The sequence below is a fragment of the Pseudomonas sp. ADAK2 TE3594 genome (genome assembly GCF_053628675.1).
The window spans coordinates 4,786,373-4,844,043 of record NZ_JBRJGV010000001.1; the positions used below are offsets into that span (position 1 = coordinate 4,786,373).

At 59.9% G+C, this 57,671-nt stretch carries 51 protein-coding genes and 1 pseudogene (1 of these 52 cut by a window edge); 24 read left to right on the top strand and 28 right to left on the bottom strand.

The window, feature by feature from the left end:
• On the top strand, window positions 1–435 hold the final stretch of the coding sequence (locus AB7M22_RS21335; protein ID WP_454187708.1) for an MFS transporter. It extends 882 nt beyond the left edge of the window; the window shows 435 of its 1,317 coding nt (coding positions 883–1,317); the start codon falls outside the window, past its left edge; its stop codon occupies window positions 433–435.
• A gap of 112 nt (window positions 436–547) precedes the next feature.
• Here AB7M22_RS21335 and purT read toward each other — a convergent pair whose 3' ends face one another.
• The 5 genes from purT to AB7M22_RS21360 all read right to left on the bottom strand — a co-directional run bounded on the left by purT (window position 548) and on the right by AB7M22_RS21360 (window position 3,915).
• Entirely contained in the window at window positions 548–1,729 is a 1,182-nt protein-coding gene (gene purT / locus AB7M22_RS21340; RefSeq protein ID WP_008014740.1) for a formate-dependent phosphoribosylglycinamide formyltransferase, read from the bottom strand.
• A 99-nt stretch (window positions 1,730–1,828) separates the two neighbouring features.
• The gene (locus AB7M22_RS21345; protein WP_008014742.1) at window positions 1,829–2,296 is read right to left on the bottom strand and encodes a VUT family protein; all 468 of its coding nucleotides are present in this window, start codon (window positions 2,294–2,296) and stop codon (window positions 1,829–1,831) included.
• Window positions 2,297–2,522: 226 nt separating this feature from the next.
• A complete protein-coding gene (locus AB7M22_RS21350) occupies window positions 2,523–2,738 on the bottom strand; it encodes a DUF1289 domain-containing protein (protein ID WP_454187709.1) in 216 nt (71 codons plus the stop codon).
• Window positions 2,735–3,259, bottom strand: coding sequence for a gamma carbonic anhydrase family protein (locus AB7M22_RS21355; RefSeq protein ID WP_003221962.1), 525 nt, complete (start codon window positions 3,257–3,259; stop codon window positions 2,735–2,737). The genes AB7M22_RS21350 and AB7M22_RS21355 overlap by 4 nt, the downstream gene beginning before the upstream one ends.
• Before the next feature lie 56 nt (window positions 3,260–3,315).
• The gene (locus AB7M22_RS21360; RefSeq protein ID WP_007897550.1) at window positions 3,316–3,915 is read right to left on the bottom strand and encodes a CoA pyrophosphatase; all 600 of its coding nucleotides are present in this window, start codon (window positions 3,913–3,915) and stop codon (window positions 3,316–3,318) included.
• Window positions 3,916–4,061: 146 nt separating this feature from the next.
• Here AB7M22_RS21360 and AB7M22_RS21365 point away from each other — a divergent pair, with 146 nt between their 5' ends.
• The 7 genes from AB7M22_RS21365 to nagE all read left to right on the top strand — a co-directional run bounded on the left by AB7M22_RS21365 (window position 4,062) and on the right by nagE (window position 12,889).
• Window positions 4,062–4,613, top strand: a complete 552-nt coding sequence (locus tag AB7M22_RS21365; protein ID WP_454187710.1) for an NUDIX hydrolase — start codon at window positions 4,062–4,064, stop codon at window positions 4,611–4,613.
• Window positions 4,614–4,678: 65 nt separating this feature from the next.
• Complete coding sequence (locus tag AB7M22_RS21370) at window positions 4,679–5,182, top strand: L,D-transpeptidase family protein (RefSeq protein WP_454187711.1); 504 nt, start codon at window positions 4,679–4,681, stop codon at window positions 5,180–5,182.
• Window positions 5,183–5,613: 431 nt separating this feature from the next.
• Entirely contained in the window at window positions 5,614–6,345 is a 732-nt protein-coding gene (locus tag AB7M22_RS21375; protein ID WP_454187712.1) for a GntR family transcriptional regulator, read from the top strand.
• 37 nt (window positions 6,346–6,382) lie between these two features.
• Window positions 6,383–7,489 (top strand): N-acetylglucosamine-6-phosphate deacetylase, encoded by a 1,107-nt coding sequence (nagA, locus tag AB7M22_RS21380; RefSeq protein WP_454187713.1) that lies wholly within the window; start codon window positions 6,383–6,385, stop codon window positions 7,487–7,489.
• Window positions 7,470–8,492: an SIS domain-containing protein gene (locus AB7M22_RS21385; protein ID WP_454187714.1), complete on the top strand. Its 1,023-nt coding sequence runs from the start codon at window positions 7,470–7,472 to the stop codon at window positions 8,490–8,492. The genes nagA and AB7M22_RS21385 overlap by 20 nt, the downstream gene beginning before the upstream one ends.
• A gap of 111 nt (window positions 8,493–8,603) precedes the next feature.
• Window positions 8,604–11,120, top strand: coding sequence for a phosphoenolpyruvate--protein phosphotransferase (ptsP, locus tag AB7M22_RS21390; protein ID WP_454187715.1), 2,517 nt, complete (start codon window positions 8,604–8,606; stop codon window positions 11,118–11,120).
• Between the two features lie 53 nt (window positions 11,121–11,173).
• Window positions 11,174–12,889 carry an N-acetylglucosamine-specific PTS transporter subunit IIBC gene (gene nagE, locus AB7M22_RS21395; RefSeq protein WP_454187716.1) on the top strand — a complete coding sequence of 572 codons (1,716 nt, stop codon included), beginning with the start codon at window positions 11,174–11,176 and terminating at the stop codon, window positions 12,887–12,889.
• A 165-nt stretch (window positions 12,890–13,054) separates the two neighbouring features.
• Here nagE and AB7M22_RS21400 read toward each other — a convergent pair whose 3' ends face one another.
• From AB7M22_RS21400 to purL, 3 genes are all read right to left on the bottom strand, one after another.
• On the bottom strand, window positions 13,055–13,468 hold the full coding sequence (locus tag AB7M22_RS21400; protein ID WP_454187717.1) for a DUF6124 family protein: 414 nt from the start codon (window positions 13,466–13,468) through the stop codon (window positions 13,055–13,057).
• 1,071 nt (window positions 13,469–14,539) lie between these two features.
• Complete coding sequence (locus tag AB7M22_RS21405) at window positions 14,540–14,851, bottom strand: Nif3-like dinuclear metal center hexameric protein (protein ID WP_008004968.1); 312 nt, start codon at window positions 14,849–14,851, stop codon at window positions 14,540–14,542.
• Window positions 14,852–14,870: 19 nt separating this feature from the next.
• Window positions 14,871–18,767, bottom strand: a complete 3,897-nt coding sequence (gene purL, locus AB7M22_RS21410) for a phosphoribosylformylglycinamidine synthase (RefSeq protein ID WP_454187718.1) — start codon at window positions 18,765–18,767, stop codon at window positions 14,871–14,873.
• Window positions 18,768–19,041: 274 nt separating this feature from the next.
• Between purL and mltF the strand changes: the two genes are divergently transcribed.
• A complete protein-coding gene (mltF, locus tag AB7M22_RS21415) occupies window positions 19,042–20,502 on the top strand; it encodes a membrane-bound lytic murein transglycosylase MltF (RefSeq protein ID WP_454187719.1) in 1,461 nt (486 codons plus the stop codon).
• Window positions 20,503–20,630: 128 nt separating this feature from the next.
• Here the strand turns inward: mltF and pdxJ are convergent, their stop codons facing one another.
• The 8 genes from pdxJ to lptF form a co-directional block, all read right to left on the bottom strand.
• Window positions 20,631–21,377 carry a pyridoxine 5'-phosphate synthase gene (pdxJ, locus tag AB7M22_RS21420; RefSeq protein ID WP_454187720.1) on the bottom strand — a complete coding sequence of 249 codons (747 nt, stop codon included), beginning with the start codon at window positions 21,375–21,377 and terminating at the stop codon, window positions 20,631–20,633.
• Window positions 21,378–21,427: 50 nt separating this feature from the next.
• Window positions 21,428–22,117, bottom strand: a complete 690-nt coding sequence (gene recO, locus AB7M22_RS21425) for a DNA repair protein RecO (RefSeq protein ID WP_454187721.1) — start codon at window positions 22,115–22,117, stop codon at window positions 21,428–21,430.
• Window positions 22,118–22,288: 171 nt separating this feature from the next.
• Complete coding sequence (gene era, locus AB7M22_RS21430) at window positions 22,289–23,191, bottom strand: GTPase Era (RefSeq protein WP_008004958.1); 903 nt, start codon at window positions 23,189–23,191, stop codon at window positions 22,289–22,291.
• Window positions 23,184–23,873 (bottom strand): ribonuclease III, encoded by a 690-nt coding sequence (gene rnc / locus AB7M22_RS21435; RefSeq protein ID WP_007905528.1) that lies wholly within the window; start codon window positions 23,871–23,873, stop codon window positions 23,184–23,186. Before rnc ends, era begins: the two co-directional genes overlap by 8 nt.
• A 184-nt stretch (window positions 23,874–24,057) precedes the next feature.
• A complete protein-coding gene (lepB, locus tag AB7M22_RS21440; RefSeq protein WP_109628119.1) occupies window positions 24,058–24,912 on the bottom strand; it encodes a signal peptidase I in 855 nt (284 codons plus the stop codon).
• 5 nt (window positions 24,913–24,917) lie between these two features.
• Window positions 24,918–26,717 carry a translation elongation factor 4 gene (lepA, locus tag AB7M22_RS21445; protein ID WP_007905525.1) on the bottom strand — a complete coding sequence of 600 codons (1,800 nt, stop codon included), beginning with the start codon at window positions 26,715–26,717 and terminating at the stop codon, window positions 24,918–24,920.
• A gap of 171 nt (window positions 26,718–26,888) precedes the next feature.
• Window positions 26,889–27,950, bottom strand: a complete 1,062-nt coding sequence (lptG, locus tag AB7M22_RS21450; RefSeq protein ID WP_008004953.1) for an LPS export ABC transporter permease LptG — start codon at window positions 27,948–27,950, stop codon at window positions 26,889–26,891.
• Window positions 27,943–29,061, bottom strand: coding sequence for an LPS export ABC transporter permease LptF (gene lptF, locus AB7M22_RS21455; protein ID WP_008004951.1), 1,119 nt, complete (start codon window positions 29,059–29,061; stop codon window positions 27,943–27,945). Before lptF ends, lptG begins: the two co-directional genes overlap by 8 nt.
• Before the next feature lie 296 nt (window positions 29,062–29,357).
• Between lptF and AB7M22_RS21460 the strand changes: the two genes are divergently transcribed.
• The 5 genes from AB7M22_RS21460 (at window position 29,358) to rlmF (ending at window position 36,084) form a co-directional block, all read left to right on the top strand.
• Entirely contained in the window at window positions 29,358–30,848 is a 1,491-nt protein-coding gene (locus tag AB7M22_RS21460) for a leucyl aminopeptidase (RefSeq protein WP_008004949.1), read from the top strand.
• Window positions 30,849–30,908: 60 nt separating this feature from the next.
• Window positions 30,909–31,337, top strand: coding sequence for a DNA polymerase III subunit chi (locus AB7M22_RS21465; protein ID WP_008004948.1), 429 nt, complete (start codon window positions 30,909–30,911; stop codon window positions 31,335–31,337).
• Between the two features lie 8 nt (window positions 31,338–31,345).
• Window positions 31,346–31,735 carry a DNA polymerase III subunit chi gene (locus AB7M22_RS21470; protein ID WP_454187722.1) on the top strand — a complete coding sequence of 130 codons (390 nt, stop codon included), beginning with the start codon at window positions 31,346–31,348 and terminating at the stop codon, window positions 31,733–31,735.
• 214 nt (window positions 31,736–31,949) lie between these two features.
• A complete protein-coding gene (locus AB7M22_RS21475; RefSeq protein WP_454187723.1) occupies window positions 31,950–34,796 on the top strand; it encodes a valine--tRNA ligase in 2,847 nt (948 codons plus the stop codon).
• Window positions 34,797–35,061: 265 nt separating this feature from the next.
• Window positions 35,062–36,084 carry a 23S rRNA (adenine(1618)-N(6))-methyltransferase RlmF gene (gene rlmF / locus AB7M22_RS21480; protein ID WP_007905515.1) on the top strand — a complete coding sequence of 341 codons (1,023 nt, stop codon included), beginning with the start codon at window positions 35,062–35,064 and terminating at the stop codon, window positions 36,082–36,084.
• 207 nt (window positions 36,085–36,291) lie between these two features.
• Here rlmF and AB7M22_RS21485 read toward each other — a convergent pair whose 3' ends face one another.
• Window positions 36,292–36,573 (bottom strand): HU family DNA-binding protein, encoded by a 282-nt coding sequence (locus AB7M22_RS21485; RefSeq protein ID WP_007905514.1) that lies wholly within the window; start codon window positions 36,571–36,573, stop codon window positions 36,292–36,294.
• Window positions 36,574–37,072: 499 nt separating this feature from the next.
• On the opposite strand from AB7M22_RS21485, the gene yejK reads away from it, so the two are divergent.
• Both yejK and AB7M22_RS21495 read left to right on the top strand, forming a co-directional pair.
• A complete protein-coding gene (gene yejK / locus AB7M22_RS21490) occupies window positions 37,073–38,077 on the top strand; it encodes a nucleoid-associated protein YejK (protein ID WP_007905511.1) in 1,005 nt (334 codons plus the stop codon).
• The gene (locus AB7M22_RS21495) at window positions 38,077–38,427 is read left to right on the top strand and encodes a glutaredoxin family protein (protein ID WP_454187724.1); all 351 of its coding nucleotides are present in this window, start codon (window positions 38,077–38,079) and stop codon (window positions 38,425–38,427) included. Before yejK ends, AB7M22_RS21495 begins: the two co-directional genes overlap by 1 nt.
• A gap of 147 nt (window positions 38,428–38,574) precedes the next feature.
• Here AB7M22_RS21495 and AB7M22_RS21500 read toward each other — a convergent pair whose 3' ends face one another.
• The 5 genes from AB7M22_RS21500 to AB7M22_RS21520 form a co-directional block, all read right to left on the bottom strand.
• Window positions 38,575–39,510 (bottom strand): glutathione S-transferase family protein, encoded by a 936-nt coding sequence (locus AB7M22_RS21500; RefSeq protein ID WP_454187725.1) that lies wholly within the window; start codon window positions 39,508–39,510, stop codon window positions 38,575–38,577.
• 88 nt (window positions 39,511–39,598) lie between these two features.
• Window positions 39,599–39,919: a GIY-YIG nuclease family protein gene (locus AB7M22_RS21505; RefSeq protein WP_007905504.1), complete on the bottom strand. Its 321-nt coding sequence runs from the start codon at window positions 39,917–39,919 to the stop codon at window positions 39,599–39,601.
• 39 nt (window positions 39,920–39,958) lie between these two features.
• Window positions 39,959–40,429 (bottom strand): nuclear transport factor 2 family protein, encoded by a 471-nt coding sequence (locus AB7M22_RS21510; protein WP_454187726.1) that lies wholly within the window; start codon window positions 40,427–40,429, stop codon window positions 39,959–39,961.
• A 100-nt stretch (window positions 40,430–40,529) separates the two neighbouring features.
• A complete protein-coding gene (locus AB7M22_RS21515; protein ID WP_454187727.1) occupies window positions 40,530–41,846 on the bottom strand; it encodes a CynX/NimT family MFS transporter in 1,317 nt (438 codons plus the stop codon).
• Window positions 41,836–42,495, bottom strand: coding sequence for a FadR/GntR family transcriptional regulator (locus AB7M22_RS21520; RefSeq protein WP_454187728.1), 660 nt, complete (start codon window positions 42,493–42,495; stop codon window positions 41,836–41,838). The genes AB7M22_RS21515 and AB7M22_RS21520 overlap by 11 nt, the downstream gene beginning before the upstream one ends.
• 167 nt (window positions 42,496–42,662) lie before the next feature.
• Between AB7M22_RS21520 and AB7M22_RS21525 the strand changes: the two genes are divergently transcribed.
• Window positions 42,663–42,974 (top strand): type II toxin-antitoxin system MqsR family toxin, encoded by a 312-nt coding sequence (locus tag AB7M22_RS21525; protein WP_454187729.1) that lies wholly within the window; start codon window positions 42,663–42,665, stop codon window positions 42,972–42,974.
• Window positions 42,971–43,459, top strand: a complete 489-nt coding sequence (locus AB7M22_RS21530; protein WP_007905494.1) for a type II toxin-antitoxin system MqsA family antitoxin — start codon at window positions 42,971–42,973, stop codon at window positions 43,457–43,459. Before AB7M22_RS21525 ends, AB7M22_RS21530 begins: the two co-directional genes overlap by 4 nt.
• 65 nt (window positions 43,460–43,524) lie before the next feature.
• Here the strand turns inward: AB7M22_RS21530 and AB7M22_RS21535 are convergent, their stop codons facing one another.
• The 4 genes from AB7M22_RS21535 to AB7M22_RS21550 all read right to left on the bottom strand — a co-directional run bounded on the left by AB7M22_RS21535 (window position 43,525) and on the right by AB7M22_RS21550 (window position 47,686).
• The gene (locus AB7M22_RS21535) at window positions 43,525–44,289 is read right to left on the bottom strand and encodes an amino acid ABC transporter ATP-binding protein (RefSeq protein ID WP_007905492.1); all 765 of its coding nucleotides are present in this window, start codon (window positions 44,287–44,289) and stop codon (window positions 43,525–43,527) included.
• A gap of 10 nt (window positions 44,290–44,299) precedes the next feature.
• Window positions 44,300–45,397, bottom strand: coding sequence for an amino acid ABC transporter permease (locus tag AB7M22_RS21540; RefSeq protein WP_454187730.1), 1,098 nt, complete (start codon window positions 45,395–45,397; stop codon window positions 44,300–44,302).
• A 10-nt stretch (window positions 45,398–45,407) separates the two neighbouring features.
• Window positions 45,408–46,589 (bottom strand): amino acid ABC transporter permease, encoded by a 1,182-nt coding sequence (locus tag AB7M22_RS21545; protein ID WP_008004931.1) that lies wholly within the window; start codon window positions 46,587–46,589, stop codon window positions 45,408–45,410.
• A gap of 65 nt (window positions 46,590–46,654) precedes the next feature.
• Window positions 46,655–47,686: an amino acid ABC transporter substrate-binding protein gene (locus AB7M22_RS21550; protein WP_007905487.1), complete on the bottom strand. Its 1,032-nt coding sequence runs from the start codon at window positions 47,684–47,686 to the stop codon at window positions 46,655–46,657.
• A gap of 469 nt (window positions 47,687–48,155) precedes the next feature.
• Here AB7M22_RS21550 and AB7M22_RS21555 point away from each other — a divergent pair.
• The 5 genes and pseudogenes from AB7M22_RS21555 to AB7M22_RS21575 all read left to right on the top strand — a co-directional run bounded on the left by AB7M22_RS21555 (window position 48,156) and on the right by AB7M22_RS21575 (window position 53,494).
• Window positions 48,156–48,813, top strand: a pseudogene (locus AB7M22_RS21555) (alpha/beta hydrolase).
• Window positions 48,814–48,898: 85 nt separating this feature from the next.
• A complete protein-coding gene (gene rhlB / locus AB7M22_RS21560; protein ID WP_008014451.1) occupies window positions 48,899–50,386 on the top strand; it encodes an ATP-dependent RNA helicase RhlB in 1,488 nt (495 codons plus the stop codon).
• Between the two features lie 140 nt (window positions 50,387–50,526).
• A complete protein-coding gene (locus AB7M22_RS21565; protein ID WP_454187731.1) occupies window positions 50,527–51,474 on the top strand; it encodes an ornithine cyclodeaminase family protein in 948 nt (315 codons plus the stop codon).
• Between the two features lie 150 nt (window positions 51,475–51,624).
• The gene (locus AB7M22_RS21570) at window positions 51,625–52,752 is read left to right on the top strand and encodes an NAD(P)/FAD-dependent oxidoreductase (protein WP_454187732.1); all 1,128 of its coding nucleotides are present in this window, start codon (window positions 51,625–51,627) and stop codon (window positions 52,750–52,752) included.
• Window positions 52,753–52,852: 100 nt separating this feature from the next.
• Entirely contained in the window at window positions 52,853–53,494 is a 642-nt protein-coding gene (locus AB7M22_RS21575) for a helix-turn-helix transcriptional regulator (protein WP_038981650.1), read from the top strand.
• 123 nt (window positions 53,495–53,617) lie between these two features.
• Here the strand turns inward: AB7M22_RS21575 and AB7M22_RS21580 are convergent, their stop codons facing one another.
• Window positions 53,618–54,394 (bottom strand): ABC transporter substrate-binding protein, encoded by a 777-nt coding sequence (locus tag AB7M22_RS21580; RefSeq protein ID WP_454187733.1) that lies wholly within the window; start codon window positions 54,392–54,394, stop codon window positions 53,618–53,620.
• 235 nt (window positions 54,395–54,629) lie between these two features.
• On the bottom strand, window positions 54,630–55,811 hold the full coding sequence (hmpA, locus tag AB7M22_RS21585; protein ID WP_454187734.1) for an NO-inducible flavohemoprotein: 1,182 nt from the start codon (window positions 55,809–55,811) through the stop codon (window positions 54,630–54,632).
• A 147-nt stretch (window positions 55,812–55,958) separates the two neighbouring features.
• Here hmpA and norR point away from each other — a divergent pair, with 147 nt between their 5' ends.
• On the top strand, window positions 55,959–57,512 hold the full coding sequence (norR, locus tag AB7M22_RS21590; RefSeq protein WP_454187735.1) for a nitric oxide reductase transcriptional regulator NorR: 1,554 nt from the start codon (window positions 55,959–55,961) through the stop codon (window positions 57,510–57,512).
• Window positions 57,513–57,671: the final 159 nt, after the last annotated feature.

A 57,671-nucleotide genomic window follows, 5' to 3' on the forward strand; every position in this document is an offset into this window, starting at 1 on the left:
TTCATGGCGGCCGCGACACCGCTGTCGGCTTGGGCGAGTGATCGTTTCGGGCGCAAACCGGTGCTGATTATCGGCGGCGTATTGGCGATCCTGTCCGGATTCCTGATGGAACCGCTGCTGACCCAAGGCTCGACCTGGGGTGTGGCGCTGTTCCTGTGCATCGAACTGTTTCTGATGGGTGTGACGTTTGCGCCGATGGGCGCGCTGCTGCCAGAGCTGTTTCCGACCCACGTGCGCTATACCGGCGCATCGGCGGCCTACAACCTGGGCGGGATTGTCGGAGCCTCGGCGGCACCGTTCTTTGCGCAGAAACTGGTAGCGATGGGCGGTTTGAGTTATGTCGGCGGGTATGTGTCGGGGGCGGCGGTGCTTAGCTTGATCGCGGTGCTGTGCCTGAAGGAGACGCGGCATAACGATTTGAATCGGGTTGCCTGATAAAACGCCATCGCGGGCAAGCCCGCTCCCACAGGATTTCAGGTGTACACAAAATTTGTGATCAACTGAAAACCCTGTGGGAGCGGGCTTGCCCGCGATGGTCGCGACGCGGTTACAGCTCTACAACAACGGCCTGAGAAGCACGGGTCGCCTTGGCACGGGCAGCCTCGATCGACTCATCACGCGCCAACGCCACACCCATCCGACGCTGGCCATTGACCTCAGGCTTGCCGAACAGACGCAACGCAGTATCCGGCTCGCTCAACGCAGCGCCCAAATTGGCAAATGCGGTCTGAGTCGACTGCCCTTCCACCAGAATCACCGCCGAAGCCGATGGACCGAACTGACGGATCAATGGAATCGGCAGGCCCAGGATCGCCCGTGCGTGCAGCGCGAACTGCGACAGGTCCTGGGAAATCAGGGTCACCAGACCGGTGTCATGCGGGCGCGGCGAGACTTCGCTGAACCACACCTGATCACCTTTGATGAACAGTTCGACACCAAACAAACCACGGCCACCCAAGGCTTCGGTCACGGCTTTGGCAACGCGCTCGGATTCAGCCAGAGCAACCGGACTCATGGCTTGTGGCTGCCAGGATTCCTGGTAGTCGCCCTTCTCTTGACGGTGGCCAACCGGCGCACAGAATGTAGTGCCGCCAACGTGGCGCACGGTCAGCAGGGTGATTTCATAGTCGAAGTCGATGAAGCCTTCGATAATCACGCGACCTTTACCGGCGCGGCCACCTTCTTGAGCGTAATCCCAGGCCTTGCGCACGTCATCCACGCTGCGCAGCAGGCTCTGGCCTTTGCCCGAGGAGCTCATGACCGGTTTGACCACGCATGGGAAACCCAGATCGTCGACAGCCTTGCTGTAGTCCTCGAAGGTGTCGGCGAAGTAGTACGGCGACGTCGGCAGGCCCAGCTCTTCAGCGGCCAGGCGACGGATACCTTCGCGGTTCATGGTCAGCTGCGCGGCGCGAGCGGTCGGAACCACGGTGAAGCCTTCGGACTCCAGCTCTACCAGGGTCGCGGTGGCGATGGCTTCGATTTCCGGCACGATGAAGTGCGGCTTCTCGGCTTCGATCACTGCGCGCAGGGCGGCACCGTCGAGCATGTTGATCACATGGCTGCGATGGGCGACTTGCATGGCCGGCGCATTGGCATAGCGATCCACGGCAATCACTTCAACGCCCAGGCGTTGCAGCTCGATCACCACTTCCTTGCCCAACTCACCACAGCCACACAGCAATACGCGGGTCGCGGTTGGCGACAATGGAGTTCCGATACGGGTCATCTCAGGTCCTCAAGAAGCGGATCATCGAGGGATGCGGTGCCTGGCACGCTTCCCATGGGGAGAAAGCGCGGCATTTTACATGAACCTGAGGGTTTGGCTTCAGCTGACGACGGCCTGATTACGCAGGCGCCAGGCCATGATCAGCCATACAACCGTCACACCTGCGAACTTCGAGCCCATGGCGGTGAGGATCACGGCCGGAGTGAAGGCATCGATCATGCCGAAGAAGATGAAGGTGTCCAGCGGGATGCTCAGCGCCGAACTTATCCACAGGCGATCATGCAATGGCCGCTTGGTGATGCTGAACACCAGCCAGTCGATGCACTCGGACACGGCGAATGCGATCGCGCTGGCCAGCGCGATAGACGGGTCGGAAGTGACATAGGACAGCACCAACGCCACCAGCATCGCCGCGATCGCGCCGTGGCCGAAACGGGTTTGCACCATGTCCCGCAGCACGAACACCAACCCACCCCAGGCCGACCAGATGATGTCCAGGTGCGGGGCGCTGGAAAAGGCGTAATTGATCAGCACGACGCTGCTGATGTAGGCGATCAGGAAGAGCATGGGGCGGGAGTACCTGTCGATTTTGGTGCACAGGGTACTTCATCCTCAACGCACAAATCACCTGTGGCTAGGGAGCTTTGTGGCGAGGGGGCTTGCCCCCGTTCGGCTGCGCAGCAGTCGTGAAATCAGCAAATGCCATACGCCTGAAAGAACAAAGTCGCAGGTTTAGCGCCGCTTCGCAGCGCAACGGGGGCAAGCCCCCTCGCCACAGAACCGCGTACAACCATCAGGTATCGGATTTGGATGGCAGCATCCAGATCAACCCACTCGACTTCGCCCGCTCATGACACAACCCCAACACCTTGCGCCGCTCTGCGTTGTCCATCCGGCTCCAGCGGGTGATTTCTTCCACCGTGCGCTGACACCCGGTGCAAATGTCATCCTCATCCAGCGCACAAATGTTCACGCACGGCGATGGAACCGGTCGTTCAATGGTGCTCATTCTTCCTGCTCGACCAGATCGCGGGCGTAGCGCTGCGAGTTATGCACATAGTGCGCAGCACTGGCTTCGAGCATCTTCTTTTGCGGCTCGGTCAACTCGCGCACCACCTTGCCCGGCGAGCCCATGACCAGCGAACCGTCCGGAATTTCCTTGCCCTCGCCGATCAGCGAGTTGGCGCCGATGATGCAGTTCTTGCCGATTTTCGCGCCGTTGAGAATCACCGCATTAATACCGATCAGGCTGTAATCGCCCACCGTGCAGCCGTGGAGCATGGCGTTGTGGCCGATGGTCACGCCGGTACCAATGGTCAGCGGGTAGCCCATGTCGGTGTGCATTACGGTGCCGTCCTGCACGTTGCTGTTCTTGCCGATCAGGATCAATTCGTTGTCGCCACGCAACACGGCGTTGAACCAGACGTTGGCGCCCTCTTCCAGTTTGACCTTGCCCACCAGCACGGCATTGGGGGCGACCCAGCTCTGCGGATGGGTGTCGACGCGGGCGTCGCCCAGGCGGTATTTCATCTTATTGTCCTCAAAGGCTCAGGCAGCCGCAGACTCATGCCATGCGAACGATGGCTTCAGGTGTTGATAAAACTCTTGGGGGGTTGATGCAGGCTGATTTTCGCGTCATAGAGCAGGTTGATCAACTCGACAATCATGATCGCCGTCAGCCCCCAGATCTTGTACTCGCCATAACGGTAGCTCGGCACGTACCAACTGTGGCCCTGATAGTCGATGCGGTGGGTGTGCTCGCGCGGGTCCTTGCGGAAAAACTCCAGCGGCACACTGAACACCGCGGCGATCTCGGCATCGTTGGCCTGGTATTCGACGAAATCCGGAATCACGCCGACATAGGGCGTAACTTTGATGCCGTGCAGGGAGATCAGTGGGCTCAGCGGGCCGATCACTTCGACCAGCCCCGGCGGCAGGCCGATTTCTTCTTCGGCTTCGCGCAGGGCGGTAAAAATCAGGTCTGGGTCTTCGGGGTCGCGTCGACCGCCAGGGAAGGCGACTTCGCCGCCATGGGTCGAGAGCCCGCTGGCGCGAAGGGTCAGGACCAGTTCCGGTTCATCACTGCGCGTGATAGGCACCAATACCGCGGCTTCGGGGAAACGTCGGTCGGTTTCCAGCGTACGCGGCGTGTGATTGCTTACCCGGTGCAGTAGCTCGTCCAGCATGAGTCTTCTCGATCTGTGCCTTACCCTGCATCATGCACCAATCGCACCGGCCGCCCAAGCCCCGAACAGCCTCATGTCGCGAAACGACAACTTGCCGACCGACACCGCTGCACGCCAAGATAGGCGCAGCATTCAGGAACCCAAGCATGAAATTTTGCAGCCAATGCGGCAACCCGGTGACCCAGCGTATTCCCGAAGGCGATTCGCGCCTGCGTTTTGTCTGCGATAGCTGTCATACCATCCATTACCAGAACCCCAATATCGTCGCCGGTTGCGTGCCGGTCTGGGGTTCGAAGGTGCTGCTGTGCCGTCGCGCCATCGAGCCACGGCTCGGTTACTGGACCCTGCCCGCCGGCTTCATGGAAAACGGTGAGACCATCGAACAGGCCGCCATTCGCGAGACCGCCGAAGAAGCCTGTGCCCGGGTGCGCAACCTGAGTATCTATACGCTGATCGACGTGCCACACATCAGCCAGGTGCATGTATTCTTTCGGGCCGAGCTGGTGGACCTGGATTTTTCCGCGGGGCCCGAGAGTCTGGAAGTGCAACTGTTCGAAGAAGCCGACATCCCTTGGGCCGAACTGGCTTTCCGCACGGTGGGCCGTACCTTAGAATGCTTCTTCGCTGACCGGCGGACCGAGGTCTACCCCGTGCGGTCCGAATCGATCCCGCCGCTGGTCCAGCCTGCCATCATTTAAAGCTGCTACACATAAAAGCACCTATAAAATAAATAGTCGCGACACCTCTTAGGGATATCGTTTCAATGCGCTGGTTGCTTGCTGTTTTTTGCTTATCGTTCGTCGCTGTCACCCAGGCTTCCTCCACGGAAACGCTGGATGGCAAAGTCATCGAAAAAGTTCTGGTTCTCAAATCAGCCCATCAATTGCAATTGATCAATGATGGCAAGCCGATCAAGACCTATCGCATTTCCCTGGGGAAACGCCCCAAGGGGCCGAAGCTGATGGAGGGCGACAAGCGCACCCCCGAAGGCTTTTATTGGGTCGACTGGCGCAAGATCAGCGAACGTTTCAACCTGGCGATGCACATCTCCTACCCTAATATCAGCGACTCCGCCCGTGCCCGGCGCGAAGGCGTCGAGCCTGGCGGCATGATCATGATCCACGGCACCCCAGACACCGAAGACAACCCCGAAGACCTGTTCCATACGCTGGACTGGACCGATGGCTGCATCGCCATGCGCAATATGGACATGCGCGAGGTTTGGGGCCTGGTGCCGGACGGCACGATGATTGAGATTCGCCCGTAATCTTAAAATCTCCCTGACTTGATGATCGTTCCCACGCTCCGCGTGGGAATGCAGCCTGGGACGCTCCGCGTCCCACTTAAAGCCGAACGCGGAGCGTCCGTAGAGGCATTCCCACGCAGGGCGTAGGAACGATCGAGTGACTACCTTCGGTCGGCATCGAAAAAATAATTTCAAAAGATCGCAGCCTTCGGCAGCGCCTACCGGGTAGATACCAATTCCCCCTGTAGGCGCGGCCGAAGGCTGCGCTCTTTGCCTTCAAAACCCCCTCCTCTAATACCACTTAGAACCAGCCCACTTTAAGAGCCTCCAGCATGCCAGGCTTTAGCAAGCCAACAGCAAAGTACTGGCATTGACATGGTATTTAAGTGGTATTAGGTTTCGTCCCACAACCGGGCGACAACAATCCTACATCCGCATCGGACCAAACCTAAATGAATGACCTCCAGGCCCTACGCCCTGACGACACCCAGCCCACGCCGTTGTACCTGCAACTGGCGCGCAATCTGGAAGCGGCGATCCATGCCGGCCAGTGGAAAGCCGAGCAAGCCATGCCGTCGGAGCGCAATCTCAGCGAACTGCTGGGCATCTCCCGCGTCACCGCGCGCAAAGCACTGGAAGTGCTGTTCGAGCAAGGCCTGATCCGCCGCAATCAAGGTTCCGGCACGTTCATTACGCCACGCCTGGAACAACCGCTGTCGCGACTCTCGGGGTTCAGTGAAATGCTCCGGCTCAAGGGCTTCGTCCCCGGCTCGCAATGGCTGGAACGGGAAATCACCCCGCCGACCCACGAAGAACTGATCCGCCTCGGCCTGTCACCCAACGACAAGGTTGCGCGGCTCAAACGCTTGCGCAAAGCCGACGACACAGTGATGGCGATCGAGATGAGCACCCTGCCCGCCTCGATCATTCCCAAACCGCAAGCGGTAGGCGATTCCCTCTACGAATACCTCGACGGCATCAGTAAACCGGTGGTCCGCGCCCTGCAACACATTCAGGCGATCAACGCCTCGGACGAATTCGCCGCGCTGGTGGGCATCGCTCCCGGCACCGCCATGCTGCTGATGACCCGGGTCGGCTACACGGAAGACAACACGCCGATCGAAGTCACCGACACCTATTGCCGCAACGACTACTACGACTTTGTCGCAGAGCTGCGTCGCTAAAGAGCTTCGTCGCCAAACAAGCTACCGAGAACCGATCATGTCCGAAGACAACATCCTCACCGCCCACGGCTGGGTTCGCGGCCGGCTGATCCACGAGCACGGCAAGGTCGTGTCTATCGAAGGCCAGCCGTGCGATCCGGCGGACAACGATCTGCCTTACCTGCTGCCGGGTTTCATCGACCTGCACGTTCACGGCGGCGGCGGCAAAGACATTATGGAAGGCGCGCCCGCCTTCGAAACCATCACCAGAACCCACGTGAGGTTTGGCACCACGTCGCTGCTGGCGACCACCATGACTGCGCCGAACGAAGAGATTTCGCGAGTGCTCAAGGACGTCGGCGAGTTCTGCGAGCAGCGGCCAAAAGGCAGCGCCCGAGTCCTCGGCGTACACCTCGAAGGCCCGTACATCAACCCCGGCAAACTCGGCGCTCAGCCGAATTTTGCCCACACCGCGTTGATGGCCGAAGTCGAAGAATACCTGACGCTGGCGCCGATCCGGGTGATCACCATCGCCCCGGAAATCGCCGGTCACGACGGTTTGATCCGCGCCCTCAGCGCTCGTGGCGTGCGTATGCAAATCGGCCATACGCTGGGCAGTTATGAGGAAGGCGTCGCCGCGCTTGCGGCCGGCGCCAGCAGTTTCACCCACCTCTACAACGCCATGAGCCCGCTGCATCACCGCGAGCCGGGCATCGTCGGCGCGGCGCTGGCCCACGCCAAATACGCCGAGCTGATTCCGGACTTGCTGCACGTGCACCCCGGCGCGATCCGCGTGGCGCTGCGCTCGATCCCGTGCCTGTATTGCGTCACCGATTCCACCGCCGCCGCCGGCATGCCCGACGGCGAATACAATCTCGGCAGCCACACCGTGACCAAATGCCTGGGCGGTGTGCGCCTGCCCGACGGCACGCTGGCCGGCAGCACCCTGACCATGGATCAAGCCTTGCGCAACCTGGTGAAGATCGGTTTGCCCATCAGCGAGGCCTCGCAACGACTTTCGCAATTCCCCGCCGACTACCTCGGCCTTCAAGAACGCGGACGCCTGCAACCCGGCGCCTGGGCCGACTGCGTGCGGCTGGACCGCTCACTCACACTGACCGCCGTCATGGTCGAAGGAGAAGACATTGACTTCAAAAATGCTTGAAGAGGCGCTGTCCTCGTTCGAGGCCGTGCAAGCCCAATTGCAGCAGCTCGACCCGCAGATGATCGAGATCGCCGGGCGCCTGCGCCGTCAGCCGCCACAAGTGGCGATGACTGTCGCTCGCGGCAGCTCCGACCATGCCGCGAGCTACTTTGCCTACCAGACCATGCAGCAACTGGGCATCCCGGTCGCGTCGTTGCCGATGTCGGTGGTGACCATGCAGCAAGCACCGTTGAAGGTCAGTGGCCAAGTCGCGTTCGCCTTCTCGCAGTCGGGGCAAAGTCCGGATCTGGTGAATAGCCTGCGTCTGCTGCGCAAGCGCGGCGCCCTGAGCATCTCCATGGTCAACGCCGAGAACTCGCCTTTGGAAGCCGCCTGCGAATTCAGCCTGCCGCTGTGCGCCGGCACCGAAAGCAGCGTCGCCGCGACCAAGAGTTTTATCGCCACCCTCACCGCCAGTGCCCGCCTGATCGCCCACTGGAAAGAAGACGTGGAGTTGCTGGAAGCAGGCCTTGCCCTGCCGGAAGGACTGCGCGAAGCGGCAAAACAGGACTGGAGCCTGGCCATCGATGCATTGCGTGATTGCCAGCGTTTGATGGTGATCGGCCGTGGCGCCGGTTTCGCCATCGCCCAGGAAGCGGCCCTCAAATTCAAGGAGACCTCGGCGATCCAGGCCGAAGCCTTCAGCAGCGCCGAGGTCCGGCATGGCCCGATGGCGCTGATCGACGAGAACTACCCCTTGCTGATCTTCGCCCCGCGCGGCGCCGAGCAGGCCGGGTTGCTAAGCCTGGCCGCCGACATGCGCCAACGCGGTGCCCGCGTGCTACTGGCCGCGCCAGATGACGTCGCCGAACGCGACCTGACCCTGAGCCGCGCCGAACACCCTGCCCTCGACCCGATTCTGGCGATCCAGAGTTTCTACGTCATGGCCGCAGGCTTGGCCGTCGCCCGCGGCATGGACCCGGATCAGCCGCGTCATTTGAGCAAAGTGACGCGCACGCACTGAACCGATTGGTATCCATGCCTATTTGTTGGCGGATGAACACCTCCGAGCTGACGAGTTAATCCGCACAGGGCGAGTTGATCCGAACCGAGTTTTTATTGATGAGACCGAGCCATGCACAACAACAATAAAGAGCTGACCCTCAGCGCCCCGCTCAGCGGCCCGGTGCTCACACTCGCCAAAGTCCCGGACCCGGTGTTCGCCAGCGGCGCCATGGGCGACGGGATTGCCATCGATCCGCTGAACGACACCTTGTATTCGCCCTGTGAAGCGCTCGTGATCCACGTCGCCCGCACCGGCCACGCCATCACCTTGCGCGCCGATAACGGTGCCGAGTTGCTGCTGCACCTGGGCCTCGATACGGTCGAATTGCAGGGCGTCGGTTTCTCGATGCTGGTCAAGGAAGGGGCGCGCGTCAGCAATGGCCAGCCGTTGTTGCGTTATGACCTGGACCAGGTCGCGCAGCAGTGCAAAAGCCTGGTCAGCCTGATGATCCTGACCAACAGCCAAGACTTTCAGGCGCGGCCGATTACGCTGAAATCGGTGAAGGTCGGCGATCCCTTGCTGCACATCTTGCCGAAAGCGGCCAACGGTGTGCAGATCGACATTGAGGTCGTCGGCATCGAGGTTCAGGGGCATGTTCATGTCGCCCATCGCGGCGGCCTGCACGCCCGGCCCGCCGCACTGATCCGCCAGACCGCCCAACAGTTCACGAGCAAATCCTGGCTGCACTTCGCCGGTAAATCGGCGGCCTGCGACAGTTTGATCGGCCTGATGGGGCTGGCCGTCGGTGAGCAAGATGAAATCAGGGTCAGTTGCCAGGGACCGGACGCCGAGGCTGCGCTGCAAGCCCTGTTGGCGGCGTTATCCACAGCCCTGGCCGAAGACAGCCACGCCGCCGCGCCAGCACCGATGGTCCAACGCAATCGCCCTGCCGAAGCGGGCGTGTTGCACGGCGTGTGTGCAGCTCCCGGTCTGGTGGCTGGGCCATTGTTTCGTTTGAACTCGATCAGCTTGCCGATGGATGCCGGCAATCATGATCCCGAGCAACAACGGCAAAGTCTGGAGACAGCACTGACTGGGGTGCGCAGCGACATCGACGCCACTCTGGCCCAAGCGAAGAAGCACAAGCATACCGACGAAGAAGCCATCTTCGCCGCGCATCAGGCGCTGCTCGAAGACCCGGCGCTGCTTGATGCGGCTTATCAATCCATCGACCACGGCACCGCTGCGACTCACGCCTGGAGCCAATCCATCGACGTGCAATGCGAGGTGCTTCAGCAACTCGGCAGCCCGTTGCTGGCCGAACGCGCCAACGACCTGCGCGACCTCAAACAACGCGTGTTGCGCGCCCTGCTCGGTGAAACCTGGCAGTACGACGTGCCGGCCGGCGCCATCGTCGCGGCCCATGAGCTGACGCCATCCGACTTGCTGCAACTGAGCCAGCAAGGAGTGGCCGGGTTGTGCATGGCCGAAGGTGGCGCAACTTCCCATGTGGCGATTCTCGCTCGCGGCAAAGGCTTGCCGTGCATGGTTGCGCTGGGTTCGACGCTGCTCGATCAGAAGCAAGGTCAAGCGGTGGTGCTGGATGCCGACGGCGGGCGTCTCGAACTGACGCCCAACCCCGCGCGCCTGGCCGAGGTGCATCAGGCGCAACTCGATCATCAACAACGTCGCGCGCTTCAACAGGCTCAGGCTCACACCCCGGCACTGACACTGGATGGTTTGCACATCGAAGTCGCCGCCAACGTCGCTTCCAGCGCTGAAGCGGCCGATACCCTGGCCAACGGTGCCGATGGCGTCGGCCTGCTGCGCACCGAATTTCTGTTTGTGGACCGCAACACCGCGCCGGACGAACAGGAACAGCGCATCGCCTATCAAGCCGTGCTCGATGCCATGGGCGACAAGTCGGTGATCATCCGCACCATCGACGTCGGCGGCGACAAGCAACTCGACTATTTACCGCTCCCCGTGGAAGCGAATCCGGTACTCGGTTTACGCGGCATTCGTCTGGCTCAAGTCCGCCCGGAACTGCTGGATCAGCAATTGCGCGCACTGCTGCAGGTCAGCCCGTTGTCGCGCTGCCGGATCCTGCTGCCGATGGTCACCGAAGTCGATGAATTGCTGCACATCCGCCAGCGTCTGGATGCGCTGTGCGGCGAACTCGGCCTGAGCCAACGCCCGGAACTGGGCGTGATGATCGAAGTCCCGGCCGCCGCGCTGCTGGCCGAGCAACTGGCCGAACACGCGGACTTCTTGTCGATCGGCACCAACGATTTGTCCCAATACACCCTGGCCATGGACCGCGATCACGCTGGCCTCGCCTCCCGCGTCGATGCGCTGCACCCGGCATTGCTGCGGCTGATCGCCCAGACCTGCGCCGGTGCGGCGGTGCACAACCGTTGGGTCGGCGTCTGCGGCGCCCTCGCCTCCGATCCGTTGGCCACGCCAGTGTTGATTGGTCTGGGGGTCAGCGAGTTGTCGGTGAGCCCGGTGCAGATCGGCGAAATCAAGGACCGCGTCCGCCGCCTCGATGCCAGCGAATGCCGACGCATCAGCCAGGACCTGCTCAAGCTGAGCAGCGCCAGCGCGGTGCGTCACGCTTGTCATCAGCAATGGCCTCTGAGCTGAACAACGACAACAAGAACAGCGACTAAAACAACAAGAACCCAGGGAGATCCGCCATGTACCAATACTTCATCGAAGGCCTGCAGCGCCTCGGTCGTGCGCTGATGCTGCCGATCGCGATCCTGCCAATCGCCGGCCTGTTGCTGCGACTGGGCGACACCGACCTGCTGGACATCGCGATCATCCACGACGCCGGTCAGGTGATCTTCGCCAACCTGGCATTGATCTTCGCCATCGGCATCGCGGTCGGGTTCGCCAAGGACAACAACGGCACCGCAGGCCTGGCCGGGGTCATTGGCTATCTGGTGATGATCTCCACCCTCAAAGTGCTCGATGCGAGCATCAACATGGGCATGCTCGCCGGGATCGTCAGCGGCCTGATGGCCGGCGCGCTGTACAACCGCTTCAAAGACATCAAGTTGCCGGAGTACCTGGCATTCTTCGGCGGTCGGCGTTTTGTACCGATCGTCACCGGGTTCGCCGCCGTCGGCCTGGGCGTCGTGTTTGGGTTCATCTGGCCGCCGATCCAGCACGGCATCAATGGCTTCGGCACGTTGATGATGGAGAGCGGCAGCTTCGGTGCTTTCGTCTTCGGCGTGTTCAACCGCCTGCTGATCGTCACTGGCCTGCACCATATCCTCAACAACATGGCGTGGTTCGTGTTCGGCAACTTCACCGATCCGACCACAGGAGCTCTGGTGACAGGCGACCTGTCGCGCTACTTTGCCGGCGACCCGAAAGGTGGCCAGTTCATGACCGGCATGTTCCCAATGATGATCTTCGGCCTGCCCGCCGCCTGCCTGGCGATGTACCGCAACGCCCTGCCGGAAAGGCGCAAAGTCATGGGCGGGATCTTCCTCTCCATGGCCCTGACTTCATTTTTGACCGGCGTGACCGAACCGATCGAATTCGCCTTCATGTTCCTCGCGCCGATGCTGTATCTGGTGCATGCGCTGCTGACCGGTTTGTCGATGGCGATCACCAACCTGCTGAACATTCACCTGGGCTTTACCTTCTCAGGCGGCTTCATCGACATGATTCTGGGCTGGGGTGAATCCACCAATGGCTGGCGGGTAGTTCCGGTAGGGCTGGCGTATGCGGTGATCTACTACGTGGTGTTTGATTTCTGTATTCGCCGGTTCAATTTGAAGACGCCGGGGCGTGAAGATGTTCCGACTGGCGACAAAGTTGTGATCACCAAGAACGAGCGCGCCGGGGCTTACATCAAGGCGCTGGGCGGTGCGCAGAATCTGATCACGGTGGGTGCGTGCACGACACGGTTGCGGCTGGACATGGTTGATCGCAATAAGGCATCCGATGCGGACTTGAAAGCGTTGGGCGCGATGGCTGTTGTTCGTCCGGGTAAGGGTGGAAGTTTGCAGGTCGTAGTTGGGCCGATGGCAGACAGCATTGCCGATGAGATCCGGTTGGCGATGCCGGCTTTGGGGCGCGCGGTTATCACCTCCCCCGTTGCTGTTATCGACGTACCTGAAACTGCCACCGTGGCGAACACAGAAGCCCAGCAATGGCTGAAGGCACTGGGCGGCGGCGACAATGTGCTGCAAATGGATTGCGTGGCCATGACCCGGATTCGGTTGCAACTGGCGGATGGCAAGGCGTTGTCGGAGGGGCAGTTGAAAGCGCTTGGTTGCATGGGTGTCAGTCAGTTGGACGGTGGCGTTTGGCATCTGTTGATTGGCGACAAAGCGCCGAGTTTGAGTGGTGCGCTGCAGATGTTGGTCGATCGCAGCGAGGTGAGTGCCAAGGTTTAGATTTATGGCGGCTGAGAGTCAGTCTTCGCGGGCAAGCCTCGCTCCTACAGTGCATGTGTCGCTCGCCATCCCCTGTAGGAGCGAGGCTTGCCCGCGAAAGGCCCTCACGACCAATGAAAATCTGCCCGCTGACCGTCACAGGTCCAGCGGGCTTTTTTCATTGTGCTACCCCTGCGGGTCCAGATGATCCAGTACCCGGTTCACCGACAACTCCGCCAACGAAATCATCTGCTGAATCCCCAAGGCCAGATTGCACGCTGGGCCGGTCAGGTCGAACGCCAACTCACTGGCCATGACATTCGCCGAAGCCAGGGTTTCACAGGCATGGGCCAGCAGGGTTTCGGAATCTACGTTGGGCGCGACGACGAAAATCGTACTTGGACGCTGGCCGGCTTTGGCCTTCTTCCGGGAAGGTGGCGCGAGATAGTGATCGAGTGCACGGATTGCGGCATCGTGGAGTTTTTTGGAATTGAGGCAGGCGTAGGGGGAAACGGATTCGTTTTCCATGTTTGTTTCTAAATCTGTTTCTAAATCTGTTTCTACGTCTGCTTCAGGAGGATTTGGACTGTCTTTGATCATTGTGAAGCTCCTAACAAAAAGTTGGAGCTACCAGCATCACTTGCAGATGATGGGTGGCAGCTGTGCGCGGGTCTGCAAGACCGAGTCGTTAGGCAACCTCGGCAGACCCGAAGATCTCCCGCACACAGCCACCATAAATCGATGACCATTGATTTAAGCGCCACGATTATAGGTGCGCTTAAAGGTGTCTAACAAACTATCGGCGGGCTTGCAGTCCCGGTCGCTGAATTGGCAGCGACAGCCAAAGGTTAGAGAGCACACTTCCGACGCACAACCTGAAAGACTTGTGGGAAGGTTCTGATGTTTTTACCGATTAATAAACATCGTTGTCTGTAAGGCCGTCATCGCGAGCAAGCTCGCTCCCACAGTGGGTCGGCGTACATCTGAGGGAGATTGGATGGCAGTCAGGCCGTCTTCGCGGGCAAGCCTCGCTCCTACAGGTGGGGTGGCGTTCATTTGAAAGAAATTGGTCGGCTGTCAGGCCGCCAAGATCAAAAGATCGCAGCCTTCGGCAGCTCCTACGTGGGGTTGTGTACACCCGCGAGAAATTGGTCGGCTGTCAGACCGCCTTCGCGAGCAAGCCTCGCTCCTACAAAAAGCCATCGGCATACACCCGCCCCTCACCACTCAACAGGCCGAGCGTTAGCTCGCCTGCAGCTTTTGATCTGGCTTTTGATCTTGATCCACCCGCCCCTTCGGGAGGCTGAGCGCAGGTGTTCATCTGGGGATTGGCGCGCAGCGCCGTTCGACGCAGTCGAACCCATCGCATGTAGGTCGTAGCGAAGCAGACCGTAGGGCGATGCCCCCAGATGGATACCGGAGCGAAGGAACGCCGAGCCCTAGCGAGGGGCCGGACGCTTGGGGCGAAGACCTTTGCTTCCTTTGGGGCGTTTGCCAAAGGGAGTCGCCGTAAGGGCGAAACCATAAGCCGCCGTTACAGCAGCAACGGATATGTACACAACCCAACCAAAGCATGGTCGGCCCAAAGGCCGCCACGCCCCAAAATCGCAGCCAACAAAAAACCCGCTGAAATCACTTTCAGCGGGTTTCTCATTTCAGCGGCCAGGAAGATCAGAAATCCTCCAACCGCCATACCTCGTAAGCCGGCGTCTCATAGGGATGGCTCTCTTTCAGAGCCACCACCACCGCCCGAATCAACTCATCGCTGACCACAAGCTCAACCTTCCATTCCTCAACCTGCTCGACCTGCCCCGCTTCACCAACAAACGGCTGACTGCCATCCAGTGGACGAAACTGACCCAACCCAAACACCTGCCACGCACAGTGATCATAAGCCCCGATCCGCCCACCACCGGCAGCGAACACAGCGCTTTTGACCACCTCGACATGACTGGCCGGAACAAAAAAACCGAGCTTGTACACGGCAATCAGCTCCCCGCTCTTAGTTCACCCACACGCGAGCATTACGGAACATACGCATCCAAGGTGCGTCTTCGTTCCAGTCTTCCGAACGCCACGAGTTCTGCACGGCGCGGAACACCCGCTCCGGGTGCGGCATCATGATGGTCACGCGACCGTCGCGGCTGGTCAAACCGGTGATCCCGCGCGGCGAGCCGTTCGGGTTGGCCGGATAGTTTTCAGTGACCTTGCCATGGTTGTCGACGAAACGCATCGCCACACAACCCGACAGATCGGCTTCCAGCAACGCTTCTTCGCTGGCGAATTCGGCATGGCCTTCACCGTGAGCGATAGCGATTGGCATGCGCGAACCGGCCATGCCCTGCAGGAAGATCGAGTTCGACTCCTGGACCTGAACCATCGCCACGCGCGCCTCAAACTGCTCGGAGCGGTTACGCACGAAGTGCGGCCAGAATTCGCTGCCCGGGATCAGCTCGTGCAGGTTGGACATCATCTGGCAACCGTTGCACACGCCGAGGGTGAAGCTGTCGGTACGTTCGAAGAAGCCCTGGAAGGCATCGCGAGCACGGCTGTTGAACAGCGCGGACTTGGCCCAGCCTTCGCCGGCACCGAGTACGTCGCCGTAGGAGAAACCGCCGCACGCCACCAGACCTTTGAACTCGTTCAGGTCGACACGGCCGGCCAGAATGTCGCTCATGTGCACGTCGATCGCGTTGAAACCGGCGCGGTCGAACGCGGCCGCCATTTCCACCTGACCGTTGACGCCCTGCTCACGCAGCACGGCAACCTGTGGGCGGATGCCTTTCTTGATGTAAGGCGCGGCGACGTCCTGGTTGACGTCGTAGCTGAGCTTGACGCTCAGGCCCGGGTTGTCTTCTTCCAGCAGCACGTCGAACTCTTGTTCGGCGCAATCGGCGTTATCACGCAGACGCTGGATCTGGTAGCTGGTCTCGGCCCACTGACGTTGCAGCAGACGACGCTGACCTTCGAACACGGTGTCGCCGTTGAAAGTGATGCTGATCTCGCCGTTGTTCATCGGCTGACCGATCACCGACACGCAGTCACCCAGGCCCGCTGCGCTGAACTGCGCGAGGATGTCCGGAGTGGCGTCCTGGCGAACCTGGATCACAGCACCCAGTTCTTCGTTGAACAGGATCGCGGCGATGTCGGCGGAGGTTTCTGCCAGACCGTCGAGGTTCAGGCTCAGGCCGCAATGACCGGCGAAGGCCATTTCCACCACGCTGGTCAGCAGACCACCGTCGGAACGGTCGTGGTAAGCCAGCAAGTGACCGTCGGCGTTGAGGCCCTGGATCACGGCGAAGAAGGCTTTCAGGTCTTCGGCGTCATCGACGTCCGGGGCCTGCTTGCCAAGCTTGCCATGAACCTGAGCGAGGATCGAAGCGCCCATGCGGTTCTGACCGCGACCGAGGTCGATCAGGATCAGGTCGGTGGTGCCCTTGTCCATGCGCAGTTGCGGGGTCATGGTCTGACGGATGTCAGCCACTGGGGCGAAACCGGTCACGATCAGCGACATCGGCGAAGTCACGGTCTTGTCGACGCCTTCGTCGTTCCAGCGGGTGGCCATGGACATCGAGTCCTTGCCCACCGGGATGGTGATGCCGAGGTCCGGGCACAATTCCATGCCGACCGCTTTCACGGTGTCGTACAGACGCGCGTCTTCACCCGGGTGACCGGCGGCGGACATCCAGTTCGCCGACAGTTTGATGTCGGAGATTTTGGCGATGCGCGAAGCCGCGATGTTGGTCAGGGTTTCGCCGATGGCCATGCGGCCCGACGCCGGAGCGTCCAGCAGAGCCAGCGGAGTACGCTCGCCCATGGCCATGGCTTCACCGGTGTAGACGTCGAAGCTGGTAGCGGTGACGGCAACGTCGGCCACCGGAACCTGCCACGGGCCGACCATCTGATCACGGGCCACGAGGCCGGTGATGGTGCGGTCGCCGATGGTGATCAGGAAACTTTTGCTGGCCACGGCCGGATGATGCAGAACGCGCTCGACGCAGTCGGCGATCTCGAGGGTCGACGGATCGAAATCGTCGCCCAGCTCGTTTTCGCGAACGGCCGAACGATGCATGCGCGGGGCTTTGCCCAGCAGCACTTCGAGCGGCATGTCCACCGGGCTGTTGCCGAAGTGGCTGTCGGTCACGGTCAGTTGCGGTTCGGCAGTGGCTTCGCCGACCACGGCAAACGGGCAACGCTCACGTTCGCAGATCGCCTGGAAGCGTTCGAAGTCCGCGGGGCCGACTGCCAGAACGTAGCGTTCCTGGGATTCGTTACTCCAGATTTCGTGCGGGGCCATGCCCGGCTCGTCGTTTGGAATGTTGCGCAGTTCGAAGCGACCGCCACGGTTGCCGTCGTTGACCAGTTCCGGGAAGGCGTTGGACAGACCGCCCGCGCCGACGTCATGGATGAAGCTGATCGGGTTTTTGTCACCCAACTGCCAGCAACGGTCGATGACTTCCTGGCAGCGACGTTCCATTTCCGGGTTTTCGCGTTGTACGGATGCGAAGTCCAGATCCGCCGAGCTGGTGCCGGTGGCCATGGAAGAGGCAGCACCGCCGCCCAGGCCGATGAGCATTGCCGGGCCGCCGAGGACGATCAGCTTGGAGCCAACGGTGATCTCGCCTTTCTGCACGTGTTCGGCACGGATGTTACCCATGCCGCCAGCCAGCATGATCGGCTTGTGGTAACCGCGAACTTCGTCGCCACGCGGGGTGGTGATCGATTGTTCGAAGGTACGGAAATAACCGGTCAGGGCCGGACGACCGAATTCGTTGTTGAACGCGGCACCGCCCAACGGGCCTTCGATCATGATGTCCAGCGCGGTAACGATGCGCTCAGGCTTGCCGTACGGCACTTCCCATGGCTGTTCGAAACCCGGGATTTGCAGGTTGGACACGGTGAAACCGGTCAGGCCAGCCTTTGGCTTGGCGCCGCGACCGGTTGCACCTTCGTCACGAATCTCGCCGCCGCTACCGGTGGATGCGCCCGGGAACGGGGCAATCGCGGTCGGGTGGTTGTGAGTTTCGACTTTCATCAGGATGTGCACCGGTTCCTGCACCGCGCCGTACTGGCGGGTTTCAGGGTCCGGGAAGAAACGACCGGCAACGGAGCCGACGATTACCGAGGCGTTGTCCTTATAAGCCGACAGAACACCTTCGCTGTGCATCTGGTAGGTGTTCTTGATCATGCCGAACAGGCTTTTTTCCTGGCTCTGACCGTCGATGTCCCAACTGGCGTTGAAGATCTTGTGACGGCAGTGCTCGGAGTTTGCCTGGGCAAACATCATCAGTTCGATGTCATGCGGGTTGCGCTTCAAGCCGACGAAGGCTGCGACCAGATAGTCGATCTCGTCTTCGGCCAGGGCCAGGCCCAGCTCGGTGTTGGCTTTTTCCAGCGCGGCGCGGCCGCCACCCAACACGTCGATCGCGGTCAGGGGCTTGGGTTCGGCGTGGCTGAACAGGCCGGCGGCTTGTTCAAGGTTGTCCAATACGATCTGGGTCATGCGGTCATGCAGAGCGCCTGCGATCAGCTGCGCTTCGGCATCGCTGAACTGGCCGGCGACGTAGAACGCGATACCGCGCTCCAGGCGCTGGATCTTGGTCAGGCCGCAGTTGCGAGCGATGTCGCTGGCTTTACTGGACCACGGCGAGATAGTGCCGAAACGTGGCAACACCAGAAACAGACGACCGGTTGGCTCTTGTACTGGAACGCTTGGGCCGTACTTCAGAAGGCGCGCGAGCACCTGCTGTTCGTCGCCGGTCAGGACGCCGGTAACTTCGGCGAAGTGAGCGAATTCAGCATACAAGCCGCTGACAGCCGGAACCTTCTGGCTCAGTTGCTCAAGGAGTTTGCTGTGGCGAAAGGCAGAAAGGGCAGGAGCGCCGCGCAGGATCAACATCTTCGGGACAGCCTCGGGAAGGGGTGTGCTTTGAGGCCGTGCATTCTAGCCTAAACCGCCCGCGACATCACCCGAAACGGTACGCACGGCTGCACCCGAACGTCGGGCCGGGTATTCGGGCCCGAAACAGGCGCGCGCCGCGGGTTATTTTTTCTGTCACAAAATGCTGTTTGGGCCCATTCCTGCGGGCTCCAAGCGGGTTTTAGACTCTCTAGCAGACAAGCCCTTCGCTGTCGAGATATGGCGCTCGTGGTCCTTTGCGTATACTGCGCAGATGTTTTCCCCAACGGCTTTGCGTCCGCGGTACGCCAAATGGCTGATCGCAACCGGACTCTTCCTGGTGCTCGGTGGCTGTGTTGATAAACCCAACACGCTGGAGCGCGTAAAGGAGGATGGCGTGCTGCGGGTGGTTACCCGTAACAGTCCCGCCACCTACTTTCAGGATCGCAACGGTGAAACCGGCTTCGAATACGAGCTGGTGAAGCGCTTCGCCGACGATCTGGGGGTCGAGCTCAAGATCGAAACCGCCGACAACCTCGATGACCTGTTCAATCAGGTGGGCAAGCCCAATGGCCCGGTGCTGGCTGCTGCCGGCCTGGTCAGCAGCGAGCAACGCAAACAGCAGGTGCGGTTTTCCCACTCCTACCTCGAAGTCACCCCACAGATCATCTACCGTAACGGCCAGTCGCGGCCGACCGACGCAGGCGATCTGGTCGGCAAGAAGATCATGGTGCTCAAGGGCAGCACCCACGCCGAGCAATTGGCAGAGCTGAAAAAGAAATATCCCGGCATTGAATACGAAGAGTCCGACGCAGTTGAAGTCGTCGATTTGCTGCGCATGGTCGACGAAGCCCAGATCGATCTGACCCTGGTCGATTCCAACGAAGTCGCGATGAACCAGGTGTACTTCCCCAACGTGCGGGTCGCCTTCGACCTCGGTGACGCCAGCAATCAGAGCTGGGCCGTGGCCGCCGGCGAAGACAACAGCCTGCTCAACGAGATCAACTCCTACCTCGACAAAGTAAAGAAAAACGGCACCCTGCAACGCCTCAAGGATCGCTATTACGGGCACGTCGACGTGCTGGGTTACATGGGCGCCTACACCTTCGCCCAGCATCTGCAGCAGCGGTTGCCCAAGTACGAACAGCACTTCAAGACGTACGCCAAGAAAGAGAAAGTCGACTGGCGCCTGCTGGCGGCGATCGGTTATCAGGAATCGCTGTGGCAAGCGGCGGTCACGTCCAAGACCGGCGTGCGCGGATTGATGATGCTGACCCAGAACACGGCGCAAGCCATGGGCGTGTCCAATCGACTCGATCCCAAGCAGAGCATCATGGGTGGGGCAAAGTACCTGGCCTACATGAAGGACCAACTGGATGAGTCGATCCAGGAGCCGGATCGTACGTGGTTCGCGCTCGCAGCCTACAACGTCGGCAGCGGTCACCTGGATGACGCGCGCAAACTGGCGGCCAAGGAAGGGTTGAACCCGGACAAGTGGCTGGATGTGAAGAAAATCCTGCCGCGCCTGTCGCAGAAACAGTGGTACAGCAAAACTCGTTACGGCTACGCCCGAGGCGGCGAGCCGGTGCATTTCGTGGCGAACATCCGTCGTTATTACGACATCCTGACGTGGGTGACGCAGCCGCAGCTCGAAGGCAATCAGGTCGCTGAAGGCAACCTGCATGTGCCGGGGGTCGACAAGACCAAGCCGAGCCAGGAAACCCCGCCGCTTTAAATCTTCGCAGCCTTCAAAGACGCCATCGCGGGCAAGCCACGCTCCCACAGATCCGCGTCGAATATTCAACTGTCGTTCAACTCGGACCTGTGGGAGCGTGGCTTGCCCGCGATGGCAGCGCCGCCAATCTAACCTTTTATCGCAGCGGCCAGAATCAGCGCCTTCATCTCCGACACCGCCGACTTGAACCCGACGAACAACGCATGGGCCACCAGCGCATGGCCGATGTTCAGTTCATTGATGCCCTTGATCGCCGCAACAGCTTCGACGTTGTGATAGTGCAGACCGTGACCGGCATTGACGATCAACCCCTGGGCCAGACCGAATGCCACGCCATCGGCCACGCGCTTGAGCTCTTCAGCGACTTCGGTTGGCGTCTCGGCGTCCGCATAACGCCCGGTGTGCAATTCGATGGCCGGCGCACCGACACGACGGGATGCTTCGATCTGCCGCTCGTCAGCGTCGATGAACAGCGACACTTCACAGCCGATCTTCGCCAGGCGATCTACCGCAGCCTTGATCCGCGCCTCCTGCCCTGCCACGTCCAGACCGCCCTCGGTGGTCAGCTCTTGACGGGTTTCCGGGACCAGGCAAATGTGCGCCGGGCGGATGCGTTCGGCGAACGCCATCATTTCTTCGGTGACACCCATCTCGAAGTTCATGCGGGTTTGCAGCACGTCCTTGAGCAGCAGCACATCGCGCTCCTGAATGTGCCGGCGGTCTTCGCGCAAGTGCACGGTGATGCCGTCAGCGCCCGCCTCTTCCGCGTCCAGCGCTGCCTTGACCGGATCCGGGTAGCGAGTCCCCCGGGCCTGACGCAGGGTGGCAACGTGGTCGATGTTCACGCCAAGAAGAATGCGATTGCTGGTGGTCACGGAAGCGCTCCTGAAATAAGGGAAAGTTCGGTGCACAGCATACGGGGTGATCAGGGCTTGCGAAACAACTCACGACTGACCAGCGGACGACCACCCAGATGAACGGCCAGTGCCTGACGCATCAAGCGCTTGGCGGCGGACAGCGCACCAGGCGCGGACCAGTCGGCATCGGCCATGGCCAGCAATTCAGTGCCGTTGAACAGGCCCGGTTGTAGCAGGTAGACCCGTTCCAGGCCTGCATCCACTTGCAAGCGGTAGAGACCATCCGGCGCGATGGGGTCACCGTGGATGTCGGTGTTCAACGCAAAGCCATAACCGAGGTCGTCGAGCAAACGCCATTCGAAGGACCGCAGCAAAGGCTCCAACGGACGGCCTTCGACCAGGGCGAGCAAGGTCGCGGCGTAGTGATCGAAAACCGCGGGATGAGGGTCTTCAGCGGGCAGCAGACGGATCAGCAATTCGTTGAGGTAGAGGCCGCTGAACAGCGCCTCGCCGTTGAGCCAGGTGGAAACACCGGCGCTTTCCATGCGGCCGACATTCTTCAGCTCGCCCCGGCCACGGAATTCGACTTCCAGCGGCACAAAAGGCCGCGCCAACGTCCCGGCCTTGCCCCGTGCGCTACGCAACACCGCCCGCAGCCGACCTTGCGGCGTAAGGAAATCCACCAGCGCGCTGCTTTCGCGGTAGGCGCGGCTATGGAGGACGTAGGCGGGTTGGCCGGTTGGCGCGGTGTTCGACATGGAAATCGCAGTTCTCAATGAAGGAGCGCAGTTCTACAAACAACCAAAACCAATGTGGGAGCGGGCTTGCCCGCGATGGCGGACTTACATTCAACATCTCTGCTGAATGTTACATCCTCATCGCGGGCAAGCCCGCTCCCACAGGGTTCTACGGTGCAGCGCAGACCGGTGTTACAGGTCGCCGTAACCCAGCGAACGCAGCGCACGTTCGTCATCGGACCAGCCGCCCTTAACCTTGACCCACAGGTTGAGCATGATCTTGGAGTCGAACAGCAGCTCCATGTCCTTGCGCGCCTCGGTGCCGATGCGCTTGATGCGCTCGCCCTTGTCGCCAATGATGATTTTCTTCTGGCCGTCACGTTCGACGAGGATCAAGGCATGGATGTGCAGGGTTTTGCCCTGCTGCTTGAACTCTTCGATTTCCACGGTGATCTGGTACGGCAGCTCGGCGCCCAACTGGCGCATGATTTTCTCGCGCACCAGTTCAGCGGCGAGGAAGCGGCTGCTGCGGTCAGTGATCTGATCTTCCGGGAAGAAGTGATCGTTTTCCGGCAGGTGCTCGGCAATCACTCGTTCCAGCGTGTCCAGGTTGTGCCCGTGCTGGGCCGAGATCGGCATGATCTGCGCGTTCGGCAGCTGTTCCTGTAACCAGGTCAGGTGCGGCATCAACTCGGATTTGTCTTCGATACGGTCGGTCTTGTTCAGCGCCACGATCAGCGGGCCGGTCACGTACTGAACGCGCTCGAGGACCATCTGGTCTTCGTCGGTCCACTTGGTGCGGTCAACCACGAAGATCACCACGTCGACGTCTTTCAACGCCGCCGAAGCGGTCTTGTTCATGTAGCGGTTGAGGGCCTTTTCGCCCCCCTTGTGCATGCCTGGGGTGTCGACGTAGATCGCCTGAACGGTGCCTTCGGTCTTGATGCCGAGCATGTTGTGACGGGTGGTCTGCGGCTTGCGCGAGGTGATCGCCAGCTTCTGACCCAGAATGTGGTTCAGCAGCGTGGACTTGCCCACGTTGGGACGGCCGACGATGGCAACATAGCCACAGCGAGTTGCGGTTGAATCAGTCATTGCCATTCTCCACACCCAGGGCAATCAGTGCTGCGGCGGCCGCTACCTGTTCGGCAATACGACGACTCACACCCTGACCTCGGCTTTTTTCATTCAGTAAGATGATTTCACATTCGACGAAGAACGTCCGGCAATGCGGCTCACCCTGGATATCCACCACTTCGTAACGCGGCAGCTCACAACCACGCGACTGCAGGAATTCCTGCAGGCGGGTTTTCGGATCTTTGTTGGTGTCGACCAGCGTCAGGCCTTCGAACTCTCCGGCCAGCCAGGCCAGCACGCGCTCGCGCGCCATGTCCATGCCGGCGTCCAGATAGATCGCACCAATCAGCGCTTCCAGGGCATCGGCCAGAATCGATTCGCGACGGAAACCGCCGCTTTTCAATTCGCCGGAGCCCAAGCGCAGGTATTCGCCCAGGTCGAAACCACGGGCCAGTACGGCCAGGGTTTCACCTTTCACCAAGCGGGCGCGCAAACGCGACAACTGGCCTTCGCGGGCCAGCGGGAAGCGATCGAACAGCGCCTCGCCAGCGACGAAGTTGAGGATGGCATCACCGAGGAACTCCAGGCGTTCGTTGTTGCGCCCGGCAAAGCTGCGGTGAGTCAGGGCCAGAACCATCAGTTCCTGGTCTTTGAAGGTGTAGCCGAGCTGACGCTCTAGACGGCTTAAGGAGACGCTCACGGTTTACCCACGCTGAGTTCGTGGCTGGATTCCACCGCCATCGCCGTGGTACGGCGCAGGCTTGGGACAATTAACGCTGTGTTCAAAAATAACGTCCTGAATATCGTTGTTTTCATGCTTCTGCCGTCGATTATGCCGACTCCAGAAATGCATTCGGCGCTGTGTTCAACAGCGCCGTGTGTGATTACTTGATCAGGCCAACCCGCGAGAAATTCGGCAGGTGACTGAGTTTGGGTTCCGGCCAGCTCATCCAGACTGCGAAGGCCTTGCCGACGATATTCTTGTCGGGAACCATGCCCAGCAGATCCTTGGGAATACTCGGATCATCCCAGTAGCGACTGTCGTTCGAGTTGTCGCGGTTGTCGCCCATCATGAAGTAGTGCCCGGCAGGCACGGTCCACGAATGATCCGGCGTTGCGCGGTAGCGGCTCATTTCCTTGCGGATAAGGTGCTCGGCGACGCCGAGTTTTTCCTTGTAGAGCTCGGCGCTGCCCAACGTGCCCGGCTCGGAGCCGACCAGTTGTTCGGCGATCGACTCACCGTTGACGAACAGGCGCTTGTCCGCGGTGTAGCGAATCTGGTCACCCGGCAGGCCCACCACACGCTTGATGTAATTGACGTTCGGGTCGCTTGGGTAGCGGAACACCATCACATCGCCGCGCTGCGGATCACCGACTTCGATGACTTTCTTGTCGATCACCGGCAGGCGGATCCCGTAAGAAAATTTGTTCACCAGAATGAAGTCGCCGACGTCCAGGGTCGGTTTCATCGAGCCGGAAGGAATCTGGAACGGTTCCACCAGGAACGAACGCAGCACCAGCACGATGAACAACACCGGGAAGAACGACTTGCCGTATTCGACCAGCAGCGGCTCTTTGTTCAGTTTCTCGACCACCACCATGTCAGCCTGGCTGACGCTTCCTTGATAGGAGTTAATGGCAGCCCGGCGCCGTGGCGCCAGGAACAGCAGATCGAGCAACGCCAACAGGCCGCAGACGAACACGGCGATGACCAGCAACAGCGGGAAATTTAGTGACATAGGACCTAACTATCCAACCTGAGCACGGCAAGGAAGGCTTCTTGTGGAATTTCCACGTTACCGACCTGCTTCATGCGTTTTTTACCGGCCTTTTGCTTTTCCAGCAGCTTTTTCTTACGGCTGACGTCACCACCGTAGCATTTGGCCAATACGTTCTTTCTGAGCGCCTTGACGGTTGTCCGCGCCACAATCTGCCCGCCAATGGCGGCCTGGATTGCCACGTCGAACATCTGCCGCGGAATCAGTTCTTTCATCTTCTCGGTCAACTGGCGACCTTTGTAGTGCGCATTGTCACGGTGCACGATCAACGCCAGGGCGTCGACCTTGTCGCCGTTGATCAGCACGTCCAGTTTCACCAGACTAGCCGATTGGTAACGATCGAAATGGTAATCCAGCGAAGCATAGCCACGGCTGGTGGATTTCAGACGGTCGAAGAAGTCGAGGACCACTTCGTTCATCGGCAAATCGTAGGTCACTTGTACCTGGGTACCGAGGAACAGCATGTCGTGCTGCACGCCACGCTTTTCGATACACAGGGTAATGACGTTACCCAGGTGCTCTTGCGGCACAAGGATATTGGCCCGCACGATCGGCTCACGCATGTCTTCGATCGACGACAGGTCCGGGAGCTTCGACGGGTTATCGACATAGATCGTCTCGCCGGTCTTGAGCAGCAGCTCGAAGATTACCGTCGGCGCCGTGGTGATCAGGTCCAGGTTGTATTCGCGCTCCAGGCGCTCCTGGATGATTTCCATGTGCAGCATGCCGAGGAAGCCGCAACGGAAGCCGAAACCCAGTGCGTCTGAGCTTTCCGGTGTGTATTGCAGCGACGAATCGTTGAGGGTGAGCTTTTGCAGCGCCTCGCGGAAGTCTTCGAAGTCGTCGGAGCTGACCGGGAACAAACCGGCGTACACCTGCGGCTGAATGCGTTTGAAGCCTGGCAGCACATCGACGTCCGGCGTCGAGCTCAAGGTCAGGGTATCGCCCACTGGCGCACCGTGAATGTCCTTGATGCTGGCGATGATGAAGCCCACTTCACCGGCCTTCAGGTCGACGGTAGGGGTGTGTTTCGGATTGAATACACCGACGCTGTCCACCAGGTGGATCTTGCCGGTGGACTTGACGAGGATCTTGTCGCCCTTCTTCACACGACCGTGACGCACGCGTACCAGGGAAACAACGCCCAGGTAGTTGTCGAACCAGGAGTCGATGATCAACGCTTGCAGCGGATCTTCGTAGTTGCCGGTCGGCGCGGGAATGGTGTGAACCAGGCGTTCGAGCACTTCATCGACGCCCAGGCCAGTCTTGGCGCTGCACTCGACTGCATCGGTGGCATCGATGCCGATGATTTTTTCGATTTCTTCTTTGACGCGGTCCGGATCGGCCTGAGGCAGGTCGATCTTGTTCAGGACTGGCATGACTTCCAGGCCCTGCTCGATTGCCGTGTAGCAGTTGGCAACCGACTGCGCTTCAACGCCCTGACCGGCATCGACCACCAGCAACGCACCTTCACAGGCCGCCAGCGACCGGCTGACTTCGTAGGTGAAGTCGACGTGGCCGGGGGTGTCAATGAAGTTCAGCTGGTACTTGATGCCATCGCGGGCGGTGTAATAAAGGGTGACGCTGTGGGCCTTGATGGTGATCCCGCGTTCACGCTCCAGGTCCATGGAGTCCAGCACCTGGGCTTCCATTTCGCGCTCGGCAAGGCCGCCGCACATCTGGATGAAGCGATCGGCCAGCGTCGACTTGCCATGGTCAATGTGGGCGATGATGGAGAAATTGCGGATATGACTCAAATCACTCACGGATCAACACTCAAAAAGGCTGCAGGCATAGCCCGCCGAAAAATAGCCGGGAATTGTACCTGATCCACGGCGCAAGCGTCACGTTCGCAGGTCAGACGGCGCATACAAAAACGCCCCGGTCTTGCGACAGGGGCGTTTTGAGTGACAAGCCACATCGGGAAAAACCCGCGATCAACCGGCCCGGCGCAACAACCAGACCCCGGCCAGGGCACAGACACTGGCCGGTACCAGCACCGCAAACAGCGGCGAGAAACCGAATACCAGGCTCGAAGGGCCCAGCAAATCCTGGACGATGCGGAAGGTGAAGCCCACCAGCACACCGGTAAAGACCCGCTGACCGAGGGTCACCGAACGCAACGGGCCAAAGATGAAGGAAATCGCCATCAGCACCAATGCAGCGGTCACCAGCGGCTGCAACACCTTGACCCAAAACGCCAGCCAGTAACGACCGTTGCTCAGGCCCTGATCAGCCAGGTAGTGGATGTAACTCCACAGACCGGTGATCGACAGCGATTCAGGCGCCATCACCACGGTGCTCAGCAGTTGTGGGCTCAGGGCTACTTCCCAGCGCTCCACCGGAGTCGTCACCACTTCGGTGCTCTTGTCATGGAACAACGTGGTCGTGACGTCGCTCAGTTGCCAGTGATCGGTATCGAATTCCGCGCGCTTGGCGAAGCTCGAAGACAACATGTGGCGTTGATCGTCGAAGCGATAACGGGTCACGCCGTACAGCAGACCATTGGGTTGCACAGAGTTGACGTGAATGAACTCGTCACCCTGCCGGTGCCACAGACCATGCTTGGCGCTTTGCGCGTCGCCACTGCCCTGGGCCAGCGAGCGGTTGGCCTGAGCGGTGACTTCCGTGGCCGGCGCGACGTATTCGCCAATCACCAGCCCTACCGCCATCAAAAGCAGCATCGGCTTCATGACAGCCCAGACGATCCGCCCGAGCGACACACCTGCAGCGCGCATGATGGTCAGTTCGCTGTGGCTGGCCAGACTGCCGAGGCCGATCAGGCAACCGATCAGCGCCGCCATCGGCAACATGTCGTACAGACGGCGCGGCGCGGTCAGCAGCACATAGCTCAGGACATCCATCAGCGTGTAGGTATCGCTGACCTCACTCATTTCATCGATGAAGGCAAACAGCGTGGCCAGGCCGAGGATGATCCCCAGCACTGCCAGGATCGCAACGAACACGCTGCTACCGATGTAGCGATCGAGCTTATCCACGGGCCACCTCCAGCGCACTGCGGCGACTCGCCATCTTCAAGCGCAACGGCTCCCAGTACAGCAAGCCCAGGCCAATGGCCAGGAAGATCGCATGCACCCACCACAAGCCCAATGCTGACGGGATCTTGCCCTTTTCGAGGGCGCCGCGAGCGGCAATCAGGATGGTCAGGTAAGCCATATAAAGAAGAATCGCCGGCAGCAGCTTGAGGAAACGGCCCTGGCGCGGGTTGACCCGCGACAGCGGCACCGCCATCAGGGTCACGATGAAGACCAGCAATGGCAGAGACAGACGCCATTGCAGTTCGGTACGCGAGCGAATGTCATCGCTGCCCAGCAGGGAGCGGGTGCTCATCGCGTCACGGTCGGTGACTTCGTCACTGACGTCCGGCTTGGGCAGCAATACGCCGTACTCGTCGTATTTGATGGCACGGTAATCGGCCTGCCCCGGATTACCGTCGTAGCGGTAGCCGTTGTCGAGAATCAGGTAACGGTTGCCGTCGGGGCGAATTTCCTGGCGCCCCTTCTCGGCCACCAATACGGAAATCCCGCGATCCTTTTTGTCGGAGTTTATATTTTTCTGCGAAATGAACACGCCGCCCAGATTGATGCGGTCATCCGACAATTGTTCGGTGTAGGTCACTCGAGTGCCGTCGCGCAAGGCCTGGAAACGGCCTGGTTCGAGGGTGTCGAACTCGGTCATCGCATCCTGTTTGTTCAGCAGCAACTGGAACTGGTTGGCACCCTGTGGCGCCAGGCTCAGGCTCAGCCAAGCCACCACCAGCGCAACCAGCGTGGCCGGAAACAGGGTGATGCGAAACAGTCGCTGCTGACTCATGCCGGTGGCGGACAGCACGGTCATTTCGCTGTCGAGGTACAGACGGCCGTAGGCCAGCAATATCCCGAGAAACAGCCCCAAAGGCAGGATCAACTGCAGGAAACCCGGCAGACGGAACCCCATGATCAGGAACAGCGAACCCGGGTCCAGAAGGCCAGAAGCCGCCTGGGCGAGGTATTTGATGAAGCGTCCGCTCATGATGATGACCAGCAGCACGGCGCTGACGGCGCTCAAGGTCAACAGGACTTCGCGGGATAGATAACGGAAGACAATCAAACCAGACACTCCAGGGTTGTCAGGCTAAGCGGCCAAACAAACAAACGTATCGGTCGGCCCGCAGGGCAGAGCCGCCGAAAAAGATGGCGCATTATCCTGTGATTGGGTGCGCCTGTCACTGCGCACGCTCAAGCAGACACCTGAACCACCGAAGTTCGCACCACCGAGGGTTGTCAGGCGCCGGTAGCGAGGTTCAAACTGCGGCCTTTGTCGCTGGCATTGCTACCTGCGTCTTTCTACTTATAAGCAAGCCTCTGCGCGCCGCGCACTTTGACCACTCATTCAGGGACCCAGACATGGAACTGGTTGTAAAAAGCGTTAGCCCGGAAACGTTGAAGACCGCCACGCTGGTGGTCGCCGTCGGCGAAGGCCGCAAACTCGGCGCCGTTGCCAAACAACTCGACGAGCTGAGCGGTGGCACCATCAGTGCCGTGCTCAAGCGCGGCGACCTGGCCGGCAAAGTCGGCCAGAGCCTGTTGCTGCACAGCCTGCCTAACCTCAAGGCTGAGCGTGTATTGCTGGTGGGCGTGGGCAAGGATGAAGAGCTGGGCGATCGCCCGTTCCGCAAAATCATCGCCGGCATCCTCAACACCCTTAAAGGCCTGGGCGGCAGCGATGCAGTGCTGGCCCTGGACGAAGTCGTGGTCAAAGGCCGCGACAGCTATGGCAAGACCCGCCTGCTGGCAGAAACCCTGGTAGATGGCGAATACACCTTCGACCAGTTCAAGAGCCAGAAAGCCGACCCGCTCGCCCTGAAGAAAGTCACCCTGGTGACCATCAAGGCCGCACAGGCTGAAGTCGAACGCGCCGTGGCCCATGCCACCGCGATCGCCAATGGCATGGCCTTCACCCGTAACCTGGGCAACCTGCCGCCAAACATCTGCCACCCGACGTTCCTGGGCGAGCAAGCCAAGAACCTGGGCAAAGAATTCAAGAGCCTGAAAGTCGAAGTCCTCGATGAGAAGAAGATCAAGGACCTGGGCATGGGCTCGTTCTACGCCGTCGGCCAGGGCAGCGCCCAGCCGCCGCGCTTGATCGTCATGCAATACAACGGCGGCAAGAAATCCGAGAAGCCGTACGCACTGGTCGGCAAAGGCATTACCTTCGACACCGGCGGCATCAGCCTCAAGCCGGGCGCCGGCATGGATGAAATGAAGTACGACATGGGCGGCGCCGCCAGCGTGTTCGGTACCTTGCGCGCCGTGCTCGAGCTGAAACTGCCGATCAACCTGGTGTGCATCCTGGCCTGCGCCGAGAACATGCCGAGCGGCAACGCTTCGCGTCCGGGCGACATCGTCACCACCATGAGCGGCCTGACCGTGGAAATCCTCAACACCGACGCCGAAGGCCGTCTGGTGCTGTGCGATGCCCTGACCTACTCCGAACGCTTCAAGCCGCAAGCGGTAATCGACATCGCCACCCTGACTGGCGCTTGCGTCGTTGCGCTGGGTTCCCACACCTCGGGCCTGCTGGGCAACAACGACGAGCTGATCGGCCAACTGCTGAGCGCCGGCCAATCCGCCGACGACCGCGCCTGGCAACTGCCGCTGTTCGATGAATATCAAGAGCAGCTGGACAGCCCGTTCGCCGACATCGCCAACATTGGCGGCCCGAAAGCCGGCACCATCACCGCTGCCTGCTTCCTGTCGCGTTTCACCAAGAACCTGAACTGGGCGCACCTGGACATCGCCGGCACGGCCTGGACCAGCGGCGGCAAGGACAAGGGCGCCACTGGCCGTCCGGTTCCCCTGCTGACCCAATACCTGCTGGACCGCGCCAAAGCCTGAAACCATTGAACTTGAGCGACGTCACTTTCCGGTGACGCCGCTCAAGGCTCAGGAACCGCAATGACCAAAGTCGATTTCTATATCCTGCCCAGCGCCGATCCTTCGGCACGGCTGGATTTCGCCTGCAAGCTCACCGAAAAAGCCTGGCGCATGGGCCATCGCATTTACCTGCACTGCAGCGATGCCGCCCAGCGTGATGACCTCGATGCGCGTTTGTGGGCCTTCAAGGGCGAAAGCTTCGTGCCCCACGGTCCCGCCGAAAGCGAGCCAGAGGGTTTGATTGTCCTGGGTCTTGGCGATGACTGCGGTCAGCATCAGGATCTGCTGGTCAATCTTGACCTGAAAGTCCCGGTATTTGCCAAACAGTTCGCCCGCGTGGCGGAAGTGGTGGTGGAAGATCCGACGATTCGTACGGCTGCGCGGGAGAGTTTCCGTTTCTACCGCGAACAGGGCTATCCTCTGCAAGATCACCGTTTACAGCGACTCTGAGCATTCCGATGGACACTCCAAAACCGCAGAAAAACTCCGCGCATCTGCTGGATGACCTCGAGTCGATCCGCCAACTGCTCGGCGATGACAACCTGCAACCGCCCTTGCTGACCGACACGGTCATCGAAGGTGATCAGGAACAGATCCCCATGCTGTTCGACGCCGTTGGCAATGCGCCGCAACCGGTCGAAACGACACCCCCGCCCGCCCCAGCCGCGCAACCGTCGCCTGCCGCGAGCAAAGGCCCTGACGCCCTGCTGCACCTGGACAGCGAACTGCGCGCCGCCGCGCTATTGATCATGCAAGACGTGATCGACGACTTCGCCCCGCACATCGAAACCGAAATCAAACGCCGTCTTGATGCGCGGATGGAACGGTTGCTCAGCCAGTACGAATAAACACCACCCCCCTGTGGGAGCGAGCCTGCTCGCGATAGCATCTCCTCGGTTTCCTGATAGACCGCGGCGCCTGCATCGCGAGCAGGCTCGCTCCCACATTTGATCTGCGCTGTAATTGATCAAGCGCCCTGTCCGCACCTGCTCGCCCTACGCCCCATGCCCCGCTATACTTGCCGGCTTTTCCTGAATAAATGCCAATAGGGTCCCGCCGCGCATGGATAAGACCTACCAGCCGCACGCCATTGAAACTTCCTGGTACAACACCTGGGAGTCTGAGAATTACTTCGCCCCGCAAGGCGCGGGCGAGTCCTACACCATCATGATCCCGCCGCCGAACGTCACCGGCAGCCTGCACATGGGTCACGGCTTCAACAACGCGATCATGGACGCCCTGATCCGTTTCCGCCGCATGCAGGGTCGCAACACCCTGTGGCAGCCGGGCACCGACCACGCCGGTATCGCCACGCAAATGCTGGTGGAGCGCCAACTCGAAGCCCAGGGCCAGAATCGCCACGATCTGGGCCGCGAGAAATTCCTCGAGAAAGTCTGGGAGTGGAAGGATCAGTCCGGCGGCAACATCAGCCGTCAGATCCGTCGCCTCGGCTCGTCCGTGGACTGGAGCCGTGAGCGCTTCACCATGGACGACGGTCTCTCGGAAGCGGTAAAAGAAGCGTTCGTGCGCCTGCACGAAGACGGCCTGATCTACCGCGGCAAGCGTCTGGTCAACTGGGACACCAAGCTGCACACGGCGATTTCCGACCTCGAAGTGGAAAACCACGACGAGAAAGGTTTCCTGTGGAACCTGAAGTACCCGCTGGCCGACGGCGCCAAAACCGCTGAAGGTAACGATTACCTGATCGTCGCGACCACCCGTCCGGAAACCATGCTCGGCGACGCCGCCGTGGCCGTTAACCCGAACGATGATCGCTACAAAGCCCTGATCGGCAAATTTGTCGAGCTGCCATTGGTTGGCCGCCGCATCCCGATCATCGCCGACGATTACTGCGATCCTGAATTCGGCACCGGTTGCGTGAAAATCACCCCGGCCCACGATTTCAACGACTACGAAGTCGGCAAGCGCCACAACCTGCCGCTGCTGAACATCTTCGACAAAAACGCCAATGTTCTGCCCGCAGCCCAAGTGTTCAACCTGGACGGCACGCTGAACACCGAAGTCGATGGCAAGCTTCCGGCCGAATACGCCGGTCTGGACCGTTTCGAAGCGCGCAAGCAGATTGTTGCGGCATTTGAAGCCGCCGGCCTGCTGGTCAGCGTCGACGATCACGCCCTGAAAGTGCCGAAAGGCGACCGCTCCGGTACCATCATCGAGCCGTGGCTGACCGACCAGTGGTACGTTTCCACCAAGCCATTGGCCGAACCGGCCATCGCAGCGGTTGAAGACGGCCGCATTCAGTTCGTGCCAAAACAATACGAAAACATGTACTTCTCGTGGATGCGTGACATCCAGGATTGGTGCATCAGCCGTCAGCTGTGGTGGGGTCACCGGATTCCGGCCTGGTACGACGAGTCGGGCAAGGTCTACGTCGGTCGCGACGAAGCCGAAGTGCGTGCCAAGAACAATCTCGGCCCGGACGTTGCGCTGCAACAGGACAACGATGTTCTGGATACCTGGTTCAGTTCGGGCCTGTGGACTTTCTCCACGCTCGGCTGGCCGGAGCAGACCGAATTCCTGAAAAAATTCCACTCCACCGACGTACTGGTGACCGGTTTCGACATCATTTTCTTCTGGGTTGCCCGGATGATCATGCTCACCATGCACTTGGTGAAAAACGAAGACGGCACGCCGCAGGTTCCGTTCAAGACCGTTTACGTGCACGGTCTGGTGCGTGATGGCCAGGGCCAGAAGATGTCGAAGTCCAAGGGCAACGTCCTGGACCCGCTGGACATCATCGACGGCATCGAGCTGGAAGAGCTGGTGCAGAAACGCACCTCCGGCATGATGCAGCCGAAACTGGCGAAGAAGATCGAGAAACAGACCCGCGACGAGTTCGCCGACGGCATCGCCAGCTACGGCACTGACGCCCTGCGCTTCACGTTCTGTTCGCTGGCATCGACCGGCCGCGACATCAAGTTCGACATGGGCCGCGTCGAAGGCTATCGCAACTTCTGCAACAAGATCTGGAACGCTGCGCGCTACGTCCTGGACAAGGGCGAAGACTGCGGCCAGAACGGCGAAGCCTACGAGCTGTCCCTGGCGGATCGCTGGATCATTTCGCAGTTGCAACGCACTGAAGCCGAAGTCACTCGTCAGCTTGATCAGTTCCGCTTCGACCTGGCCGCACAAGCCTTGTACGAGTTCATCTGGAACCAGTATTGCGACTGGTATCTGGAACTGTCCAAGCCTGTGCTGTGGGACGAAAATGCACCGGTCGAACGTCAACGCGGCACCCGCCGCACGCTGGTTCGAGTGCTGGAAGTCGCGTTGCGCCTGGCGCACCCGTTCATGCCGTTCATCACCGAAGAAATCTGGCAGCGCGTCGCGCCGCTGGCCGGTATCGAAGGCAAGACGATCATGCTGCAACCTTGGCCAGTGGCCAACGAAGCACGCATCGATCAGGGCGCCGAAGACGACATCGAATGGCTCAAGGGCCTGATGCTCGGCACCCGTAACATCCGTGGCGAGATGAACATCGGCCCGGGCAAGCCGCTGAACCTGTTCCTGAAGAACGTCAGCGCCGAAGATCAGCGTCGTCTCACCGAGAACGAAGCGCTGCTGAAGAAGCTGGCGCGTCTGGAATCGATCACCGTCCTGAAGGCCGGCGAAGAAGCACCGCTGTCCGCCACCGCACTGGTTGGCGAGATGGAAGTGCTGGTGCCGATGGCTGGCCTGATCGACAAAGATGCCGAACTGGCACGCCTGGACAAGGAAATCCTGCGTCTGCAGGGCGAAGTTCAGCGCGTCGGCGGCAAGCTGTCCAACGCCGGTTTCGTTGACAAGGCCCCGGCCGAAGTCATCGAGAAGGAACGCGCCAAACTGGCCGAGGCTGAACAGGCCTTAGGCAAGCTGGCGGAGCAGCATGCGCGGATTGCCAGCCTGTAACGGCAAATCGCAATGAAAAAGGGAGGCCCGAAACGGCCTCCTTTTTTGTGCCCATCACTTTCCCCCTACACCACAAATCCCTTGTGGGAGCGAGCCTGCTCGCGATGAGGCCATAACATTCAACATTGATGTCGCCTGTTTCGCCGCCATCGCGAGCAGGCTCGCTCCCACAGGGGGATTGTGCTGTTTGTCACAATTGGGTTCACAACGGCTGGATGTGGGACAATACCCGCCACTTTTAGCCATACCCGAATCGACAACGCCCATGAACGCCCCCCGCACCCCAAGACCTGCGCGCAAGAAGCCTGACTCCGCTACCCCGGCCAAAGCCGTGGAACCCCGCGAGAAGGCCAGCCTGCATCCGCGCAATCGCCACCAGGGTCGTTATGACTTCCCGGCGCTGATCAAAACCACGCCGGAACTGGCGAAGTTCGTGATCATCAACCCGTATGGCAAGGAAAGCATCGACTTCGCCAGCCCGGACGCGGTTCGGGTGTTCAACCGGGCGCTGCTCAAGTCGTTCTACGGCATTGCCCACTGGGACATCCCGGCCGATTACCTGTGCCCACCGGTGCCGGGCCGTGCCGACTACGTGCATTTCCTGGCCGACCTGCTGGCCAGCGTCAACGATGGCGAGATTCCTCGCGGTGCACCGGTCAAGGTGCTCGATATCGGCATGGGCGCCAACTGCGTCTATCCGCTGATCGGCTACAGCGACTATCGCTGGCACTTCCTCGGCTCGGAAATCGACCCGACGGCCGTGGCCGCCGCCAAAGCCATCGTGCAATCCAACGGGCTGAACAAAGCCATCCAGCTGCGCCAGCAAAGCAATCCCAAGCACATTCTGTTGGGCCTGCTCGAGCCCGGCGAACGCTTTGACCTGACCATGTGCAACCCGCCGTTCCACGCCTCGATGGACGAGGCAACCAAGGGCAGCGAGCGTAAATGGCGCGCACTGGGCCGCGCCGACCCGAAACGCAAACTGCCAGTGCTGAACTTTGGCGGTCAATCGGCCGAACTGTGGTGTGAAGGCGGCGAAGCACGGTTTGTGACGCAACTGATTGCCGAGAGTGCGCATTTTCAACACAAAGTGCTTTGGTTCAGCACCCTTGTCTCGAAAGCCTCAAACCTGCCTGCGATCCAGACGGCACTGAAAAAGGCCGGCGTATTGGAAAGCCAGGTCGTGGAAATGTCCCAAGGGCAGAAGCAAAGCCGCTTCGTCGCCTGGACGTTCCAGACTAAAAGCGAGCAGCAGGTCTGGCGCGAACGTTGGGCGCGTAAAAGCTGAGTAACTAACCGACGCAGATCAACTGTGGGAGCGAGCCTGCTCGCGATGGCGGTGCATCAGTCGACATCATCGTTAACTGACACGCAGCCATCGCGAGCAGGCTCGCTCCCACATGGGTTTAGCGATGTTTTCAGGTCAATCGCTAAATCGCAGACACAAAAAAACCGTGCCCGGATTGCTCCGGAGCACGGTTTTTTTTAACAAGTCTTACTTGTTAACAGCGTCGGTCAGGCCTTTGGCCACAACCAGCTTGATAACTTTCTTGGCAGCGATTTCGATGGCAGCGCCAGTCGAAGGGTTGCGGCCGGTACGGGCAGGACGCTCAGTCACTTTCAGCTTGCCGATACCTGGCAGGGTGATTTCGCCGCCGTTTTCCAGCTGATCGGCAACGATTTGGCCCAGTTGGTCCAGAGCGTTACGCGCGGTGGTTTTTGGCGCGTCGATAGCTTCAGCGATGTCGGCGATCAGTTGGTCTTTAGTAAGAGCCATGTAATGTTCCTTCCCTATCAAATTCATATGGATTGCAGAGTGCAGTGTCAGCCATCGAGCCCGATCTTCTGGATCTGGCACCCTCGGCCATAACCACGACGAGTCGGGGTTATAGATGCCGAAATCAGGGTTTGGTTCGACCTGACAAATGCTGAATGCACGCTTAACGCAGTGACTTCGCGTAAGACCGGGCAAAACTAGCACAGAGACGGGGAAATATCCGCCTCTAGCTACCCATTTGGTCAGCTTTATTGCTCTAAATCGGTAAAAAACTGCATAAGCCCGGTCGCGCGCCCCTGTTTTACCCCGCAACCCCCTGTAGGAGCTGCCGAAGGCTGCGATCTTTTGACTTTAATTTTTTAAAAAACAAGATCAAAAGATCGCAGCCTTCGGCAGCTCCTACAGGGGGACGGTTACAACGTCCTGTCGAGAGAATCGGGTACACTGAGCGCTTTTTCGGGGGAGCACGCCCTCCTCTCTTCAATCAGCCGAGAAGCCCATGCCGATCCGTCATTGCATCGTCCACCTGATCGACAAAAAACCCGACGGCACACCCGCAGTTCTTCATGCCCGCGATTCCGAACTGGCCGAGTCCAGCGCCATCGAGTACATGCTTGCCGATCTCAACGAGAGCTACAACGCCAAACAAGGCAAGGCCTGGGGCTTCTTCCATGCCGAGTCCGGGGCGCATCCGTTCAGCGGCTGGCTGAAGGAATACCTCGACGGCGGCAAGGACTTCACAGCCTTCAGCCGGGTGGCGGTGGAACATCTGCAGAAGCTGATGGAAGAGTCGAACCTCTCTGTGGGCGGCCACGTGCTGTTTGCTCATTACCAGCAGGGCATGACCGATTACCTCGCCATCGCCCTGCTGCACCACAGCGAAGGCGTGGCAGTGACCGATCAGCTGGACGTGACCCCTTCGCGACACCTGGACCTTGGACAGTTGCACCTGGCAGCGCGGATCAACGTCTCCGAGTGGCAGAACAACAAACAGTCCAAGCAGTACATCTCGTTCATCAAAGGCAAGAACGGCAAAAAGGTTTCGGAGTACTTCCGCGACTTCATCGGCTGCCAGGAAGGCGTCGACGGCCCCGGCGAAACCCGTACCCTGCTCAAGGCTTTCAGTGACTTCGTCGAAAGCGAAGACCTGCCGGAAGAGTCCGCGCGCGAAAAGACCAAGACCCTGGTGGATTACGCCAGCAGCCAGGCAAAAATGGGCGAGCCCATGGGCCTGGAAGAGTTGTCCGGGCTGATCGACGAAGAACGCCCGAAAGCTTTCTACGATCACATCCGCAACAAAGACTATGGCCTGTCGCCCGAGATCCCTGCGGATAAGCGCACCCTGAACCAGTTCCGCCGCTTCACCGGCCGTGCCGAGGGCTTGTCCATCAGCTTCGAAGCGCACCTGCTGGGCTCGAAGATCGAATACGACGAAGAAGCCGGCACGCTGATCATCAAAGGCCTGCCGACCCAATTGACCGACCAGCTCAAGCGACGTAACTGATGCTCGGCGGCGTATTGAAGAAATGCCTGCTGATCCTGCTGGTGGTCGTTATTTACCAGAACTGGGGCAAGATCGAGCGGGTGTTTCACCCCTCGCAAGTGGTGTCCGAGCAGACCCAGGCCAAGGCCAACGTCGTGCTCTACGCCACTGATTGGTGCGGCTACTGCAAGCTGACCCGACGCTTTCTCGACCAGAAGGGCATTCCGTACAAGGAATTCGATATCGAGAAAGATGCCCTGGCGCGTAAAGCCTATGAGGCGCTCGGAGGACGCGGGATTCCGCTGATCGATGTGAACGGGACGTTGATACGCGGGTATGACCCGGACAAGGTTCTTGCGGCGCTGGAATAACTCTTCAGACCGACACCGTTCCTTGTGGGAGCTGGCTTGCCTGCGATAGCGGAGTGTCAGGCAACATCAAAATTGCAGGGCTGACCTCATCGCAGGCAAGCCAGCTCCCACAGGTTAGTGCATGAACAGAAATTCAATGGTTAGCGCCTACTGAACTTCGATGCGGAACCCGAACCGCGGAAAGTGCACGTGCACCACACCGGCCCGCTCGTCTTCGCGACGTAAAATGAGCTCCTCGCTACCCGCAAACAACAACTCACCCGCCACCGGATCAACGCCGTAATCGGTCGCGGCGATCACCACCTGCTGGCCAACCTCGAACCCATTCGGCTCATCGAACTGCTCATCCGGTAACGCGGCTGGCGTGGCGTTGCGAGCGACTTCAAGCGCTTCCCCAGAAGTCATCTCGCTGAACGCGCCATGACCAAAGCCCATCACACGACCAAACCACGCCGAAACGGCCGGATAAGCATCCACCAACGGTGACGTCACGTGCGTCGCCTTGAGAAACCACAACGGGTGAGCCAGAGCAAAGTCGGCAATCGACGGCTCGCCAAACAGGAAGTCGCCCTGTTCGCGCTGAAGCTGCTGTTCCAGACGCGCCATGATCGTTGGCCACTGATGCCGAGTCTGTTCGGCCGATAACCGGGTGGCGCTGCCACCGCTGAACAAGCCAGCGCGATCGGCCAGGAACCCCTTGATCGCTTCCGGCGACAACTTGCCAAAGCGCACCGCCACCGACGCCGGCTGGAACACCAGGCTGACCGCATGCTGGAACACCACCGAATCGGCCCACGCCGCGAAAGTTGCGGTGATCATTTCCTGGCCTTCCGGGAAAAACGCCGGCAAGGCTTTTTCCTGCTCCAGACGAAGAGCCATCAACGCGGTGTCGCAATAAATATCGGCGCCAATCTGCAACACCGGCGTCTTGCGGTAGCCGCCGGTCAGCGCCGTCAAATCGGGCTTGGGCATCACTGGCGAGATGTTCACCGAGCGCCAGGACAGCCCCTTGAAGCCCAGCAGCAACCGGGCCTTTTCGGCGAAAGGGGACGTCGGGTAATGATGCAGAATCAACTCGGACATGCTCGGCTCCGTCGCTCGGATAAGGAGCCCGCAGCTTAACGCGCAATCCACAAGCAGCCTACCCATCTGCCTGATGGGCGCTTATCAGTCAGATTGATAAGCCCGCAGCCGCGCTCGCCACTAGACATTCCTTGGCGCTTTTCTTGAGTTTTTTGATCAGGCGTTCCTGGCGCAGTGCTTCGCTTTTGTCACGGCAGACTTCGGTGTAGACCAATGCCACGGCCGGGCTGGACAGAAAGAAGCGCGCGCCCTTGCCACTTTGGTGAGTGGCGAAGCGGCGAACGGGATCGTCGCTGATCCCGCAGTAGAGCGAACCATTGGCCGCGCGAACGAGGTAGACGAACCAGGGTTTGCTGACGGGCAGCGGCGGTTCGGCGGCAATGACGGAAGATTCGCTTGAGGTGTTCACGTGACGATCAAGGCTTGTAGGAAACAAGCCGCGATCTTATCAGCGACTGGCCTGGAATGCCTTCAGCCCCTTCAACGCTTGAGCACGAACGGCGTTTTTCACCACTGGCGTCCAACCCAACAACAGCCCTTTGAAACCCAGCGCCTGACGCGACCAGCGCCACAGATCAAAGCTGTCGTGATGCTCGCAGATCTTGCCATCGCGAAACACGAAACGTGCCTGGATGTCGTTGACCACGATGTTGCCGGTCTGGCTGAACAGGTAAGTCGCCACCCAATGGGCACCACCGGTGCGTTCATCGCTGCGCACGTTATCGAAGGTCAGGGAGAAGTCTTTGGCCCGGGTGGTTAGCATGCGCCACATGTCGCCAGCATCGCGCCCGCGCAGTTCGCCAAACGCCGGATCACTGAACACCACATCGTCGGTGTAGCAAGCGCTCATGGCCTCGGCATCCAGCCGCTGGAAGGCTTGGTAGAACCGGGTGATCAAGGCGTTGTGGGCATCACTCATGGGCACGCTCCGGAGAATAGGCAGATTGCCAGCACGATAATCTGCAAGCGGACGAAACACCATCAGCATTCGCACTCCGAATACCGACAGTGTGTGCAAATCAGATCTTTTCGCTTTCGACCTGCACGTACAGCGAACGCCCGGCACCCAGGCCGGCGATGATCGCGCCAAGGCCAATGACGCCGAAGATCCAGCCCAGGGCGCTCCAGCCGCCGGTCCAGTCATGCACCACGCCAACCGCGAACGGCCCCATGGACGCCAGGGTGTAACCGAAGCCCTGGGCCATGCTCGACAGGTTGGCCGCGACATGAGCATCCCGCGAACGCAGCACGATCAGGGTCAGCGCCAGGCTGAACGTGGCGCCCTGCCCCAACCCCAGCAGGATCGCCCAGCCCCACAAGCCATCGATCGGTGCATAAAGGCAACCGAACAAACCGCCGAGGGTCATTGCCATGACGATCACGATCGCCAATCGCTGATCCTTGCCACGGGTCGCCAGCCAGGGTGCCGCCAGCGAGCTGATCAACTGGACAATCACCGACCCCGACAGCACCAGACCGGCCTGGGTTGGTGTCAGACCGCGGCCGATCAGAATCGACGGTAGCCAGCCAAACACGATGTAGGCCAAAGACGATTGCAGGCCCATGTACAAGGTCACTTGCCAGGCCAGCGGATCCCGCAACAGCCCTCGGACCCGATAGGCAACATGATGCGCGCCGTGTTTCTGGCCGACTTGCGGTAACCAGAAAATCGCCGCGACCAACGCTGGAACCACCCAGAAGCCGAGACCCAAGGCCCAGCTTTTGTCGAAATGTTCGCTCAACGGCACGGTCGCCCCGGCCGCCATGGCCGCGCCCAGGCACAGGGCCATGGTGTAGACGCCGGTCATGGTGCCAGCCTGTTTCGGGAAGTCGCGTTTGACGATGCCGGGCAGCAGCACGCCGATCACCCCGATGCTGGCGCCGGCCAACACGCTGCCAGCGAACAGGCCAACTTCGCCGAACGAACTGCGCAGAATGATCCCGCCGGCCAGCATCAGGAGAATCCCCAACACCACCCGCTCGGCACCAAAACGTCGCGCCAGCACCGGCGCCAATGGCGCGAACAGGCCGAGGCAAAGCACCGGCAAGGTCGTCAGCAAACCGGCCTGGGCGGCCGATAGCCCCAGTGTTTTCGAGACATCGCTGAGCATCGGCGCCATGCTCGACAGCGCCGGACGCAAGTTCAGCGCCACCAGAATCAGGCCGAGCAACAACAGCCACGGCCGCTGAAGGACCGGGTGAGTTTGCTGAACCTGTTCGTCATCAGCCTCGGCGTCGATCAACAGCTCTTCGAGCTCTGCCGCACGCTTGAGCTCAGTGATGCGGCTGTTACTGGCCTGCTGGCTGGACATGGGGTTCTCGGTTTCAAGGTTCATTGATCAACTGCCTCGACAAGGCTTTGGCCCGTTCCGGGTCGCGTTGCTCGACGGCCTCGAGCAGTTCGACATGAAGGTCGAACACCGCTTGGCGCCGGGGTGAGATGTTCAGGGTCTGGCGCAAGTGCGCGCCGACGATGCTGGAGAAATAGCGATACAGCTCGCTGAGTGTCGGGTTGTGCGCCGCATCCACCAGTCGACGGTGAAACACCAGATCGCAGGCGATGTAGGTGTCGAGATCGCCGTGGTAGTGATTGCCGCTGACGCCTAGCGCTTCGCGCAATGCCACCAGGTCTTCATCGGTGCGGCGTAACGCCGCGAGGCCGATGGCTTCGACTTCCAGAATGTGCCGGGTTTCCCGAGCCTGTTCCTGAGTGCAACGGGACAACGCCTTCATGGTGTCCAGCGGATCAATCACCGCCCGCAGATAGCTGCCGTCGCCCTGGCGAATCTCGATCAACCCGGAAAACGCCAACACGCGCATGGCTTCACGCACCGTGTTGCGGCTGATGCCCAGCTCAGTCGCCAGCTCCGGCTCGGTGGGCAAGCGCTGGCCGACCGTCCAGATGCCTTGATTGATGCGCAGGCGTAGCTGGTCCAGGGCCTGATCGACCAGGGATCGTTTAATTAATGGAGAAATGTCTGACATAGGATTCGCCCTTTCATCCAATCATAGGATGAATTTTCTGACATGTTAGTCAGCTACGCGTAGGACGGCAACCGCCTACGTTCAAAGGGCAGGAGAAGGAGCGGGATTTTCGATTAGTCAAAATTACCCTTTAAGGGTAATTTCAGGGACAGGGCAAGCGGCTTCTTATGGAAAAGAATACCCCCCACTACGACTTGGCAGTGGTCAAGGCGGAGATTGTCAGGCTGGGCAGAAAGGCATTCACCCGGCGGGCTCTGGAATCGGGCAATGACAAGGGCTTAAACCTCTGCCAAATGATCCAGGCGACCAGCGCACTGGAACGCCGAATGCTCTTCAAATCCATGACCACCTATGTCGACCATCGGGTCTGGCATGACGTTTATCACACAACATTTCATGGAATGGAGATTTACATCAAAGTGTCTTACCGCCCCGGTGGTGGACATCCGGTAGTCTCCTTCAAGGAGAAAAACCTATGAGAACGCAGCAATGCGTCAACTGCGGTACTCACGATGGAATGGGGCACTTTGAAGGACGCACCCTCTCCGTCAATTACAAACAAATGTCTCGACTTGTTAACAATCTTGCGGGCTGGGAATGCAGAGTTTGCGGAGAAATCGAATTCGATCATGACACCGACAGCGCTGACCGTTATTCGGAAGCAGGCGATCAGTTGCTCAAGGACTGCTTGCAACTGATCGGCTCCGAGATAAAGCGCATCCGCCGTAAACTCCATCTTACGCAAAAAAACGCAGTGCAGTTGCTGTCCGGCGGTGGGAACAATGCTTTTTCGCGGTATGAACGAGGCGAGCTACCTGCGCCAAAACCGTTACTCACACTAATGCAGCTATTGGATCGTCATCCCTATTTGCTGGCTGAAATTCAGGTCTTGAACGAAGGTGCCGCCCTCAAACAACTATTGGCCGCTCGCCATCCGGAACGGGAGGCAGAGCTCACCTCCTGACCCCATACGCAGAACAAAAATAAACCCGGAACACTGTCCGGGTTTATTTCACTGCCAAGCGCCAATCAATGCAGAATCTGACTCAAGAACAGCTTCGTGCGCTCGTTCTGCGGGTTGTCGAAGAAGTCGTTCGGCGCGGCCTGTTCGACGATTTCACCCTTGTCCATGAAGATCACGCGGTTGGCCACGGTACGGGCGAAGCCCATTTCGTGAGTCACGCAGAGCATGGTCATGCCGTCTTCGGCCAGGCCGATCATGGTGTCCAGAACCTCTTTCACCATCTCTGGGTCGAGTGCCGAAGTCGGTTCGTCGAACAGCATGATTTTCGGTTTCATGCACAGGGCACGGGCAATCGCCACACGCTGTTGCTGACCACCAGACAGCTGCCCCGGGTATTTATGCGCCTGTTCCGGAATGCGTACGCGCTCCAGGTAATGCATGGCGATCTCTTCGGCCTTGCGCTTGGGCATCTTGCGTACCCACATCGGTGCCAAGGTGCAGTTCTGCAGGATGGTCAGGTGCGGGAACAGGTTGAAGTGCTGGAACACCATGCCGACTTCACGGCGGATCGCTTCGATCTGCTTGAGGTCGTTGGTCAGCTCCACGCCATCGACCACAATGCGGCCCTGCTGGTGTTCTTCCAGACGATTGAGGCAACGGATGGTGGTGGATTTGCCGGAACCCGACGGGCCGCACAGGACGATACGCTCGCCCTGTTTAACGTTCAGGTTGATGTCTTTCAACACGTGGAACTGGCCGTACCACTTGTTCACGCCCTGCATCTGAATAATGCCTTCAGGGCTCACAGGCTTTTTGATTGCTTCGCTCATTACAGAACTCCTAACGCTTGTGGCCAGTGTCGAGCTTGCGTTCCAGATGCATGGAATAGCGCGACATACCAAAACAGAAAATCCAGAACACCAGGGCCGCGAACACATAGCCTTCAGTGGCCATGCCCAGCCATTTCGGGTCGGCGGCGGCTTGCTTGACGCTGTTGAGCAGGTCGAACAGGCCGATGATGATCACCAGGCTCGTGTCCTTGAACAGCGCAATGAAGGTGTTGACGATGCCAGGGATCACCAGCTTCAGGGCTTGCGGCAGAATCACCAGGCCCATGCTGCGCCAGTAACCGAGGCCCATCGCTGCAGCCGCTTCGTACTGACCTTTGGGGATCGCTTGCAGACCGCCACGCACCACTTCAGCGATGTAGGCCGACTGGAACAGGATCACGCCGATCAGCGCCCGCAGCAGTTTGTCGAAGTTCATGCCTTCGGGCAGGAACAACGGCAACATGACCGAAGACATGAACAGCACCGTGATCAACGGCACGCCGCGCCAGAACTCGATGAAGGTCACGCAGACCACGCGAATCGCCGGCATGTTCGAACGCCGGCCCAAGGCCAGAACGATACCCAGCGGCAATGCACCGACGATACCGACGGTAGCGATCACCAGGGTCAGCATCAGGCCGCCCCACTGGCTGGTCGCCACGGTGCTCAGACCGAACAGGCCGCCGTGCAGCAGGAGGTAGGCAATGATCGGATAGAGCACCAGAAAGCTCAGGCCGTAGATTGCCTTGTGTGGAACGCGTGCGACGAACAGCGGCGCCACGCCAATCACCGCCAGCCACACGGTCAGGTCTACGCGCCAGCGCAGGTCTGTCGGGTAGTAACCGTACATGAACTGGCCGAAGCGCTGCTGGATGAACACCCAGCAGGCGCCCTCCTTGGTGCAATCGGCGCGGGTGGTACCGACCCAGTTGGCGTCGAGAATCGCCCAGCTCACGATAGGGGGAACTATCAGATAGATCAGATAGAACGCGAACAGCGTCAGCAGGGTGTTGATCCAGCTGGAGAACATGTGCGCCCGCATCCACGCCACGATACCGATGCTACTGCTCGGTGGTGGCATGTCGGGTTTGAAAGTATGAGTCGTCATGCGCTCTTCCTTACCGCTCGATCAGCGCAATGCGCTTGTTGTACCAGTTCATCAGCAGGGAAATGCTGATACTGATCGCCAGGTACACGCTCATGGTGATGGCAATGACTTCGATCGCCTGCCCGGTCTGATTCAGCACCGTACCGGCAAACAACGACACCATCTCCGGATAACCGATACCGGCCGCCAGCGAGGAGTTTTTCGCCAGGTTCAGGTATTGGCTGGTCAGCGGTGGAATGATCACGCGCAGGGCTTGCGGGATGATCACTTTGCGCAGGGTCGGGCCGTTGCGTAATCCCAACGAGTGGGCCGCTTCGGTCTGGCCGTGGCTGACCGACTTGATGCCCGAACGCACGATCTCGGCGATAAACGCCGCGGTGTAAACCGTCAAGGCCAGGGTCAGCGCCAACAGTTCCGGGATCAGCACCCAGCCACCGACGAAGTTGAAGCCCTTGAGCTCCGGCATTTCCCAGTGCAGTGGCGCGCCGAAGATCAAGGCACACAGCGCAGGAATCACCAGAAACATCGCCAGGCCGACCCAGAACTTGTGGAACGGTACGCCGGTTGCTTCGAAACGCTTGTTGGCCCAGCGGCACATCAGCACGATGGCGACGATGGCCACGACGATGCTCACCACAAACGGCCAGAAACCATCCGCCGCCAACGCTGCGGGCATGTTCAGGCCGCGGCTGCTGACGAAGAAGGTGTCGCCGAAGTTATGGCTGTTGCGTGGCCCCGGCATGGTCAGGAACACCGCGAAGTACCAGAACAGGATTTGCAGCAGCGGCGGAATGTTACGAAAGACCTCTACATACACCGTCGCCAGCTTGGCAATGATCCAGTTCTTCGACAGCCGTGCCACACCGACGATGAATCCGAGGATCGTCGCCAGGATCACACCGATAAAGGTGACCAGCAGGGTGTTGAGCAAACCGATGACGAACACACGGGCATAGCTGTCCGATTCGGTGTAGTCGATCAGGTGCTGAGCGATGCCGAAACCGGCACTGCGCTCAAGAAAGTCGAAACCGGAGGTAATGCCCCGGTGCTGAAGGTTGGTTTGCGTGTTGTCGAACAGGTACCAACCCATCCCGACCACGGCGACAACCGTGATGATCTGAAACAGCCACGCACGCACTCGTGGATCGCTGAGGCTGAACCTCTGCTTTGGTGCGCCGATTGAATTTTGCATGAAGTGCCCCGGAAATAATGGAACAGAACATCACCCGGCGGTTGGCCCGCCGGGTGATAGAACCATCAGCGCACTGGTGGTGCGTATTGGATGCCGCCAGCGTTCCACAGCGCATTCAGGCCGCGGTCGATTTGCAGCGGAGTGTCCTTGCCGAGGTTGCGCTCGAACATCTCACCGTAGTTGCCGACTTGCTTGACGATCTTCACGACCCAGTCTTTCGGCAGTTTCAGGTCTTTACCGTATTCACCGTCAGCGCCCAGCATACGAGCGACGTCAGGGTTCTTGGTGGACTTGGCTTCAGCTTCGACGTTTTTCGAGGTCACGCCTGCTTCTTCGGCGTTGAGCAGGGCATAGCCCGTCCAGCGCACGATAGCCAGCCACTCATCGTCGCCGTTACGCACGACCGGGCCCAGTGGTTCCTTGGAAATGGTTTCCGGCAGAACTACGTAGTCCTTCGGCGAGGCCAGCTTGCTGCGCTGGGCGAACAGCTGGGACTTGTCGGAGGTCAGCACGTCGCAACGACCGGATTCCAGCGACTTGGCGCTTTCATCGGAGGTGTCGAAAGTGATCGGGGTGTATTTCAGGCCATTGGCGCGGAAGTAGTCGGAGACGTTCAGCTCAGTGGTGGTACCGGCCTGGATGCAGATGGTTGCACCGTCCAGTTCCTTGGCGCTCTTGACGCCCAGTTTGCTGTTGGCCAGGAAGCCGATGCCGTCGTAGTAGGTGATGAAGCCTGGAAACTTCAGGCCCATGCCCGCGTCACGAGAGCTGGTCATGGTGGAGTTGCGCGACAGCACATCGATTTCGCCGGATTGCAGAGCAGTGAAACGCTCCTTGGCATTCAACTGGCTGAATTTGACCTTGGTCGCGTCGCCGAATACGGCAGCAGCCACAGCGCGGCAGAAGTCAGCATCGATACCAACGATCTTGCCGGTAGAGTCCGGAACCGAGAAGCCCGGCAGACCGTCACTCACGCCACACTGTACGAAACCTTTCTTCTGCACTGCATCCAGGGTTGCACCCGCCTGAGCGAACCCACTGACACCGAGCACTGCGGCTGCAGTCACGATGGCCAGGGTGGATTTCAACATCTTCATTCAAACCTCCAGTTTTGCTCTTGTTGTGTCGGAGCTTGAGCCCTGTCGCACCCTTATGAGGCGTTGTTGACCCGTGTTGGCTTTTTTTAGGGTCAACCGAAGCAGGACCGTCGCTATGAGTCTAGTAGGAGAAAATCCACATCATGGACAACTCCCTTCTCACCAATCGGCCGAACGGGCGGTAGCCCTTTCACGTTCGCGAAGCCCGTAGCGGCCTTTGGCGAACATCCATCACCGGATTCTTTGCTATCCCACGACCAGCCGTACACTGATAGTGTTACCGCCAGGCATGAGATTGGTTGCACAGGCTTCCCTATAGCAAAGCCCGTACCAGACCGCTCGCTAAAGCGATTCAGCGACAGGTCAATAGCAAAACTTGCAGCCTTGCGACATCTTCTTAACTGATCAACCCGTTGCGCACTCGAACCTCGCACTTAAATGAGAGCGCATGCACAAATATGGAGCACCCATGACCGAGCCCTTGATTCTGCAACCCGTCAAGCCCGCAGATGCCTGCGTAATCTGGCTGCACGGGCTGGGCGCCGACCGCTACGACTTTTTGCCGGTAGCCGAAGCGCTACAGGAAAACCTGCTCAGCACCCGTTTCGTTTTGCCCCAGGCCCCGACTCGCGCCGTCACCATTAATGGCGGCTACGAAATGCCGAGCTGGTACGACATATTGGCCATGAGCCCGGCGCGCGCGATCAACCGCGAGCAGCTGGAAGTGTCCGCGCAACGGGTCTTTGATTTGATCGAAGAGCAGAAGGCCTGCGGAATAGACGCCTCGCGCATCTTTATCGCCGGTTTTTCCCAAGGTGGCGCCGTGGTATTACACACGGCCTTTCTGAAATGGCAGGGACCGTTGGGGGGCGTACTGGCCCTCTCGACTTATGCGCCGACCTTCAGTGATGAACTGGAGCTTTCCGCCAGCCAGCAGCGCATTCCGGTGCTGTCATTGCACGGCCAGTACGATGACGTTGTGCAAAACTCCATGGGCCGGACCGCCTATGAGTATTTAAAGCAGCGTGGTGTCACCGTGACATGGCAGGAATACCCAATGGGCCACGAAGTGTTACCCGAAGAAATTCGTGACATCGGGCGTCTGGCTCGCCGAGCGTTTGCGTTAAAAGCTACCCATTGATCCATCCCACTACGCCGCGCCCGATTCTTGCATTACACTGGCCGGCGTATATTCCTTAACCAATTGATGAGATGACCGTGCTCAAAGCACTCAAGAAAATGTTCGGTAAAAGCGAGACTGAGCAGCTCGCGCCAGTCTCCAGCGCTCCTTCTCATACTCCCAGCCACCGCACCGACGGTAATCAGCCTGGCCGGACCGCAACCGTAGCGGCACCGAAGCACGAGCCGGTGACCACACCGACCGCCCCCTCTGCCCCGGCCATTGTCTCTGAACAGCCGCGCAGCGAAGCCCCGAAACCAGCAAAACCGCGTCGCGAACCAAAGCCAAAAGCGCCGGTTATTCCCTGGAAACTCGAAGACTTCGTCGTCGAACCCCAGGAAGGCAAAACCCGCTTCCACGATTTCAAACTCGCCCCCGAACTGATGCACGCCATTCAGGACCTGGGCTTTCCGTATTGCACGCCGATCCAGGCGCAGGTGCTCGGCTTCACCCTCGCGGGCAAAGACGCCATCGGTCGCGCCCAGACCGGCACCGGCAAAACCGCTGCCTTCCTGATTTCGATCATCACTCAGCTGCTGCAAACCCCGCCGCCCAAAGAGCGCTACATGGGTGAACCGCGAGCACTGATCATCGCCCCGACCCGGGAACTGGTGGTACAGATCGCCAAGGACGCAGCCGACCTGACCAAGTACACCGGCCTCAACGTCATGACATTTGTCGGCGGCATGGACTTCGACAAGCAACTCAAACACCTCGAGGCCCGTCACTGCGACATCCTGGTGGCCACTCCGGGCCGCTTGCTCGACTTCAACCAGCGCGGCGATGTGCACCTGGACATGGTCGAAGTGATGGTGCTGGACGAAGCCGACCGGATGCTCGACATGGGTTTCATCCCACAAGTGCGTCAGATCATTCGCCAGACTCCGCCGAAGAACGAGCGCCAGACGCTGCTGTTCTCCGCGACCTTCACCGAAGACGTGATGAACCTCGCCAAGCAATGGACCACCGACCCGTCGATCGTCGAGATCGAAGCGCAGAACGTGGCCAGCGAAAACGTCGAGCAACACATCTACGCGGTGGCCGGTGCCGACAAATACAAACTGCTCTACAACCTGGTCAACGATAACGGCTGGGAACGGGTAATGGTCTTCGCCAACCGCAAGGACGAAGTGCGGCGCATCGAAGAACGCCTGGTGCGCGATGGCGTCAACGCGGCGCAGCTGTCTGGCGATGTGCCGCAGCACAAGCGCATCAAGACCCTGGAAGGTTTCCGCGAAGGCAAGATCCGCGTGCTGGTGGCCACCGATGTAGCCGGTCGCGGCATTCACATCGACGGCATCAGCCACGTGATCAACTTCACCCTGCCGGAAGTCCCGGACGACTACGTGCACCGCATCGGTCGTACCGGCCGTGCCGGCGCGGATGGCGTGTCCATCAGTTTTGCCGGTGAAGACGACTCCTACCAGCTACCGTCCATCGAGGCGCTGCTGGGTCGCAAGATCAGTTGTGAAACGCCACCGACGCACCTGCTGCGGGCGGTTGAGCGCAAGCGCCCGTAACTCGGGCCTTTCAGAAAGAGGCGCAGCCGGAAACGGACTGCGCTTTTTTTTCGTCCGGTTTTTGTCAACAGGAGCTTGCCCAACACAACTAAAAGTCCATAATGGACAAATTAGTTTACTTTCAGCGCCCGGAGCCGACCATGCCCAGCACGCCTTACGTGATCACCCAACCCCAGGCCCGCGAACTGCTGGCGCAAGTCGACGTGCCGCAGATCCTGCGCAAACTGTTCCGCGACCTGGCCGCCGGGCAGGCCGTGCAACCGGCGCAACAGTGGGTGGAATTCCCGCAGGGGGCCGGGGACTTCATCAACTACCTGGGTGTGCTGGCCGAAGAAGGGGTCTATGGCGTCAAGACGTCGCCTTACATCGTGCGCGAACAAGGCCCGCTGGTAACCGCCTGGACGTTGCTGATGTCGATGCAGACCGGTCAGCCGCTGCTGCTCTGCGACGCCGGTGAATTGACCACCGCACGTACCGCCGCGACGACGGCGGTGGCGGTCGATGCCCTCGCCCCACTGAAGGCCCGTCGACTGGCAATTATCGGCAGCGGTAAAGTGGCCCAGGCGCACCTGCACTACGTCAAGGACCTGCGGGACTGGCAAAGCATCAGCCTCTATTCGCCGAGCCTGAAGGGCAAGAACCCCGAAGCGCTGGCACAGCTTAAAAGCCTCGCCCCACGGCTGACCCTCGTCGACAGTTGCGAAGCCGCGATTCAGGACGCCGACGTGATCATGCTTTGCACCTCATCCGCCGGCCCGGTGATCGACCCGTCAATTTTGAGCAAACCGGCGCTGATCACCTCCATCAGCACCAACGCCCCACGCGCCCATGAAGTGCCGCCACAGAGCCTCAATGACATGCAGGTATTCTGTGACTATCGTCAGACCACCCCGGGCTCGGCCGGCGAGATGCTGATCGCCGGTGAGCAGCATGGCTGGGACAAGCGTTCGATTGTCGGCGACCTGCCCGACTTGCTCAGCGAAAAAGTCCAGCGCCCCGACTACGACCGCCCGGTGTTCTTCCGCTCCATCGGCCTGGGCCTGGAAGACATCGCACTGGCCAATGCCCTTTACCGCCTACAGCACTAACACCACAAACCTGTAGGAGCGAGGCTTGCCCGCGAAGGCGGTGTGTCAGTCTCAATCTATGTTTACTGATACGCCGCCTTCGCGGGCAAGCCTCGCTCCTACAGGGGAATTCCACAATTTTCGGCATTTGCGCCCCCACAGGAGACGTTCATGAGCCAGGCAGATTTCATCATCATCGGCGGCGGGATTGCCGGCGCTTCCACCGGTTTCTGGCTGTCGCAGCACGGGCGGGTGATTGTGCTCGAACGCGAATCCCATCCGGCCTACCACTCCACCGGACGCTCGGCGGCGCTGTTCACCGCCGCCTACGGCACGCCGCAGGTTCGGGCATTGACCCAGGCCAGCCGCGACTTCTTCGACGCACCGCCGCCCGGTTTCTGCGAACACCCGTTGCTGACCCCGCGCGGCGAGATGACCGTCGACTTCACCGGCGATCCGGCCGAGCTGAGCAATCAATACCTGAGCGCCAAAGCCACGGTGCCAGAAATGCAACAGCTGAGCGCCGACGAAGCCTGTGCGCGCCTGCCGATACTGCGTCGGGAAAAAGTCCATGGCGCGATCTACGACCCGACCGCCAGCGACATCGATACCGACGCCCTGCATCAGGGCTATCTGCGCGGTATCCGACGCAATAAAGGTGAGGTTCATACCGACAGCGAAGTGTTGAGCCTGAGCCGTGATGCCCAAGGGCAATGGCAGGCTCAAACCAACACTCAGACCTTCAGCGCCCCGATCATCATCAACGCCGCCGGTGCCTGGGCCGACAAAATTGGCGAGCTGGCCGGCGCCAAACCGCTGGGTTTGCAACCCAAGCGTCGGGCAGCCTTTATCTTTGCCGGCCCCGAGGGCCTGGATATCCATGACTGGCCAATGCTGGTCAGCCTCGATGAATCCTTCTATATGAAGCCCGACGCCGGCATGTTCCTCGGCTCACCGGCCAACGCCGACCCAGTAGAACCGCACGACGTGCAGCCCGAAGAGCTGGACATCGCCATGGGCATTTACCAGATCGAAGAAGCCACCACCCTGACCATCCGCCGCCCGACCCGCACCTGGGCTGGCCTGCGCAGTTTCGTGCGCGACGGGGATTTGCTGTCCGGCTTCGATCAGCAGGTGCCGGGGCTGTTCTGGGTCGCGGCGCAAGGCGGCTACGGCATCCAGACGTCGCCAGCCATGGGCCAGGCCAGCGCGGCACTGGTACGCGGCGAAGCCTTGCCCGAGCAGCTCACCCGTTTCGGCCTGGACGCCGAGATGCTCTCCCCCGCACGCCTGGGTTGATCCTGACCCTGCCCGTCGGGTGACGTGTCCACACGATTGCGGCAAACTTCCAGTGCCCCCCTTTTTAACGGGGCGCTGACGCTGCCTGGAGTTCCACTGTATGAACGCACCTGAAAAAGACTCGGCCCTGGACGCTACGTCCATGGACAACTTTCGCGCGATTGCCGATGCGATCGCCACGTTGTTCTTCCCTCACGCCGAGGTGGTGCTGCACGACCTGCGCACGCAAAAGGTCGATTACATCGCCAACAACCTGTCCAAACGGGAAATCGGCGACGACTCGTCGCTGGAAGACATGCTCAGCGAAGAGGTCAGCGAACGAAACATCGGGCCGTATGAAAAGCTCAACTGGGACGGCCAGAAGATTCGCAGCCTCAGCAGCGTGCTGCGCGACAGCGAGGGTCGTCCGCTGGCGGTGCTGTGCATCAACCTGAATATCTCGCTGTTCGAGAATGCGAAAGCGGCGCTGGATTTGTTCCTGTCGCCGACCAAGCTGATCCCGCAACCGGACTCACTGTTTCGCGATGACTGGCAGGAACGGATCAACACCTTTCTGCACGCCTGGCTGCGCGAGCGTCAGTTGAGCCTGAATGTGCTGACCCGCGACCACAAACGCGAACTGGTGCTGGCGCTGCACGCCGAAGGCGCCTTCAAAGGCAAAAGCGCTTCCAACTATGTGGCCAATGTGCTGAACATGGGGCGGGCGACGGTGTACAAGCATTTGAAGGAATTGAAGGGCTAAAGATTTGCAGTGACTATTCCGGCCTCATCGCGGGCAAGCCCGCTCCCACAGTGTCCGTGTCGTGCACAAACATGAGTACACCGCTAAACCTGTGGGAGCGGGCTTGCCCGCGATGGCGATCGATCAATCGCCGTAAATATCCGACTTGAAATACTTCTGCGAAATCTTCTGATACTCGCCACTGGCGCGAATGTCATCGATCGCCTTGTTCAGATCCGCCACCAACTGCGCGTTGCCCTTGCGCACCGCAATCCCGGCGCCTTCACCCACGTATTTCGGGTCTTTCAATTCCGGCCCGACAAACGCATAGCCCTTGCCACGCGGCATCGACAGGAAGTCATTCAGTGGAATGGTGTCGGCAAAAATCGCATCGAGACGACCGGCGGCCAGGTCCATGTAGATTTCTTCGTTGTTGCCGTAGCGCTTGACGTTGATGCCCTTGGGTTCGAAAACCTCGGTGGCGTAACGGTCAGTGGTGGTTGCGCGCTGCACGCCGATGTTCTTGCCCTTGAGGCTGGCGTACTGATCATCCACTACCGCCCCGTCCTTCATCACCAGACGCGATGAGGTGAAGTAGTATTTGTGGGTGAAGTCCACCGACTTCTTACGGTCTTCGTTAATGGTCATGGACGACAGCGCCATGTCGATTTTCTTCACCTTCAGGGAAGGAATCAGACCGTCGAACTCGCCTTCGACCCACACACACTTGACCTTCATCTGCGCGCACAGCGCATTGCCGATGTCGTAGTCAAAGCCGACAATCTCGCCTTTGTCGGTTTTCGACGCAAACGGCGGATAAGCCGCTTCGATACCGATACGCAGGTCTTTCTCGGCGGCAAACAAGCTACTGCACGCCAACAGGCTCAGGGCCAGACCGGTGATGAGGGGGAATTTCTTCATATTCGTTCTCTCGCGGGTTGTTGTTGGTTTGGCAAGACAGAAGAAAAAGCTGAAACGGGGGAAACCTTTTTTGTACTTAGAATTCCATACTGGACTTTTATGTATTTTCCGTCAATCAGGTAGGCGGCGTCATATCCGGCCTCTGGTCGGGTGCTAGCCAAATGCAAAAAAGGCCGGGTCGGTGCTTCGCGAACAAGCGAAACACCGACCCGGCCCTCGGAAACCGCCCAGAGCGTTATTCCAGCGCGGCAGCCGGCCCGAAGAACTCGTAACGGCTCTGCTTCTCTGGCACACCCAAGGCCTTGAGGTGACGCTTGATCGCCGCCATGAAGCCTTTAGGCCCCAGGAAGTACGCATCAACATCGCGTTCTTTTGGCAACCACTCGCCAAGTTGCTCTTGGCTCAACAGGCCAACCTTGTCCGCCGCCGGGCTGATCCCATCGTCTTCGGCATAGCAATAAAAACGCTTGAGCTGCGGATGACGCTCGGCCAGGCCATCGATCCAGTCACGGAAAGCATGCACGCTACCGTTGCGTGCGCAGTGGATAAAGTGCACCGGCCGCTCGGTCGCCAGCGCCGCTTCGAGCATCGCCAGCGTCGGGGTGATGCCGACGCCGCCACTGATCAGCACCAGCGGTTTATCGCTGGCGGTCAGGGTGAAATCCCCCGCTGGCGGGAACAGCAGGATGCTCGCGCCAACATGCAGTTGATCGTGCAAATGGTTGGAAGCACGGCCGCCGGTTTCGCGCTTGACGCTGATGCGGTACTGGCCCTTGTTGGCCAGCGCCGACAGCGAATAGTTACGTCGAATTTCTTCGCCATCGAGGATCAGTTTCATGCCGATGTACTGGCCAGGCTCTGCCGCGAGAATCGGGCCCTTGTCCGCCGGTTCGAAGTAGAACGAGATGATTTCCGCGCTCTCCTCGACCTTGGCCGCCACGATGAACTCCCGCGTACCACGCCAGCCGCCCGGCGCCTGGGCTTTCTGATCGTAGATGCTGGCTTCGGCGCCAATCAGGATCTCGGCCAATTGACCGTAGGCCGCGCCCCAGGCACTCATCACTTCAGGCGTGGCAATCTCTTCGCCCAGCACTTCGGAGATCGCTCGCAACAGGCAGCTACCCACGATCGGGTAATGTTCCGGGAGGATTTGCAGGGCCACGTGCTTGTTGATGATCTTGGACACCAAGTCGCCCAACTGATCGAGCTGGTCGATGTGCCGCGCATACATCAATACACCGTTGGCCAAGGCGCGAGGCTGATCGCCGCTGGCCTGGTGGGCCTGGTTGAACAGCGGGCGGACTTCCGGATATTCGGAGAGCATCATGCGGTAGAAGTGAGTGATCAACGCTTCGCCGCCGCTTTCCAGCAACGGCACGGTGGACTTGACGATGGCACGGTCTTGAACGCTAAGCATAAGAGCAACTCCTGGGCTTTATATGAATAACCTTTACGTATCAGTTTCCATGCCAACAATTAAAACCTTATAAATCAACAAGTTAAAAACACAGTAGTCATATCGACACACGCCGCTTTATAGTCATACCGACTACACGGAGTCATTATGACTGCAAAATTACTGCTCACGACCCTGCTGCCCCTGGTCTCCGACCTGTCCCGCGAACTGCCCGAAGGTGAGCGCTACCGGCGCCTGCTCGAAGCCATGCGCGCCCTGCTCCCTTGCGATGCCGCCGCCCTGCTGCGACTCGACGGCGAATGGCTGGTGCCGCTGGCCGTGGATGGGTTGAGCACCGACACCCTCGGTCGACGTTTCAAGGTCAGCGAACACCCGCGCTTCGAAGCGCTGCTCAGCAGCCCCGGCCCGACTCGCTTCGCCGCCGACAGCGATTTGCCCGATCCTTATGACGGCCTGGTCGATGGCCTTCACGAACACCTGGAAGTCCACGACTGCATGGGCTGCCCGCTGTTCATCGACGAGCGCCCGTGGGGTTTGCTGACCCTCGACGCGCTCGACCCTGAACGTTTCGAACCGATCGAACTGGACGCCCTGCAAGCCTTCGCCAGCCTCGCCGCCGCCACGGTCAACGCCGCCGAGCGCATCGAACGGCTGGCCAATCGCGTCGAGGACGAACATCAGCGCGCCGAGGTTTACCGTCAGGCCAGCGGCCAGCAGAACCGCGAAATGATCGGCCAGAGCAAGACTTACAAACGACTGGTGGAAGAGATCAGCCTGGTGGGCGGCAGCGACCTGACGGTGCTGATCACCGGCGAAACCGGAGTCGGCAAAGAGCTGGTGGCCCAAGCCATCCACGCCGCGTCCCCACGGGCCGACAAACCCATCATCAGCCTCAATTGCGCCGCCCTGCCGGACACGCTGGTGGAGAGTGAATTGTTCGGCCATGTGCGCGGTGCTTTCACCGGGGCAACGAACGATCGGCGCGGCAAGTTCGAACTGGCCAATGGCGGCACGCTATTTCTCGATGAAGTGGGCGAACTGTCGCTGACGGTTCAAGCCAAATTGTTGAGGGTGCTGCAGAGCGGGCAATTACAGCGCCTGGGCTCAGACAAGGAACATCAGGTCGACGTGCGATTGATCGCAGCGACCAACCGCGACCTCGCCGAAGAGGTGCGCAGCGGTCGCTACCGTGCCGACTTCTATCATCGCCTGAGCGTTTACCCGCTGCTGGTGCCCGCACTGCGTGATCGCGGTCGGGATGTGCTGCTGCTCAGCGGCTACTTCCTGGAACAAAACCGCTCACGCATGGGCCTCAACAGCCTGCGCCTGACCAGCGATGCGCAAGCGGCATTGTTGACGTATGACTGGCCGGGGAACGTGCGGGAGCTGGAGCATTTGATTGGTCGCAGCGCGCTGAAGGCCTTGGGCAACTGCAAACAACGGCCGAAGATTCTCAGCTTGAGCGCGGCGGATCTGGATTTGCCCAATGGCAGCGTTGAACCCGCGCCAGAACCGGTGGATGCTTCGCCAACGGTTGCGTTAATTTCAGGGGACTTGCGTGAAGCCACCGAGCATTATCAGCGCCAACTGATCAGCGCTTGCCTGCAACGGCACCAGAACAACTGGGCCAGCGCGGCGCGGGAGCTGGGCCTGGATCGGGCGAACCTTGGGCGAATGGCCAAGCGGTTGGGGATGAAGTAACCCCGACATCATGGTTAGTTACTTCTGTGGCGAGGGGGCTTGCCCCCATTCGGCCGCGAAGCGGTCGTGAAACGAGTGATGAGGTGAGTCTTGAAAAAAAAACGGGAGCGCTTCGCACTCCAACGGGGGCAAGCCCCCTCGCCACAGGCAAGCTCTCTC

Bases quoted from the DNA above. Each gene is read 5' to 3' on its own strand.
- purT (WP_008014740.1), bottom strand. From the start codon at position 1,729: ATGACCCGTATCGGAACTCCATTGTCGCCAACCGCGACCCGCGTATTG.
- AB7M22_RS21345 (WP_008014742.1), bottom strand. From the start codon at position 2,296: ATGCTCTTCCTGATCGCCTACATCAGCAGCGTCGTGCTGATCAATTAC.
- AB7M22_RS21350 (WP_454187709.1), bottom strand. From the start codon at position 2,738: ATGAGCACCATTGAACGACCGGTTCCATCGCCGTGCGTGAACATTTGT.
- AB7M22_RS21355 (WP_003221962.1), bottom strand. From the start codon at position 3,259: ATGAAATACCGCCTGGGCGACGCCCGCGTCGACACCCATCCGCAGAGC.
- AB7M22_RS21360 (WP_007897550.1), bottom strand. From the start codon at position 3,915: ATGCTGGACGAGCTACTGCACCGGGTAAGCAATCACACGCCGCGTACG.
- AB7M22_RS21365 (WP_454187710.1), top strand. From the start codon at position 4,062: ATGAAATTTTGCAGCCAATGCGGCAACCCGGTGACCCAGCGTATTCCC.
- AB7M22_RS21370 (WP_454187711.1), top strand. From the start codon at position 4,679: ATGCGCTGGTTGCTTGCTGTTTTTTGCTTATCGTTCGTCGCTGTCACC.
- AB7M22_RS21375 (WP_454187712.1), top strand. From the start codon at position 5,614: ATGAATGACCTCCAGGCCCTACGCCCTGACGACACCCAGCCCACGCCG.
- nagA (WP_454187713.1), top strand. From the start codon at position 6,383: ATGTCCGAAGACAACATCCTCACCGCCCACGGCTGGGTTCGCGGCCGG.
- ptsP (WP_454187715.1), top strand. From the start codon at position 8,604: ATGCACAACAACAATAAAGAGCTGACCCTCAGCGCCCCGCTCAGCGGC.
- nagE (WP_454187716.1), top strand. From the start codon at position 11,174: ATGTACCAATACTTCATCGAAGGCCTGCAGCGCCTCGGTCGTGCGCTG.
- AB7M22_RS21400 (WP_454187717.1), bottom strand. From the start codon at position 13,468: ATGATCAAAGACAGTCCAAATCCTCCTGAAGCAGACGTAGAAACAGAT.
- purL (WP_454187718.1), bottom strand. From the start codon at position 18,767: ATGTTGATCCTGCGCGGCGCTCCTGCCCTTTCTGCCTTTCGCCACAGC.
- mltF (WP_454187719.1), top strand. From the start codon at position 19,042: ATGTTTTCCCCAACGGCTTTGCGTCCGCGGTACGCCAAATGGCTGATC.
- recO (WP_454187721.1), bottom strand. From the start codon at position 22,117: ATGTCGAACACCGCGCCAACCGGCCAACCCGCCTACGTCCTCCATAGC.
- era (WP_008004958.1), bottom strand. From the start codon at position 23,191: ATGACTGATTCAACCGCAACTCGCTGTGGCTATGTTGCCATCGTCGGC.
- lepB (WP_109628119.1), bottom strand. From the start codon at position 24,912: ATGTCACTAAATTTCCCGCTGTTGCTGGTCATCGCCGTGTTCGTCTGC.
- AB7M22_RS21460 (WP_008004949.1), top strand. From the start codon at position 29,358: ATGGAACTGGTTGTAAAAAGCGTTAGCCCGGAAACGTTGAAGACCGCC.
- AB7M22_RS21465 (WP_008004948.1), top strand. From the start codon at position 30,909: ATGACCAAAGTCGATTTCTATATCCTGCCCAGCGCCGATCCTTCGGCA.
- AB7M22_RS21470 (WP_454187722.1), top strand. From the start codon at position 31,346: ATGGACACTCCAAAACCGCAGAAAAACTCCGCGCATCTGCTGGATGAC.
- AB7M22_RS21475 (WP_454187723.1), top strand. From the start codon at position 31,950: ATGGATAAGACCTACCAGCCGCACGCCATTGAAACTTCCTGGTACAAC.
- rlmF (WP_007905515.1), top strand. From the start codon at position 35,062: ATGAACGCCCCCCGCACCCCAAGACCTGCGCGCAAGAAGCCTGACTCC.
- AB7M22_RS21485 (WP_007905514.1), bottom strand. From the start codon at position 36,573: ATGGCTCTTACTAAAGACCAACTGATCGCCGACATCGCTGAAGCTATC.
- yejK (WP_007905511.1), top strand. From the start codon at position 37,073: ATGCCGATCCGTCATTGCATCGTCCACCTGATCGACAAAAAACCCGAC.
- AB7M22_RS21495 (WP_454187724.1), top strand. From the start codon at position 38,077: ATGCTCGGCGGCGTATTGAAGAAATGCCTGCTGATCCTGCTGGTGGTC.
- AB7M22_RS21500 (WP_454187725.1), bottom strand. From the start codon at position 39,510: ATGTCCGAGTTGATTCTGCATCATTACCCGACGTCCCCTTTCGCCGAA.
- AB7M22_RS21510 (WP_454187726.1), bottom strand. From the start codon at position 40,429: ATGAGTGATGCCCACAACGCCTTGATCACCCGGTTCTACCAAGCCTTC.
- AB7M22_RS21515 (WP_454187727.1), bottom strand. From the start codon at position 41,846: ATGAACCTTGAAACCGAGAACCCCATGTCCAGCCAGCAGGCCAGTAAC.
- AB7M22_RS21520 (WP_454187728.1), bottom strand. From the start codon at position 42,495: ATGTCAGACATTTCTCCATTAATTAAACGATCCCTGGTCGATCAGGCC.
- AB7M22_RS21525 (WP_454187729.1), top strand. From the start codon at position 42,663: ATGGAAAAGAATACCCCCCACTACGACTTGGCAGTGGTCAAGGCGGAG.
- AB7M22_RS21530 (WP_007905494.1), top strand. From the start codon at position 42,971: ATGAGAACGCAGCAATGCGTCAACTGCGGTACTCACGATGGAATGGGG.
- AB7M22_RS21535 (WP_007905492.1), bottom strand. From the start codon at position 44,289: ATGAGCGAAGCAATCAAAAAGCCTGTGAGCCCTGAAGGCATTATTCAG.
- AB7M22_RS21540 (WP_454187730.1), bottom strand. From the start codon at position 45,397: ATGACGACTCATACTTTCAAACCCGACATGCCACCACCGAGCAGTAGC.
- AB7M22_RS21545 (WP_008004931.1), bottom strand. From the start codon at position 46,589: ATGCAAAATTCAATCGGCGCACCAAAGCAGAGGTTCAGCCTCAGCGAT.
- AB7M22_RS21550 (WP_007905487.1), bottom strand. From the start codon at position 47,686: ATGAAGATGTTGAAATCCACCCTGGCCATCGTGACTGCAGCCGCAGTG.
- rhlB (WP_008014451.1), top strand. From the start codon at position 48,899: ATGACCGTGCTCAAAGCACTCAAGAAAATGTTCGGTAAAAGCGAGACT.
- AB7M22_RS21565 (WP_454187731.1), top strand. From the start codon at position 50,527: ATGCCCAGCACGCCTTACGTGATCACCCAACCCCAGGCCCGCGAACTG.
- AB7M22_RS21570 (WP_454187732.1), top strand. From the start codon at position 51,625: ATGAGCCAGGCAGATTTCATCATCATCGGCGGCGGGATTGCCGGCGCT.
- AB7M22_RS21575 (WP_038981650.1), top strand. From the start codon at position 52,853: ATGAACGCACCTGAAAAAGACTCGGCCCTGGACGCTACGTCCATGGAC.
- AB7M22_RS21580 (WP_454187733.1), bottom strand. From the start codon at position 54,394: ATGAAGAAATTCCCCCTCATCACCGGTCTGGCCCTGAGCCTGTTGGCG.
- hmpA (WP_454187734.1), bottom strand. From the start codon at position 55,811: ATGCTTAGCGTTCAAGACCGTGCCATCGTCAAGTCCACCGTGCCGTTG.
- norR (WP_454187735.1), top strand. From the start codon at position 55,959: ATGACTGCAAAATTACTGCTCACGACCCTGCTGCCCCTGGTCTCCGAC.